The following is a 56,316-nucleotide window of genomic DNA, read 5'->3' as shown; positions in this document are numbered from 1 at the left end:
AGGGTTCGCAGCCGAGGGAGTTGAGTTCCCATCACGCAGTGAAACCGGGTGCGGACACACCGAAAACCCGACAGTGGCAGGATTAGTGCAGCGTTCCATGAATCGGGACACAAGGTCGCACAGAATCCCACAGAGCAAGGATGAGCAGCACAGCTGAACTCGTCTGTCGACCCCCGGAGAAGTGTCTAAGGTCACACTTCTAACTCTGTTGTTCGGTGGTGGAATTCGGCCGGTCGGTGCGCTCCGAATACCGCCCGGCCCACTCGGGTGTACTGAACCGGGATTCTGCCCAATGGGCTTTGCACGCTGGGTGAACGGCTAGCGCATTTCCGTCATCAGGCCGCGCAGAAATGCCAGGTCGACCTCTTCCAGGGAGGTCACGACGGTCCGCCGGACGGCCGGGGCGATGGGTGCGACGGAGGGCACGGCGACCACGTGACAACCGGCGGCCTCGGCCGCGGCGACCCCGGTCGCGGTGTCCTCGACGACCGCGCATCTGACCGGATCCACGGCCAGTCCGGCGGCGGCGAGCAGATACGGGTCCGGGTGCGGCTTGGTGCGCGACACCTCGTCGCCGGCGATGGACAGGGTGAAGTGCTGGGGGCCCAGGGAGGCCAGCACGCGGTCGATGATGCGGCGGTGCGAGGCGGAGACCAGGGCGGTCGGGATCCGCTGCTCGTGCAGTTCGGCCAGCAGTCTGGCGGCTCCGGGCATCAGCGGCAGCGCACGCCCGATACGGTCCTCGAAGCCGTCGTTGAGCAGCACGCTGAGCTCGGCGAGGGTGATGTCGGCGCCGGTGGCCTCGATGAGGAAGCCCGCGCTGCGGGTCATGGGCCCGCCGACCACGACCTGGCGCCAGGCCTCGTCGAGGGTGTGGCCGAGACGGGCGAAGACCTCCACTTCCACATCCCACCAGAAGCCCTCGGTGTCCACCAGGGTGCCGTCCATGTCGAGCAGCACCGCCTGGAGGGCAGAGCCTTCCGCCGTACGGGTTCCGAGCGCGGGTACCGTGCTGGTCATCGGGGCGCACCTCCTGGAGGGACGATCAGGCCGGTTCCCGTGCGGGAACCGGCCTGCGGTGGATCGACCAGTGTACGACTCCGGATGGTGGACCGCCTGTTTTACCGGTCGAGCCGCGCTCGTCCCTGCTCAGCGGGCGTTGAAGTACTTGGCCTCGGGGTGGTGGATCACGATCGCGTCCGTGGACTGTTCGGGGTGCAGCTGGAACTCCTCGGACAGGTGGACGCCGATCCGCTCCGGCTGGAGCAGCTCGGCGATCTTGGCGCGGTCCTCCAGGTCGGGGCAGGCACCGTAGCCGAGGGAGAAACGGGCGCCGCGGTACTTCAGGGCGAACATCTCCTCGATGTCGCTGGGGTCCTCTCCGGCGAAGCCGAGTTCGGAGCGGACCCGGGCGTGCCAGTACTCGGCGAGGGCCTCGGCCAACTGGACGGACAGGCCGTGCAGTTCGAGGTATTCGCGGTAGGAGTTGGACTCGAACAGCTTGGCCGTCTCCTCACCGATCCGGGAGCCGACGGTGACGACCTGCAGGCCGACGACATCGGTCTCCCCCGACTCCTCCGGGCGGAAGAAGTCCGCGAGGCACAGGCGCCGGCCGCGCCGCTGGCGGGGGAAGGTGAAGCGGGTGCGCTCGTTGCCCTCGTCGTCGAGGATGATGAGGTCGTCGTCCTTGGACACGCACGGGAAGTAGCCGTAGACCACGGCCGCTTCCAGCAGGTTCTCCGTCTGGAGGCGGTCCAGCAGGCCGCGCAGCCGCGGCCGTCCCTCGGTCTCGACGAGTTCGTCGTACGTGGGTCCGTCGCCGGTGCGGGCCTGCTTCAGCCCCCACTGGCCCTTGAACAGGGCGCCCTCGTCCAGCCAGCTCGCGTACTCCTTGAGCTGGATGCCCTTGACGATCCGGCTGCCCCGGAAGGGCGGGGTGGGTACGGGGTTGTCGGTGGCGACGTCGGAGCGTACGTGGCCTTCCTCGGGCCGCTCCTCGACCTCGACGGTGGCCGCCCGGACCCGGCGCTGCCTCAGTTCCGGCAGCTTCGCCCCGGGCACGCCCCGCTTGACGCCGATGAGCGCGTCCATCAGGTTGAGGCCCTCGAAGGCGTCGCGGGCGTAGCGGACTTCGCCCTCGTAGATCTCGTGGAGGTCCTGCTCGACGTAGGCGCGGGTGAGGGCGGCGCCGCCGAGGATGACCGGGTAGCTGGCCGCCAGGCCGCGCTGGTTGAGCTCCTCCAGGTTCTCCTTCATGATCACCGTGGACTTCACCAGCAGGCCGGACATGCCGATGACGTCGGCCTTGTGCTCCTCGGCCGCCTCCAGGATCGCCGAGACCGGCTGCTTGATGCCCAGGTTGACCACGTTGTAGCCGTTGTTGGACAGGATGATGTCCACCAGGTTCTTGCCGATGTCGTGGACGTCGCCGCGCACCGTGGCGAGCACGATGGTGCCCTTGCCCTCGGCGTCGGACTTCTCCATGTGCGGCTCGAGGTGGGCCACGGCCGCCTTCATCACCTCGGCGGACTGCAGTACGAACGGCAGCTGCATCTGGCCGGAGCCGAACAGCTCGCCGACGACCTTCATGCCGTCCAGCAGGGTCTCGTTGACGATGTCGAGGGCGGGGCGCTCGGTGAGCGCGGCGTCCAGGTCGGCCTCCAGGCCGTTGCGCTCGCCGTCGATGATGCGCCGCTTGAGGCGTTCCTCCAGCGGGAGGGCGGCCAGTTCCTCGGCCTTTCCCGCCTTCAGCGACTTGGCCGTGGCGCCCTCGAACAGTTGCATGAGCTTCTGCAGGGGGTCGTAGCCGTCGCTGCGGCGGTCGTGGATGAGGTCGAGGGCGGTGCGGACCTCTTCCTCGGAGAACCGGGCGATCGGCAGGATCTTCGAGGCGTGCACGATCGCCGAGTCCAGGCCCGCCTTGACGCACTCGTCGAGGAAGACGGAGTTCAGCAGGATGCGGGCGGCCGGGTTCAGGCCGAAGGAGATGTTCGACAGGCCGAGGGTGGTCTGCACGGCGGGGTGGCGCCGCTTCAGCTCGCGGATCGCCTCGATGGTGGCGATGCCGTCCTTGCGGGACTCCTCCTGACCGGTACAGATGGTGAAGGTCAGGGTGTCGATGAGGATGTCCTCCTCACGGATGCCCCAGTTCCCGGTCAGGTCGGCGATCAGCCGCTCGGCGATCTCGACCTTCTTCTCCGGGGTGCGGGCCTGGCCCTCCTCGTCGATGGTCAGCGCGATCAGCGCGGCGCCGTGCTCCTGCGCGAGCCGGGTGACCCTGGCGAACCGGGATTCGGGACCGGCGCCGTCCTCGTAGTTGACGGAGTTGATGACCGCGCGTCCGCCGAGCTTCTCCAGGCCGGCCTTGATGACGTCGACCTCGGTGGAGTCCAGCACGATCGGCAGCGTGGAGGCGGTGGCGAAACGGCCGGCCAGTTCCTCCATGTCGGCGACGCCGTCCCGGCCGACGTAGTCCACGCACAGGTCGAGCATGTGCGCGCCCTCGCGGATCTGCTCCCGGGCCATCTCCACGCAGTCGTCCCAGCGGCCCTCCAGCATGGCCTCGCGGAACTTCTTGGAGCCGTTGGCGTTGGTGCGCTCGCCGATCGCCAGGTAGGAGGTGTCCTGCCGGAACGGCACGGACTGGTAGAGGGAGGCCGCCCCGGGCTCGGGCTGTGGCCGGCGCTCGGTCGGGGTGACGTCCCGGACGCGCTCGACCACCTGGCGCAGGTGCTCGGGGGTGGTGCCGCAGCAGCCGCCGACCAGGGACAGGCCGTACTCGCGGACGAAGGTGTCGTGGGCGTCCGCGAGTTCCGGGGCCGTCAGCGGGTAGTGGGCGCCGTCCTTGGTCAGGACGGGCAGGCCGGCGTTCGGCATGCAGGACAGCGGGGTGCGGGAGTGGCGGGCCAGGTAGCGCAGGTGCTCGCTCATCTCGGCGGGGCCGGTGGCGCAGTTCAGGCCGATCATGTCGATGCCGAGCGGTTCCAGGGCCGTGAGGGCCGCGCCGATCTCGGAGCCGAGCAGCATGGTGCCGGTCGTCTCCACGGTCACGGACACGATCAGCGGTACGTCGTAGCCGGCCGTGCGCATGGCGCGGCGGGCGGCGACGACGGAGGCCTTGGTCTGCAGGAGGTCCTGGGTGGTCTCCACCAGCAGGGCGTCGGCGCCGCCGGCGAGCAGGCCCTCGGCGTTCTGCTGGTAGGCGTCCCGGATGGCGCCGAAGGTGGTGTGGCCGAGGGTGGGCAGCTTGGTGCCCGGGCCCATGGAGCCGAGCACCCAGCGCCGGTTCCCGGTCCGGGCGGTGTACGCGTCGGCGGTCTCGCGCGCGATGCGGGCGCCGGCCTCCGAGAGCTCGGTGATGCGTTCGGGGATGTCGTACTCGCCCAGGGCGGTGAGGTTCGCGCCGAAGGTGTTGGTCTCCACGCAGTCGACGCCCGCCTCGAAGTACGCCTCGTGGACCGAGCGGACGATGTCCGGGCGGGTGACGTTGAGGATCTCGTTGCAGCCCTCGAGGTGCTGGAAGTCGTCGAGGGTCGGCTCCTGTGCCTGGAGCATCGTGCCCATCGCTCCGTCGGCGACCACCACACGGGTGGCGAGGGCCTCTCGGAGGGCGGACACACGGGTCCTGGGGTCGTCGGCGGAAGGGGTCGGTGGCAACGAGGCCATGAAGGGGCTCCCTGAGGTGCGACGGCTGTCGGCTATGCGGCTGCCCGGGCGGGCCCGGGCAGGACGCACGGCGCCAGCGTAACCGGGAGTCCGCTTTGATGGGCAGGGCGTCCACGACCCGGACGAGTGTGGCCGGTGGGCCACGCGCGGACTGCGTGCGGACTGGGTGCGACGTAACAAGTACCGACCGACCATTGGCGGGAGGTCGTCATGGACCGGTAGTGTTCGGCATTGCCGAACGGCGTCAGCGGCGTATGCGCGGCGACGGACGAAGCGGACGGAGGCAGTACGGCGATGGCACGGAACATCCAGTCGCTCGAAAGGGCGGCCGCGATGCTGCGGCTGCTGGCGGGCGGCGAGCGACGGCTCGGCCTGTCGGACATCGCCTCGTCCCTGGGCCTCGCCAAGGGCACCGCCCACGGCATCCTGCGCACCCTGCAGCAGGAGGGCTTCGTGGAGCAGGACGACGCCTCCGGGCGCTACCAGCTGGGCGCGGAGCTGCTGCGTCTGGGCACCACGTATCTGGACGTGCACGAGCTGCGGGCGCGGGCGCTGGTGTGGACCGACGACCTGGCCCGTTCCAGCGGGGAGAGCGTCTATCTGGGCGTGCTGCACCAGCAGGGCGTCCTGATCGTGCACCACGTCTTCCGGCCCGACGACAGTCGGCAGGTCCTGGAGATCGGAGCCATGCAGCCGCTGCACTCCACGGCGCTCGGCAAGGTGCTCTGCGCGTACGACCCGGTCGCGCACAGCGAGGCCCTGGAGGCCGACCGGAAGCCGTTCACCGACCGCACGGTGTGCGACTGGGCGGACTTCGAGCACATCCTCGACCTCTCGCGCGCGCGGGGATACGCGGCCGACGTGGAGGAGACCTGGGAGGGTGTGGCCTCGGTGGCCGCGCCGATCCACGACCGGCGGCGGATGCCGGTGGGCGCGGTGGGGATCACCGGCGCCGTGGAGCGGTTGTGCAGGGACGGGGAGCTGCGTCCCGAGCTGATCGCGGCGGTACGGGACTGCGCCCGCGCGGTGTCGCGGGATCTGGGCGCCGGGCGGTTCTGAGCGCGGCGGGAATCGGGGGTCGGACCGGGACGCAGGGCGGCGTTCCGGCTCTCGCCATACCCTGAAAGGGACATACCGCACATAACAGCGCTTCTCGCGCCCGATCCTTGATCAGTAAGAGCGATCAATAACGATCGCATATTCGATAACAGAACTCTTGACGCGTGCCTCGGGCCGGGCAAGACTCCCGTCCATCGGTCGGCATTGTCGAACACCTACCGGCAATACGCGCTAGAGTGTGACAACGCCAAGGGCCGGCATCGCTCTCACCCCTGAGGGCGCTGAACCCCCGGAGGGACCCGGGGTTCGGCTTCCCTGGACGAAGGACAAAGGAGTCGCGGGTGTCCAGCTCCGACATCTTCATCGGCGAGACCATCGGTACCGCCATACTCATCCTCCTCGGCGGCGGCGTCTGCGCCGCCGTGACCCTGAAGGCCTCCAAGGCCCGTAACGCCGGTTGGCTCGCCATCACCTTCGGGTGGGGTTTCGCCGTTCTGACGGCCGTCTACACCTCGGCGCCGCTCTCCGGCGCCCACCTGAACCCGGCCGTGACCCTCGCACTCGCGATCAAGGACAAGGACTTCAGCAACCTCCCCGTCTACTGGGGCGGCCAGCTGCTCGGCGCCATGATCGGCGCGGCCCTTGTCTGGGTGGCCTACTACGGCCAGTTCCACGCGCACCTCACCGACAAGGAGATCGTCGGCGGTCCCGGTGCGCAGGCCACGGCGGCCAAGGCCGTCGAGGCGCAGGAGAAGGGCGCCGGCCCGGTCCTGGGCATCTTCTCCACCGGTCCGGAGATCCGGAACGTGGTGCAGAACCTCGCCACGGAGATCATCGGCACCATCGTGCTGGTGCTCGCCGTCCTCACGCAGGGCCTGAACGACAAGGGCAACGGTCTGGGCACCCTGGGTGCGCTGATCACCTCACTGGTGGTCGTCTCCATCGGTCTCTCCCTCGGCGGCCCCACGGGCTACGCGATCAACCCGGCCCGTGACCTCGGTCCGCGCATCGTGCACGCCCTTCTGCCCCTGCCCAACAAGGGCGGCTCCGACTGGAGCTACGCCTGGATCCCGGTGGTCGGTCCGCTGATCGGCGGCGCGATAGCCGCAGGCATCTACAACGTTGCTTTCGCCTAGGAAGCGCCGGGCCGTCCACGGGCGGCCCGGGCCACGGCCTACGGGCACGCGCCGTACGTAACGCCCCTCAACCACGGATTCCTCAGGAGCACACAGTGACCGACGCCCACACTGCCGGCCCGTTCATCGCCGCCATCGACCAGGGCACGACCTCCTCGCGCTGCATCGTCTTCGACCGGGACGGCCGGATCGTCTCCGTCGACCAGAAGGAGCACGAGCAGATCTTCCCGAAGCCGGGCTGGGTCGAGCACAACGCCAACGAGATCTGGACCAACGTCCAGGAGGTCGTCGCCGGAGCCGTCCAGAAGGCCGGCATCACCCGCGACGACATCAAGGCCATCGGCATCACCAACCAGCGCGAGACCACCGTGCTGTGGGACAAGAACACCGGTGAGCCCGTCCACAACGCCATCGTCTGGCAGGACACCCGCACGGACGCGCTCTGCAACGAGCTCGGCCGCAACGTCGGCCAGGACCGCTTCCGCCGCGAGACGGGCCTGCCGCTCGCGTCCTACTTCTCCGGCCCGAAGGCCCGCTGGCTGCTCGACAACGTCGAGGGGCTCAAGGAGCGCGCCGAGGCGGGCGACATCCTCTTCGGCACGATGGACAGCTGGGTCATCTGGAACCTGACCGGCGGTGTCAACGGCGGCCGGCACGTCACCGACGTCACCAACGCCTCCCGCACCCTTCTCATGAACCTGCACACCATGCAGTGGGACGAGAAGATCGCCACGTCCATCGGCGTCCCGCTGGCGATGCTGCCGGAGATCCGCTCGTCCGCCGAGGTGTACGGCGAGGTCACCGGCGGCAAGCTGGGCGAGCTGCTCGGCGGCATCCCGGTCGCCTCCGCGCTCGGCGACCAGCAGGCGGCCCTGTTCGGCCAGTGCTGCTTCTCCGAGGGCGAGACCAAGTCCACCTACGGCACCGGCACCTTCATGGTGATGAACACCGGTGACAAGATCATCAACTCCTACGCCGGTCTGCTGACCACCGTCGGCTACAAGATCGGCGACCAGCCGACGGTGTACGCCCTGGAGGGCTCGATCGCCGTCACCGGCTCGCTGGTGCAGTGGATGCGCGACCAGATGGGCCTGATCTCCACCGCCGCCGAGATCGAGACGCTCGCGCTCTCGGTCGAGGACAACGGCGGCGCCTACTTCGTACCGGCCTTCTCCGGTCTGTTCGCCCCGCACTGGCGCTCCGACGCCCGCGGTGTGATCGCCGGCCTGACCCGGTACGTGACCAAGGCGCACCTCGCCCGCGCCGTCCTGGAGGCCACCGCCTGGCAGACGCGGGAGATCGCCGACGCCATGGTCAAGGACTCCGGCGACGAGCTGGTGACGCTCAAGGTCGACGGCGGCATGACCGCCAACAACCTGCTGATGCAGACGCTCTCCGACGTCCTGGACGCGCCCGTGGTGCGTCCGATGGTCGCCGAGACCACCTGCCTCGGCGCCGCCTACGCCGCCGGTCTCGCCGTCGGCTTCTGGTCCAGCACCGACGAGCTGCGCGCAAACTGGCGCCGGGCCGCCGAGTGGACCCCCCGCATGGACGCGGAGACCCGCGAACGTGAGTACAAGAGCTGGCTCAAGGCCGTCGAGCGGACCATGGGCTGGATCGAGCACGAGAGCTGAACTGAACAGAACAGCTCAGAACAGCTCTGATGAGGAGTAAGCACCCGAAATGACCAGTCAGTCCACCCTGCAGTCCATACCTGCCCTGGGGACGCGCCCGGCGTCCGGCTCTCTCCCGAGCCGAGCCGAGACCAGGGAGCAGCTCTCCAAGGCGTCGTACGACCTTCTCGTGATCGGCGGCGGCATCCTGGGCATCTCCACCGCCTGGCACGCCGCGCAGTCCGGGCTCAGGGTGGCCCTGGTCGACGCCGGCGACTTCGCCGGCGCCACCTCCTCCGCCTCCTCCAAGCTGCTCCACGGCGGTCTGCGCTACCTGCAGACCGGCGCGGTGAAGCTGGTGGCGGAGAACCACTTCGAGCGCCGTGCGGTATCCCGCCAGGTGGCCCCCCACCTGGCGAACCCGCTCACCTTCTACCTCCCCGTGTACAAGGGCGGGCCGCACGGCGCGGCGAAGCTCGGCGCGGGCGTGTTCGCCTACTCCGCGCTGTCCGCCTTCGGTGACGGCGTCGGCCATCTGCTGAGCCCGTCGAAGGCCGCGCAGGACGTGCCGGAGCTGCGCACCGAGAACCTCAAGGCCGTCGCCGTGTACGGCGACGACCAGATGAACGACGCGCGCATGGCGCTGATGACGGTCCGCGCCGCCGTCGACGCGGGCGCGGTCGTCCTCAACCACGCCGAGGTCACCGGCCTGCGCTTCACCAAGGGCCGGGTGACGGGCGCCGACCTGCGCGACCGCACCTCCGGTGACGAGTTCGGCGTCAATGCCCGCCTGGTCCTGAACGCGACCGGCCCGTGGGTGGACCACCTGCGCAGGATGGAGGACCCGAACGCGGCGCCGTCCATCCGTCTGTCCAAGGGCGCGCATCTGGTGCTGAAGCGCACCTCCCCGTGGAAGGCCGCCCTCGCCACCCCGATCGACAAGTACCGCATCACCTTCGCCCTCCCCTGGGAGGACATGCTGCTGCTCGGCACCACCGACGAGGAGTACGAAGGCGACCCGGCAGATGTCGCGGTCAACGACAAGGACATCGCCCAGATCTTGGACGAGGCCGCGTTCTCCGTCCGGGACCAGCAGCTCAGCCGCGACCTGATCACCTACGCCTTCGCCGGACTGCGGGTGCTGCCGGGCGGCCCGGGTGACACCGCCAAGGCCAAGCGCGAGACCGTCGTCACCGAGGGCAGGGGCGGCATGCTGTCCGTCGCCGGCGGCAAGTGGACCACCTTCCGCCACATCGGCCGTACGGTCATGCAGAAGCTGGAGTCCCTGCCGGGTCACCCGCTGGGCGACGACTTCGAGCCCATCTCCACCCTGCCGAAGAAGCTGCCGCTGCCCGGCATCGCCAACCCGCGCGCGGTCGCCCACCGTCTGCTGGTGGACCGCCCGGCACCCGGTCCGCGCATGGCGGCGGACACCGCCCGGCACCTGGCCACCCACTACGGCTCGCTGGCCTTCGACATCGCCCGGCTGGCCAACGACAACCCGGAGCTCGCCGAGCGCGTCCACCCGGACGCCCCGGAGATCTGGGCGCAGGTCGTCTACGCCCGTGACCACGAGTGGGCCGAGACTCCGGACGACGTGCTGCGCCGCCGTACGACGCTGACGATCCGCGGTCTGGCCACGGACGAGGTCCGCGCGAAGGTCCAGGACCTGCTGGACAAGAAGTAGACCCCCGGCCGGCCCACTTCCCTGACCGGGGCCGGCGTCAAGGGACGGCCCCTTCCGCACCGGGGCCGGGAAAGCGGAAGGGGCGGCTCCATGGCGACGGGGCCGCCCCTTCCGCTTGGGGCGCGACGGTCGGGATTCCCCCGGTGTGCCCCCATAATGTGCTGACACATCGGAGGTCTGAGCGACAGGGAGGCTCGCCATGGCGGTCACCGACGAGGCGATCGAGAAGATCAAGGGGATGATCGTCTCCGGCGCCCTGCGGCCCGGCGACCGGCTGCCCAAGGAGAGTGAGCTCGCCGCCGAGCTGGGGCTGTCGCGCAACTCCCTGCGGGAGGCCGTGCGGGCGCTGTCGCTGATCCGGATCCTGGACGTGCGGCAGGGCGACGGGACGTACGTCACCAGCCTGGATCCCCAGCTGCTGCTGGAGGCGCTCAGCTTCGTCGTGGACTTCCACCGCGACGACACGGTCCTGGAGTTCCTCGCGGTGCGCCGGATTCTGGAGCCGGCCGCCACGGCGATGGCCGCCCCACGGATCAGCGAACAGCAACTGGACGCGCTGGCCGCACAGTTGGACGCGCTCGGCGCAGAGCCGTCGGTGGAGGAACTCGTCGCCTGTGACCTGGAGTTCCACCGGGGCATCGTGCGCGGCTCGGGCAACTCGGTGCTGTGTTCGCTGCTCGACGGCCTGTCGGGGCCGACCACCCGGGCCCGGATCTGGCGCGGTCTGACCCAGAAGGACGCGGTCAGCCGCACCCTCCGCGAGCACCGGGCGATCCTGGGCGCCCTGCGCGACCGGGACGCGGAGGCGGCCCGCTCCTGGGCGACCGTGCACATCGCGAGCGTGGAGCAGTGGCTTCGCAGCACCCTGTGACTCCCCGAGTCGGCACGGGCCGACGGTGGTGAGTCTCCGCACGGCAAGTGGTGTTCCGGGGTGGTGATCGGGGCAGTGATCCGTTCACCACCCCGTACAAGGGGGCTGCGGGCGCCCGCGTCGGACGCCGTAAGGTTGGGACGTACGTGAGGGCACGTCGGAAGGAGGCGCTGGGTGATCGAGCTCGAGGGGGTTCCCGAGCTGATCGACCCGGTCATGGTGGCCGCGTTCGAGGGCTGGAACGATGCCGGCGACGCCGCCTCCACCGCGGTCGCGCATCTGGAGCGGGAGTGGAAGGGCGAGGTCTTCGCGGCGCTGGACGCCGAGGACTACTACGACTTCCAGGTGAACCGTCCCACGGTCTTCATGGACGGCGGAGTGCGGAAGATCACCTGGCCGACGACGAGGTTGTCGGTGGTGCGGGTCGGCGGCGAGAAGCCGCGCGACCTGGTGCTGGTCCGCGGCATCGAACCGTCCATGCGCTGGCGCTCGTTCTGCAACGAGCTGCTGGGCTTCGCGCACGAGCTGGGCGTGGAGCTGGTGGTGGTGCTGGGCGCCCTGCTCGGCGACACCCCGCACACGCGTCCGGTCCCGGTCAGCGGGGTCACGTCCGACGCGGACCTGGCCCAGCGGATGGACCTGGAGGAGACCAAGTACGAGGGGCCGACGGGCATCGTCGGCGTCCTGCAGGAGGCCTGCACGCACGCCGGTGTCCCGGCGGTGTCGCTGTGGGCGGCCGTCCCGCACTACGTGTCGCAGCCGCCGAACCCGAAGGCGACGCTGGCCCTGCTCAACCGTCTGGAGGACCTGCTCGACCTGCGCATCCCGCTGGGCGAGCTGCCGGAGGACGCACGGGCCTGGCAGGTGGGCGTGGACCAGCTGGCCGCCGAGGACAGCGAGGTCGCCGAGTACGTGCAGACGCTGGAGGAGGCGCGGGACACCGCCGAGCTGCCGGAGGCGTCGGGCGAGGCGATCGCCCGCGAGTTCGAGCGTTATCTGCGGCGCCGGGACGTCGGCCCGCCCGGAAGCCCCGGGGGCCATGCGACCGCGGACGGCGGGGACGGGCCGCCGTCCTCGTACCTCAGGGACAATCCGAGCGGCCGTGCCCGGCCGCCGAAGCCGCCCAAACCGGGCACCGAGGACGACGACTCCTCGGAGGATTGACGCGCCGGGGGTTGTGAAGGGGGCGGTACGCACGACGCGTACCGCCCCCTTCGACGTCCGGAGAGCCGCTACAGGGCGACGCCCAGCAGCGCGTCCACGGCCCGGGTCACGACGCCGGGGGCGCCGGTGTCGGTGCCGCCCCACTCCTGCTGGAGGGCGGCCCAGCGGTCGACGGCGGCCAGGGCGGCCGGGGAGTCGAGGTCGTTCGCGAGGGCCTCGCGGATCTCCTCGACGAGCGTCTCGGCGGGCGGTCCGTCGGGCCGGGACACGGCGGCACGCCACCGTGCGAGCCGCGCCTCGGCGTCCGCGAGCACCTGGTCGGTCCACTCCCAGTCGGTCCGGTAGTGGTGGGCGAGGAGGGTGAGCCGGATGGCGGCCGGGTCGACGCCGTCGCGGCGCAGCTGGGAGACGAAGACCAGGTTGCCCTTGGACTTGGACATCTTCTCGCCGTCCAGGGCGACCATGCCGGCGTGCACGTACGCCTTGGCCATGGGGAACTCGCCGGTGAGTGCCTGGGCGTGCGAGGCGCCCATCTCGTGGTGCGGGAAGGCCAGGTCGGAGCCGCCGCCCTGGAGGTCGAAGCCCATGCCGAGGTGGTCCAGGGCGATGGCGACGCACTCGATGTGCCAGCCGGGCCGGCCGCGGCCCAGCGAGCCGCCGTCCCAGCTGGGCTCGCCGTCGCGGGCGGCCATCCACAGCATCGGGTCGAGCGGGTTCTTCTTGCCGGGCCGGTCGGGGTCGCCGCCGCGCTCGGCGGACAGCAGCCGCATGGCCGCGGCGTCGAGGTTCGAGACCTTGCCGAAGTGCGGGTCGGACTCGACGGAGAAGTAGGTGTCGCCCTCGAGCTCGTAGGCCGCGCCCAGGTCGCGCAGTCGCTCCACGAGCGGGACGATGCCGGGTATCGCCTCGACGGCGCCTATGTAGTGCCGGGGCGGGAGCATCCTGAGGGCGGTCATGTCCTCGCGGAACAGGGCCGTCTCCTTCTCGGCGAGGGCGGCCCAGTCGACGCCGTCCCGCTCGGCCCGCTCCAGCAGCGGGTCGTCGACGTCGGTGACGTTCTGGACGTAGTGAACCTGCCGCTTGGTGTCGAGCCACACGCGCTGCACCAGGTCGAACGCGTTGTAGGTCGCCGCGTGCCCCATGTGGGTGGCGTCGTACGGCGTGATGCCGCAGACGTAGAGACGGGCGACGGGACCGGGATCAAGGGTGACGAGACCCCCGGTCGCGGTGTCGTGGATCCTCAGGTCGCGACCCTTGCCGGGCAGGGCGGGGACCTCGGAAGCGGGCCAGGCATGCATGTACATGAGCCTAACCGCCCGCGAGTCGCGCGTACGAACCGGACCAGGCCGCTTGGCCGGAAAGGCGATCTTGTGTTCTGGTGCGCGGTGTGCTGTCACACCGGCGGCCAGGGAATGGCCGGCCACTCGCCGCTCGGCTCGGGGTGTTTACCGGAGGTCAGCAGGGCCTCGACACGCGCGCGTGTGGCCTCGACCTCGGCGGCGGTGAGCAACCGCGCCAGCCTCAGGGCGAGTTCCCCGTCGTCCGACAGGGCGTGCTTGAGGCCCTCGAGGACGCCGACGGCCTCCGCGGTGAGGGGCTCCCCGGCCCAGCCCCACAGCAGAGTGCGCAGCTTGTTCTCCACGTGGAAGGTGACCCCGTGGTCGATGCCGTAGAGCGGTCCGCCGGCGGTGGGCAGGAGGTGGCCGCCCTTGCGGTCGGCGTTGTTGATCACGGCGTCCAGTACCGCGAGGCGGCGCAGCCGCTCGTCGTCGGCGTGCACGAGCAGCGCGGTCCTCCCCTCGTCGACCTCGGCGAAGCCGATGGCCTTCCAGCCCGGTTCGGGTTCCTCGGTGTCCACCAGGGCGAGCAGTTCGGCCTCCGGGGTCGCCTCGATCCACAGCTGGACCATGCCCTCGCCGTACGGTCCCTCGCGCAGCACGGTGGGCGGCACCAGGCCCCAGCCGGTCGCCTCGGAGACCTCGTACGCGGCCACCTCGCGCTCGGCGAGGGTGCCGTCGGGGAAGTCCCACAGCGGGCGTTCCCCGGCGACCGGCTTGTACACGCAGGTGGCTTCCCGGCCGTCGTGGGTCACCGTGCAGTACAGCGCCGCGTTGGAGGCGTCGCGGATGCGTCCGCGCACGGTCAGCTCGCCCTCGGCGAGGAGGGCGGCGCCGGTCACGCTCCGCGGCGGTATCCGTTCTGGCGCGGACATACGTGTCCTTCCGGGTCGAGCGGGAGGCTGCACAGCGGGCACGGCGGCCGCCCGGCGTTCACGACGTCGAGGGCGCGCTTGGCGAAGGCCCTGGCCTGCGCGCCGGTGAGCCGGACCCGCAGCATCGGGGGGCCGTTCTCCTCGTCCTGGAGCAGCCGCTCCTCCGCCTCCGCGAGGTCCTCCTCGGAGTCGGCGTCCAGCTCGACCAGGGCCTGGGCCTCGACGATCATCCGCTGTTCCTCGCCGTCCCAGGCCAGCGCCATGGTGCCGACGCGGAACTCCTCCTCGATGGGAGTCTCGAGCGGGGCGGTGTCGGCGACCTCGGAGGGGGTCACCGCGGGCACCGGGGCCTGGCCGCCACTGCGGCGTACGACCTCGTCGAGGAGCTCTTCCATGCGCTCGGCGAGCGCGGCGACCTGGGTCTTCTCCAGGACCACGCTGGTCACCCGGGGGCCGGCGGAAGCCTGGAGGAAGAACGTACGGCGCCCGGGCAGCCCGACCGTGCCGGCCACGAAGCGGTCCGGCGGGTCGTAGAGGAACACCTGACGGGACACGTCCTGTCTCCATTGAATCGATGCTGTGACTGCGGGAGGGGTCTGTGTGTGGACGCTTCACCCTACTGCGCCCGACGATCACGGTGCGCCCGCACCACCACCCACTGGTGCGTCATCCCCGGTGGGTTCCTCGCGGGGCGCAAGGGAGGCGAAATCCCCGGTGTCGCCGAGGCGAACGAGAAACGGCCTGAGGCGGGTGTAACGGATCGCGGTGATGGAACACGGTTCCACGGAGATCCGCTGGAAGAGGTCGAGATGCAGTCCGAGTGCGTCGGCGACGAGGGACTTGATGATGTCGCCGTGCGAGCACATGAGGTACACGGCGTCGGCGCCGTGGTCGCGTTCCACGCGCGCGTTCCACTCCCGCACGGCCTCGGCCGCGCGGGTCTGCATGGCGCGCATGGATTCGCCGCCGGGGAACGCGGCCGCGGAGGGGTGTGCCTGCACCACCTGCATCAGCGGCTCGTCCGCGAGCTCGGCGAGCTTGCGGCCGGACCAGTCGCCGTAGTGGCACTCCCCGATCCGTTCGTCGGTGTGCACGGGCAGGTCCGGCCGGGCGTCGAGCAGCGGACGGATGGTTTCCTGGCAGCGTTGCAGGGGGCTGGTGACGACCTCGGAGAGGGGCAGCCCGTCGAGTCGCCCGGGCAGCGCGGCGGCTTGCGCGGCCCCGCGTTCGTCCAGGGCGACGCCGGGCGTCCAGCCGGCGAGCAGTCCGGCGGTGTTGGCGGTGGAACGTCCGTGCCTTACGAGGATCAGCGTGGGCATGCGGACCAGCGTAGGCGCACATCGCTGTGCGGCGGAGTGCTGGCAACAGGAGGTTGGGTTTCTTGATCGTGGACTGTGCCGTCTACCGGGACGGGCACCGCAGTGAAGGCCTGGACGACCTGTCCGACGCGCTGGCCGCGGCGCGGGCGGTGGGCGGGTTCGTGTGGATCGGGCTGCACGAGCCGTCGGAGAAGGAGTTCGAACGCGTCACCGAGGAGTTCGGGCTGCATCCGCTGGCCGTCGAGGACGCCCTCAACGCGCACCAGCGGCCCAAGCTGGAGGTGTACGACGACTCGCTGTTCGTGGTGCTCAAGCCGGTGGTGTACGAGCCGGAGAGCGACGCCGTCTCCACCGGCGAGGTGATGATCTTCCTCGGTGACGGGTTCGCGGTGACCGTCCGGCACGGCGAGGGTTCTCCGCTGGCGGCCGTGCGGCGCCGTCTGGAGGAGGAGCCGGAGCTGCTGGAGAAGGGCCCGACCTCCGTGCTGTACGCGATCGCGGACGCCACCGTCGACCACTACCTGGAGGTGGCGACCGAGCTGCAGACCGACATGGAGGAACTGGAGGCGGAGGTGTTCTCGCCGGAGGTGGGCGGTTCACGCAACACCGCCTCCCGGATCTACACGTTCAAGCGGCAGGTCCTGGAGTTCCGCCGGGCGACGGGTCCGCTGGCGCTGCCGCTGACGCGGCTGGCCGGCACCGGGCCGACGGGCGGCGGCGGGGTGGCCTTCGTGGACGACAAGGCCCGGCCCTTCTTCCGGGACGTCAGCGACCACCTCACGCGCGTGAACGAGTCCGTGGACGGTCTGGACCGGCTGGTGTCGGACATCCTGTCGGCCCATCTGGCGCAGACGAGCGTCCGGCAGAACGACGACATGCGGAAGATCTCCGCGTGGGCGGCGATGGCCGCGATCCCCACGATGATCGCGGGCATCTACGGCATGAACTTCGAGCACATGCCGGAACTGCACTGGGTGTGGTCGTATCCGGCGGTGATCGTGGTGATGGCCGCTCTGGAGGTGCTGCTGTACCGGCTGTTCAAGCGGCGCGGGTGGCTGTGAGCGGGCGGCTCAGGCGAACTCGGGGGCGGTGGTCGCGGGGCCGCCGAGGGGGTCACGGCGGTCGGGCGTGCGCAGCGACACCATGCGCCGCCAGCCCGCGGCGCGCTCGTAGACGTACACGGCGCGGATGCCGGCCGCGAGGGTCGCGCGCCTGGCCTTCGGCCAGCCGAGGATGCGCCCCATGTGGGCCATGACGGCGAGACTCACGTCCCGGTGGACGCGGATCTCGGCGAGCGCGCAGTCGCGCAGGGTGCGCTGGATGAGCCTGCCGTAGCCGGAGGCCGCGAAGCGCAGCAGTTCCTCGTGGGTGTAGGCGAGGTGGTTGGCCTCGTCGTCGGAGATCATGCGGAAGGCCTTGCCGACCTGGGGGTGGTCGGCGAAGTGCCTGCGGAGCAGGGCCATCTGCTCGGCGGCCCGCTGTTCGGTGACCCGGCTGTGCGCCAGGTAGACGATGAGGTCCTGCACGCTCAGCGGCTCGTTGCGGCGGAGCTTGTCGTGGGCGAGGCCGATACCGCGCCGCTCCAGGAGCATCGTGTAGTCGGTCCGGGGCGGGACGGGGGCCGGTTCCAGGCCGCGGTTGCGCAGGAGGGCGTTGAAGATCCGCCCGTGTTTGTCCTCGTCGGCACCGTGCCGGGTGATCTTGGGCACGAGCGCGTGTTCGCCCTCCGGTACCAGCGCGGCGATCCGCCCGTTCTCCCAGCCGCCCTGCGCCTCGCCGCTCGCCGCGATGGAGCAGAACAGCCGGAAGGACTCGTCGTTGTCGAGGATCTCCTGGAACACGCTCTTCGCCGACAGCATGGTGGGTCGCCTTTCCGCAGGAATCCGCAATCGAGTCAAATGCGGCATCGCGGGTGCTGCAACACCTGTGTGGGCCGACTGGGCCGGAAGAAGGAGCACCGGGGTCGCGGCGGGGGCGTAACCGCGCGGACCCGGGCGCGTTGTTCCCCGTGACGGCCGTGGCGGGGAAGATCCCCCGAGCCCCCACCACGGCCGCGAAGCCCCGAGCGTCCCTGTCGTCGCGAACGGGCTCTACGCGAGTCCCGCCCGCTCCAGTGCCTCCGTGCCGGCGCGGAGGGAGGCGAGGCGCTCGTCGAGCGTGAAGCCGGCCGGGGCGAGGCTGAGGGTGGTGACACCGGCCGCGGCGTAGGCCTGCATCCGGTCGGCGATGCGGTCGACGGAGCCCAGCAGCGTGGTCTTGTCGATGAGGTCCTGCGGAATCGCGGCCGCGGCGCCCTGCTTGTCCCCGGAGAGGTACTTCTCCTGGATCTCGGCGGCCTCCTTCTCGTACCCCATGCGCCGGGCGAGCTGGTTGTAGAAGTTCTGCTTGGCGCTGCCCATGCCGCCCACGTACAGGGCGGTGTAGGGGCGGAAGACGTCGGCGAGCCGGGACACGTCCTTGTCGTCGCCGACGGCCAGCGGCAGGGTCGGGCAGACGTCGAAGCCGTCCATGGTCTTCCCGGCCTTCTCGCGTCCGGCCCGCAGGTGGTTGATCGTGGTGTCCTCGAGGTGCTCGGCGGAGGGGAAGATCACCAGTGCCCCGTCGGCGATCTCACCGGTCTGCTCGAGGTTCTTCGGCCCGATGGCGGCGATGTACAGCGGGATGTGCTCGCGCTGCGGGTGCACGGTCAGCTTGATCGGCTTGCCCGGTCCGCCGGGCAGCGGCAACGTCCAGTGCCGGCCCTCGTACGTCAGCCGCTCCCGGGTCATCGCCTTCCGCACGATCTCCACGTACTCGCGGGTGCGCGCCAGCGGCTTGTCGAACTTGACGCCGTACCAGCCCTCGGAGACCTGTGGCCCGGAGACACCGAGGCCGAGCCGGAAGCGGCCGCCGGAGAGCGAGTCCAGCGTCGCCGCGGTCATCGCGGTCATCGCGGGCTGGCGGGCCGGGATCTGGAAGATGGCGGAGCCGACGTCGATGCGCTCGGTCTGGGCGGCGACCCAGCTGAGCACGGTGGCCGCGTCGGAGCCGTACGCCTCGGCGGCCCAGCAAACGGCATAGCCGAGCCGGTCGGCCTCCTTCGCCACGGCGAGATTGTCCGCGTCCATTCCCGCGCCCCAGTAGCCGAGGTTGATCCCGAGCTGCATGGCCGATCCCCTTACCCATCAGTAACGTCCCTGTGGGGGCGACCCTAGCGCGGGTGGGTGGACGATGGTGCCGGACGGGTGGGTGCGTAGGCTCCGACCAGGGCGGGAAATCGGTTATCCACAGGCAGCCCACGTACCAGTCCCGGCCAGTAATCTCGGCCAGCATGGAGCAGAGGCATCTGGGCAGTACCGGCCTGCGTGTGTCCCGGATCGGGCTGGGCACCCTCACGTGGGGCCGGGACACCGACGAGCACGACGCCGCGGACATGCTGAAGGCGTTCTGGGAGGCGGGCGGGACCCTCGTCGACACCGCGGACGTCTACGGCGCCGGAGAGGCCGAGTATCTGCTCGGGCAGCTCCTGGAAGGGCTGGTGCCGCGCCGGGACCTGGTCATCTCCACGAAGGCGGGGAGCGTACCCGACCCCGACCGCCGTTTCGACGGCTCGCGGGGTCATCTGCTGGCCGCGCTGGACGCCTCCCTGGCCCGCCTCGGCACCGACCACGTCGATCTGTGGCAGGTGCACGCCTTCGACCCGGACACCCCGCTGGAGGAGACGCTGCAGGCCCTGGACCTGGCGGTGAGCAGCGGCCGTGCCCGTTACGTGGGCGTCTCCAACTTCTGCGGCTGGCAGCTGGCGAAGGCGGCGACCTGGCAGCTCGCGGCGCCGGGGACGCGGACCCGGCTGGCGGGTACGCAGATGGAGTACTCGCTGCTCCAGCGCGGTGTCGAGCGCGAGGTGCTGCCGGCCGCGCTGGACCTCGGGCTGGGACTGCTCCCGTCCTCGCCGCTCGGGCGCGGGGTGCTGACCGGGAAGTACCGCAACTCCACTCCGGCGGACTCGCGCGGTGCCTCGGAGCATCTGGCGCCGTTCGTCGCGCCGTACCTCGACGACACGGCGACCCGCATCGTGGACGCCGTGACGACGGCGGCGGACGGTCTCGCGGTGACCCCGCTGCAGGTCGCCCTCGCATGGGTGCGGGACCGTCCGGGCGTCGCCGCGCCGATCGTGGGAGCGCGCAACGCGCAGCAGCTCACGGCGGCGTTGTCAGTGGAGGCCCTTAGTCTTCCTGACGAGATCTGCCGGGCGCTCGACGACGTGTCGGCGCCCGTGCACCGCTATCCCGATCACGACTGGAGCACGCTGTGAGCACGGACCCGGAGACCTCGGGGGTCTCCGACGGATCGGCAGAAGGCACCGGAACCCCGGACAGCACGCCTGGGGCGGCCGGGGCCGGCGAAGGAGCCGCGGAGACAGGCGGCTCGGACGCCGTCGCCGGGGAGGCCGCGGACCCCGCCCCGCCCACCCCGGGAGCGGACGCAGGGGAGGCGGACGCACGGGAAGCGGACGCAGGGGGCGCGACCGGACCGGCCGGGGACAGCGCCGGGGACACCGCCTCAAAGCTGTCCGAGGCGGAGGCCGAGCTGGCGGCGCAGCGGGTCGAGCGGGAGCGCATCGCGCGGCGGAAGGCCGAGAGGCAGGGGCCGATCGCGAGCGGCGGCAAGCTGAGCGGCACGGCCGCCGATCTGCTCGCGGCCGTGCGGGCGGTGGAGAGCGGCGAGAAGCCGGCCGCCACGGTGTTCGCCGAGCCGGAGCACGCCCCGCGCAGGCCGGCCGCCGAGCCCGTGCGCAGGCCGGAGCCGGCACCGGCCGCCGCCGCACCCGCGCCGGACACCGTCGAGGCCGTACGGCGCGTCCTGGCGGAGGGCGGTGCGCCGGAGGCCCTCGCGCCGCAGGTCGCGGCGGCCCTCGGCGAGGGTGCCGACGCGGTGCTGCGGGCCGATCCCTGGCAGTTGCTCCGGGTGACGGGAGTGCGGCCGGAGCAGGCCGACGGCTTCGCGCGGGCGCTGCTCGGCGCGGAGTGCGGCCCGGACGACGAGCGGCGGGGCCGGGCGATGACGGTCTGGCTGCTGGAGCAGGCGGCCCTGGCCGGGCACACCGCCCTGGAACTGCCCGCGCTCACCGAGGCCCTGGCCCGGCGGACCGTACCGGACCCGGAGGCGACCGTGCGGAGCGCGATCGCGGAGGGCGAGGCCCTGGTGTTCCAGGACGCGCTGGAGGAGCCCGGCGCCCCGGCCCGGCCGGCTCAGGAGGACGGGGAGGAGAGCGAGGAGCAGCGCCCGGTGCGTGTCCTGGCCGGCCTGGAGCGGTACGCGCTCGCCGAGGAGAGCCTCGCCGACGGTCTGGCCCGTCTGGTCAACGCACCGTCCAAGGAAGCCCCCGAGGAGTGGCAAGCGGTGACGGCGCGCGGCGCCGCCGAGCTGGCCCGTGCCGTGGCCGGACATGGTCTGGTGCTGCACACCGGCGGCGAGGCGGCCCGTGCCGAACCGGCGGCGCTGTTCACCGCGGTCCGGGCGGCCGGGCTGCGGGCCGTCGCGGCCTGCCACACGCCGGACGGGCGGGACAGGTTCGCCGCCCTGCTCGACGCCGACGGCGAGCGGGAGGGCAGCGGCCCGGTCGTGACCGTGTCCGGTCTGCTGGCCGGCACCGAGGGGCCCGGCCGGGACGCCGACGGCAGTCTGGACCTGGACCTGCTGATCGTGCTGGACGCCCCGCAGCTCGACGTGGAGAGCGCGGCGGTGATCGTGGAGTCGCTGCCCGACGGCGCCCGCCTCGTGCTGAGCGGGGACCCGGCGGTGCTGTGGTCGGCCGGGCCCGGCCGGGTCTTCGCCGACCTGATCGCCGCCCGCGTCTGCCCGCAGGTGGCTTCCCGGGTCCCCGATCCGGGTCCGCTCGGAGAGCTGGTCTCCGGCGTCGGGGTCGGTGAGCTGAACCAGGTCGAGGCGCCCGGCAAGGAGCTCGTCATCGTGCCGGTCCGGGACGCGGGCGAGGCCGTGCACCGGACGGTGCAGCTGGTCGCGGACTCGGTGCCGCGGGCCATCGGCGTCCCGCCCGAGCAGACGGTGGTGATCACCCCGGGCCACGGGGGCGCCGCGGGCACCCGGGTGCTGAACGCGGCGCTGAAGGAGCGGCTCAACCCGGGCCCCGGACGCTTCGGCGGTTTCGACCCCGGTGACCGGGTCGCCTACTCCCCCGCTCCCGGCCGTACGCTGCCGGGCCAGGTGGTGAAGGCCGACGCCGAAGGGCTGCACCTGTCGTGCGCGGGCGTGCCCGTGGTCGTACCGCGGGAGCGCGTGGAGCAGTCCGTACGGCACGGGTGGGCGCTGACCGCGCACCAGGCGGTCGGCGGGCGGTGGCCCGCGGTGGTCGTGGTGCTGCCCGGCGATGCGGCCCAGGCGCTCAGCCGGCCCTGGGTGTACACGGCCTTCGGCCGGGCGAGCCGGCATCTGTCCGTGGTGCACGGCGTCGAGCAGGCGCTGCCCAGGGCCGTCGCCGAGGTCCTGGCGAAGCCGAGGACGACACGTCTGCCGGTGCTGTTGAGAGCGCAGGTTCCGGCGGCCGGCTGATCGGGACAAGCGGTGCCGTACCGGCCCGAGGGCCCGTGCGGCACCGCCGGTCCGGCCGGGTCAGCGGTCGGCGTCCAGGGGTTCCAGGTCCTCGTCCTCGTCGAGGTCCTCCGCCAGTTCGTCGATCTCGTCGGTCTCGTCGCCGTCGTCGCCGTCGTCGGTCTCGTCGTCGAAGACCGCGCTGACGTCGAAGCGGCACACCACCCGCTGCGGGTCGACGTGCTCGAACGGGGCCTCCAGCCACTCGCCCGGTTCGGCCGGTTCCTCGGCGGCGGTCACCCAGAGCGTGGAGTCGCCTTCCTCGAGGCCGAACTCCTTGTGCCTGGAGGCGATCTCGTCGGGTTCGAACTCCCCGAAGAGGATGCCCAGGGCCCCGTGGACCGTGCCGGCGGCGTCCTCGCCGTCGTCGTGGTCCGCAGCCTCGACCCGCTGGGCCTGTGCGCGCAGCCGCTGGGGTTCCGCCACGGCGTAGTCGCGGCGGATCAGCACGCTGATCCCGTTCGGTTCCTCGGGGCCCGCGTACGGTGGAAGCGAGTCTTCCGCGGCGGGGATCTCGAAGGGGGTCACCTCGTCGTAGCGGTCGTAGAGCAGCTCGTCGTACGCCTCGGCGGCCGCCGCCAGCTGGTTGAACGCCTCGTAGACGGCCGGGTCGTCCTCCCCCGACCTGCGTTCGACCGCGGCCAGGTGACGGTCGAGCGCGGTCTTGACCGCCTCGGCGGCGGCGCGTACCTCGGCAGCGGTGGGCTGCGCAGCATCAGACATAGTGCAGACGCTATCCGTACCGGGCCCCAGCCCGCACAATAGATGCGATGCCGGAATACGAATTCGTCGACGTGTACGTGCCTCGCGGGGTCTCCCGCAAGGACGCCACTCGACTGCTGACGGACCATGCGGAGTACGGACACTGGGAGTTGGACCGACTGAGCCTGCTGCGGGACGGCAGCCGCAAGGTGCGGTTGCGCCGGCGGATCATCCGTCAGGTGCGCGCCACGTGGTGAGGCAGCACGAGGGGGCCCCGCGCACGGCGGTGCCCCCTCCGTTTCCACCGGTGGGGGCACCGGTCGTGCGTCACACCGAGGCCCGCGCCCTGCGGTAGAGCACCGCGCCCGCCAGCAGCGCGCCCGCGCCCGCGGGCAGGACCACGCCGAGCGGCAGGTCCCCGCCGGTGTGGGCGAGCTGCGCGGCGGCCGGCAACGAGGCGCCGGCACGCCCGCCCTGCTGGCCGACGTGCGAGGAGCCGCCCGGCTTCCCCGGGGTACCGGGGTGGCCCGGAGTGCCGGGGTGCCCCGGCGTTCCGGGCGTGCCCGGGTGCTGCGGACTGCCGGGGTGGCCCGGGTGGCCAGGCTGGCCCGGATGACCGGGGTTGCCGGGCTGGCCCGGGTGGCCCGGCTGCCCCGGGTTGCCCGGGTTGCCCGGCTGCCCCGGGGGCGTTCCGTGCCCGTCGCCGGGCGGCTGGGTCTGGTGGCCGCCGCCGTTGCCCCCGCCGTCCGCGCAGTGGTTGCCCGTGGTGGAGTTGCCGGCACCGATGACGCCGACGCTGTTGCCGCACACGTTCACCGGGACGTCGACCGGAACCTGGACGTGGTTGCCCGAGCCGACGCCCGGCGAACCACCGGTGTGCCCGCCCGCGTGGGCGCCGCCGTGACCCGAGCCGCCGTGGTTGTCGCACTCGTTGCCCACCGCGGGGTTGAGCAGGCCCACCACGTCGACGCTGTTGCCGCACACGTTCACCGGCACGTGCACCGGCGCCTGGACGGTGTTGCCGGACAGTACGCCCGGGGAACCGCCGGTGTGCCCGCCCGCGTGGGCGCCGCCGTGACCCGAGCCGCCGTGACCGGAGCCGCCGTACCCGCCGTACCCGCCCGAGGAGTGGCCGCCGCCGTGGTTGACGCACGTGTTGCCGACCGCGGGGTTGAGCACCCCGACGACGTTCACCGTGTTGCCGCAGACGTTCACCGGCACGTGCACCGGCGCCTGGACGGTGTTGCCGGACAGTACGCCCGGCGAGTGGGACGCGGAGCCGGTCGCCCCGGAGTCCGCGTGGGCGTAGCCACCGGCGGCGGCCAACACACCGGTCGCGGCCGCCATGGTCATCAGACCCTTTCGGGTAGCCTGTCGCATTGCTGAATTCCCCCCTGCCTTCATTCCTGGATTTCACCAAAGACCGGTCGGCCCCGGAGCGCATGGCGCGCGCTCCGGGGCCGACGCGTGAACGCCATCAGAGAGACGACGTCACTTGTTGACGCAGGTGTTGCCGAAGGCGGGGTTCAGCAGCCCGATCACCGAGATCGTGTTGCCGCACACGTTCACCGGGACGTGGACCGGCACCTGGACGACGTTGCCGGAAGCGACACCCGGGGAGTGCACGGCGGCACCGTGGGCACCCGAATCGGCGACGGCCAGACCCGCACCCGCGAGCACCAGACCACCGGTGGCAGCCGCAGCGGCGACGACCTTCTTCAGCATTATTCCTCCTTGTTGGCAAAAGCGATCTCGTGTCGCTGATCGCATTACCTGTAACGAGGAGGGAGTAATCGAGCTACGAGCTTATCGTCGCATTCACTCTTTTCAGTCGTTCTCGTACGGGCGCCCGAATAGCTCAGCCCATTGCCTCACGACGCGTGCTCCACAGCGCGTGCCTCACGACGCGTCGATGAACCGGTCGAGCACGCGCACACCGAACTTCAGCCCGTCCACCGGCACCCGCTCGTCCACCCCGTGGAACATGCCCGCGAAGTCCAGCTCCGGCGGCAGCTTCAGCGGTGCGAAGCCGAAGCCGCGGATGCCGAGGTCGTCGAAGGACTTGGCGTCCGTACCGCCCGAGAGCATGTAGGGAATGGCCTTGGCGGCCGGGTCCTCGGCCAGCAGCGCTGACTGCATGGCCTCGACCAGCGCTCCGTCGAAGGTGGTCTCGACGGCCTTGTCGGCGTGCACGTCCTCCCGCTTCACCTTCGGCCCCAGGATCCGGTCGAGGTCGGCGAGGAACTCCTCCTCGTGCCCCGGCAGGAACCGCCCGTCGACATGCGCGGTGGCCTCGCCCGGAATGACGTTGACCTTGTAGCCGGCGCCCAGCTGCGTGGGGTTGGCCGTGTTGCTCAGGGTCGCGCCGATCAGCTTGGCGATGCCGCCGAGCCGGGCCAGCGTGGACTCCATGTCCTCCGGGTCCAGCTCGGTGCCGAGCGCGTCGCCGAGCTCGTCGAGGAAGGCCCGCGTGGTCTTGGTGACCCGCACCGGGAACGTGTGCCGGCCCAGGCGTGCCACCGCCTCCGACAGCTCGGTGATCGCGTTGTCCCGGTGGATCATCGACCCGTGCCCGGCGGTCCCGGCCACGGTCAGCTTCATCCAGTGCATGCCCTTCTCGGCGGTCTGGATGAGGTACAGCCGCCGCTGCTCACTGACGGTGAACGAGAACCCGCCGACCTCACTGATCGCCTCGGTGACCCCGTCGAAGAGCTCGCGGTGGTTGTCGACGAGGTGCCGTGCCCCGTACGTGCCGCCGGCCTCCTCGTCCGCGAGGAAGGCCAGCACGATGTCCCGGGGCGGTCGGCGCCCGCTGCGCAGTCGGTCCCGCACGACCGCCAGCGTCATCGCGTCCATGTCCTTCATGTCGACGGCGCCGCGGCCCCACACGCACCCGTCGGCGACCTCCCCGGAGAAGGGGTCGTGGGTCCAGTCGGCGGCGTTGGCGGGTACGACGTCGAGATGGCCGTGGATCAGCAGCGCGGGCCGGGACGGGTCCTCGCCCTCGATACGGGCCACGGTCGACGCCCGCCCGGGGTGCGACTCGTAGATCTTCGGGTCCAGTCCCACCTCGGCGAGCTTCTCGGCGACGTACTCGGCGGCCTTGCGCTCGCCGGGGCCCGAGTGGTCGCCGTAGTTGCTGGTGTCGAACTGGATCAGCTCGCGGCAGAGGTCCACGACCTCGTCCTCGCCGGTGACGCCGTTGGCCGTGTCCGTCTCGCTCACGCTGCTTCCTCCCGCTGTCTGGTCGGTTCCTCTCATACTCCCTCCCCGCCCGCCACGGCCCCAAGACCGGTCCCGGCCCGTCACACGCCGTTCACGCGCGGGCGGGCGGCGGGACGGGGTGTGATCGGCCACCCCCGAAAGCCTGGTAGTGTTTCCTGTGTCGCCGCGAGGGAGACCACGCACGACAGACACCTTGTCCGGGTGGCGGAATGGCAGACGCGCTAGCTTGAGGTGCTAGTGCCCTTTATCGGGCGTGGGGGTTCAAGTCCCCCCTCGGACACCAGTCGAGACCCCTGCTGAGCAGGGGTCTTTCGCATGTCGGGGCCGTGGTGCAGGCGGCTTGGCACGCGGCAGGCCGGCCATCACGTTCGGTGGCGGCCGAGGTGCCGCGCAACGGGTGTTTTCCACCGCCCGGCGGCCTTTGTGGGCCATCTCTCCTCCGGGCGAAAGACCGCGAGGTCACCGGCTTCTGACCGACCCTCACCCCTCCCTCGAACGGCCCGTCCGAGTGGCCACGAACAGGCCGGAATCGTAGCGTCGTACTAATATTTCCGGCTTGTTACGGAGCTGGACCCGGACAACCCCAGGCAGACCTGCGGGCCCGCCAGCGCCCCGGAGGCTTCCGGGATCGAGACGCGAGGACCCGATGGCAGCGATACACGGGAGCGATGCTCTCGGCCTGCTCGACGAAGAGATCCGCGAGCGGTTCGGTGACAAGGCACGTTTCTCCGGTGGACAGGCGGCTTCCCCGCGCACGCTCGTGGACGTCTTCGACGCATCCGTGCGCTCGTACCCGGACGAACTCGCCCTGGACGACGGCGCCACCCGGCTCACCTACCGTGCGCTGGCCACCGAGGTGGAACGGCTGCGGCGCCGGCTCGCCGCCGCCGGGGTCGGCCTCGGTGACCGGGTGGGTGTTCGCGTCCCGTCCGGGACCAACGACCTGTACGTCGCGATCCTCGCCGTGCTCGCCGCCGGTGCTGCCTACGTTCCCGTGGACGCCGAGGACCCGGACGAGCGGGCGGAGCTGGTGTTCGGCGAGGCCGGGGTGCGGGCCGTCGTCGGGGCCGGGCACGAGCTGACCGTCACCGGCCGCAGCGACGTCCCGGCCGCCCGGCCGGGCCTGGAGCACGACGCGTGGATCATCTTCACCTCCGGCTCCACCGGAAAGCCCAAGGGCGTCGCCGTCACCCACCGCAGCGCCGCCGCGTTCGTGGACGCCGAGGCCGCGCTCTTCCTCACCGACGACCCCGTAGGGCCGGGCGACCGGGTGATGGCGGGACTGTCCGTGGCGTTCGACGCGTCGTGCGAGGAGATGTGGCTGGCGTGGCGGTACGGGGCCTGTCTGGTCCCGGTGCCCCGGTCACAGGTCCGCAGCGGCGCCGACCTCGGGCCCTGGCTGGTCGAGCAGGAGGTCACCGTCGTCTCCACGGTGCCGACACTGGCGGCCCTGTGGGAGCCGGAGGCGCTGAGCGACGTACGCCTGCTGATCTTCGGCGGTGAGGCCTGCCCGCCCGAGCTGGTGCAGCGGCTCGTGACCGAGGGGCGCGAGGTCTGGAACACGTACGGGCCCACCGAGGCGACCGTCGTCGCCTGCGCCTCGCTGATGTCGGGCGAGGAGCCGGTCCGGATCGGGCTGCCGCTGAACGGCTGGGAGCTGGCCGTCGTCGACGAGGCCGGGGAGCCGGTGCCGATGGGCGGCAGCGGCCAGCTGGTGATCGGCGGTGTCGGGCTCGCCCGGTATCTCGACGCGGAGAAGGACGCCGAGAAGTACGCGCCGCTCCGGTCGCTGGGCTGGGAGCGGGCGTACCGCAGTGGTGACCTGGTCAAGGCCGATCCCGAGGGGCTGGTGTTCCTCGGGCGGGCCGACGAGCAGATCAAGCTCGGCGGGCGGCGCATCGAACTCGGCGAGGTGGATGCCGCGCTGCAGGCGCTGCCCGGCGTGGCGGGGGCCGCCGCCGCCGTGCGCACCGCCCGCAGCGGCAACCAGCTTCTCGTCGGCTACATCGTCACCCAGGAGGGCTGGGACCAGGCGGCGGCCGTCGAGCGGCTGCGCGCCGAGCTGCCCGCCGCGCTGGTGCCGTTGCTCGCCCCCGTCGGCGATCTGCCGACCCGCACGAGCGGCAAGGTCGACCGGAACGCACTCCCCTGGCCGTTGGACGGGCTGGAGACCGGTGGTCCGGCCGAGCAGCTCTACGGCACCGAGGCCTGGCTCGCCGAGCAGTGGACGGAGGTCCTCGGCATCCCGGTGACCAGTGCCTCCGACGACTTCTTCGCGATCGGCGGCAGCAGCCTGGCCGCCGCCCAGCTCACCACCCGGCTGCGCACCCGTTACCCGAGCGCGGCCGTCCTCGACATCTACCAGCAGCCCACCCTGCGCAAGCTGGCCCGCCGCCTGGAGAAGTCGGCTCAGGACGACGGCGCCCGGCGCACCATCGCGCCGGTGCCGGCGCGGGCCATGGTGATGCAACTGCTGATGCTCGTGCCGCTGTTCACGCTGCTGGGTCTGCGCTGGTCGGTGGCGCTGGCCGCGCTGGGGAACCTGCTGCCCGGGTACCCCTGGCTGCCGACCGCCCCTTGGTGGCTGGTCGCGGCCGGCGCCGTCGTGCTGTTCAGCCCGCCGGGCCGGCTGGCGATCGCCGCGGGCGGGGCGCGGCTGCTGCTGCGCGGTGTGCGGCCCGGCCGGTACGCGCGCGGGGGCGGTGTGCACCTGCGGCTGTGGACCGCCGAGCGGCTGGCCGAGTTCAGCGGGGCGACCTCGCTGACCGGGTCGTGGCTGCAGCGGTACGCGCGGGCGCTGGGCGCCAAGGTCGGGCAGGACGTGGACCTGCACTCGCTGCCGCCGGTCACCGGCATGCTCAAGCTGGGCCGGGGCGCGGCCGTCGAGTCCGAGGTCGACCTGTCCGGGTACTGGCTGGACGGCGACCGCCTGGAGATCGGCCCGGTCAAGGTGGGCGCGCACGCCGTCGTCGGCACCCGCAGCATGCTCTTCCCGGGTGCCCGGGTCGGCAAGCGGGCCGAGGTGGCGCCGGGTTCGGCGGTCGCCCGGCAGGTCCCGACCGGGCAGCGGTGGGCCGGCGCACCCGCGGTCAAGCTGGGCAGGGCCAAGCGGAACTGGCCGAAGGACCGGCCGCGGCGCGGGACGTTCTGGCGGTTCATGTACGGCGTCTCCGGTGCCGGCCTGACCCTGTTGCCGGTGGTCGCGGGTGTCGCGGCGCTCGCCGTGGCCGGGTTGTTCGTGGCGCCCGGTGCCGGCCTCGGTGCGGCCTTGCGGGGTGCGGCGCTCGCGCTCGTTCCGGCCACGCTGGCCTTCGGGCTGGTGTACGCGCTGCTGGTGCTGGTCGCCGTACGGCTGCTGAGCCTGGGCCTGGCCGAGGGCACGTATGCGACGCACGGCCGGGTCGGCTGGCAGGCCTGGACCGTCACGCAACTGATGGACCGGTCCCGGGAGACGCTGTTCCCGCTGTACGCCGGGCTGGTCACGCCGATGTGGCTGCGGCTGCTCGGGATGCGGATCGGGCGGGGCGCCGAGGTGTCGACGGTGCTGGCGCTGCCCAGTCTGACCACGGTCGGCGAGGGCGCCTTCCTGGCGGACGACACGCTGACCGCGCCGTACGAGCTGGGCGGCGGCTGGCTGCGGATCGGGCGCGCGGAGATCGGGCGGCGGGCATTCCTCGGGAACTCCGGGATGACCGCGCCGGGCCGGTCCGTGCCGGACGGCGGACTGGTCGGGGTGTTGTCGGCGACCCCGAAGAAGGCCAAGAAGGGCAGTTCCTACCTGGGGCTGCCGCCGGTGAAGCTGCCGCGCAGTGTCGGCGACGGCGACCAGAGCCGTACCTACGATCCGCCGGCCCGGCTGCTGTGGGCGCGTGGTCTGGTGGAGGCCTGTCGGATCGTGCCGGTGCTGTGCTCGGCGGCGCTGGCCGTGCTCACGGTGGCGGCGCTGTGCCTGCTCGGCGCCTGTGCCCCGCTGCTCTCCGGGCTGGTGCTGCTCGCCGCGGGTGCGGCGGCCGGGCTCGTGTCGGTCGTCGCGAAGTGGCTGCTGGTGGGCCGGCACCGCAGCGGGGAGCACCCGCTGTGGAGCGGCTTCGTGTGGCGCAACGAGCTGGCGGACACCTTCGTGGAGGTGCTGGCCGTGCCGTGGCTGGCGGGTTCGGTGCCGGGTACGCCGCTGATGACCGCGTGGCTGCGCGGGCTGGGCGCGCGGATCGGGCGGGGCGTGTGGGTGGAGAGCTACTGGCTGCCCGAGACCGACCTGGTGACCCTGGAGGACGGGGCCACCGTGAACCGTGGCTGTGTGCTCCAGACGCACCTCTTCCACGACCGGATCTTGCGGACGGATACTGTGGTCCTCCGTGAGGGCGCGACGCTGGGCCCTGGCGGGATCGTGCTGCCCGGCAGCACGATCGGGGCCCGGACGACGCTGGGCCCCGCGTCGCTCGTCATGGCCGCGGAGTCCGTTCCGGACGGCACCCGCTGGCTGGGCAACCCGATCGAGGCATGGCGTCCGTGAACGCGGGCCACTCGTAGCCCGCCGAAGGGGCGCGTCGGCGTCGGGAGGGTGAGCGCGCGGAGGCCCGAAGGGTCGAGCACGATCGCCCTCCCGACGCCGGCTTCGGCGCCCCGGAGGCGAACAGTGTTACGAGCGATGTTCCGGCACGGAGTGGCAGCGCGGCGCAGGGAGCGGACACAGCGGTGGCAGTGCAGCAGTCGGCGGGGCAGGACCCGTACTTCCCGGACAACGGTGACCCCCGGTACCGGGTGCACCGCTACGAACTGGCGCTGGACTACCGCCCGGTCCCGAACCGGCTGTCGGGCACTGCGCGCATCAACGCGATAGCGGGCCGTTCAGCGCTCACCGAGTTCCAGCTGAACCTGGCCGACTTCCGGGTGGGCCGGGTCCGGGTGGACGGCCGCCAGCCGCACTACACGCACCGTGGCGGCAGGCTGCGCGTGCGTCCCGCGAAGCCGGTCCGTGCCGGGGCGGCGTTCACGGTCGAGGTGCAGTGGTCGGGCAATCCCAAGCCGGTCACCAGCCCGTTCGGCGGGATCGGCTGGGAGGAGCTGGAGGACGGGGCGCTGGTGGCGAGCCAGCCGGTGGGGGCGCCGTCCTGGTACCCGTGCAACGACCGGCCCGCCGACAAGGCGTCATACCAGATCTCCGTCACCACGCCGTCGGCGTACGCGGTGGTGGCGGGCGGGCGGCTGCTGACCCGCACGGCGAAGGCCTCGACGACCACGTGGGTGTACGAGCAGTCCGCGCCGACGTCCAGCTATCTGGTCGGGCTGGCGATCGGCAAGTACCAGACGGTGCTGCTCGGCGACCCGGGTCCGGGTGGCGTGCCGCAGCACGGGCACATACCGGCGCATCTGCTGCCCAGGTTCTCCCGGGACTTCGCCCGTCAGCCGGCGATGATGGAGCTGTTCCAGGAGCTGTTCGGGCCGTACCCCTTCGACGAGTACGCCGTGGTGGTCACGGAGGAGGAGCTCGATGTGCCCGTGGAGGCCCAGGGGTTGTCGCTGTTCGGTGCCAACCACGTGGACGGGGCGCGGGGTTCGGAGCGGCTGGTCGCGCACGAGCTGGCGCACCAGTGGTTCGGCAACAGCGTGTCCATCGCCGACTGGCGGCACATCTGGCTGAACGAGGGCTTCGCCAAGTACGCGGAGTGGCTGTGGTCGGAGCGCTCGGGGGGCCGCAGCGCGCAGCACCACGCCGCGTCCGCACACCGGTTGCTGTCGTCGCTGCCGCAGGACCTGCGGCTGTCCGACCCGGGCCGCAAGCTGATGTTCGACGACCGGCTCTACGAGCGCGGCGGTCTCGCCGTGCACGCGGTGCGCTGCGCGCTGGGCGACGAGGCGTTCTTCCGGATGCTGCGCGAGTGGACGCGGCTGCACCGGGGCGGTGCCGCGTCGACGGCGGCCTTCACCGCGCACGCCGCGCGCTTCGCGGAGGAGTCGCTGCACGACCTGTTCACCGCGTGGCTGCACGAGACACGGCTGCCGCCGCTGCCCCTGGGCGAGGCGCGGCGGGCGGTCTAGGACAATGGCGTCCATGACCTCGCGTTCCTGCCCGTGCGGGCTGTCCGAGCCGTACGACAAGTGCTGTGGCCGATTCCATTCCGGTGCCGCCGCGCCGACCGCGGAGGCGTTGATGCGGTCGCGGTACAGCGCGTTCGTGCGGGGTGACGCGGGCTATCTGCTGCGTACCTGGCATCCGCGGACGCGGCCCGCGCGGCTGGAGCTCGACCCGGGGACGAGGTGGACCGGGCTGGAGGTGCTCGGCACCGGTGACGGGTCGGCCTTCCACTCCACCGGGACGGTGACCTTCCGGGCGTCCTACCGGGGCGGTTCCCTGCTGGAGCGGAGCCGGTTCGAGCGGGTGGACGGGGCGTGGGTGTATGTCGACGGGGAGTTTCCCGGCGAGTAGGGCCGTCAGGGCGCCAGGATGTCCAGTTCCTGCAGGGCGCCCGCGGTGATCTCCCTGGTCAGTTGCTCGGCGCGGGTCGCGTCGCCGGCGCGGACCGCCTCGGCGAGCTGTACGTGGAGGGTGACGGCGGCCGGGTCGGGGTCCTCGAACATGACCTCGTGGTGGGTGCGGCCGGTGAGGACCTCGGCGACGACGTCACCGAGGCGGGCGAACATCTCGTTGCCGGAGGCGGTGAGGATCACCCGGTGGAAGGCGACGTCGTGGACCAGGTAGCCCTCCAGCCGCTGCCCGCGGGAGTTGGCGACCATGCCGAGGGCGCACTCGGTGAGCTCGGCGCACTGCTCGGCCGTGGCGTGCCGCGCGGCGAGGCCGGCCGCCACCGGTTCGACCGCGGAGCGCAGGACGGTCAGTGAGCGCAGTTGGTGGGGGCGGTCGGCGCCCGCCAGGCGCCAGCGGATGACCTGCGGGTCGTAGACGTTCCACTCGTACTTGGGGCGCACTGTCACGCCCACCCGGCGCCGGGACTCGACCAGGTGCATGGACTCCAGCACCCGCACCGCCTCGCGCATCACGGAGCGTGACACGTCGAAGCGCTGCGCCAGCTCGTCCGTGCGCAGGACGCTGCCCGGCGGGTACTCGCCCGCGGTGATGGCGGGGCCGAGGGTGTCCAGTACGCGGCCGTGCAGCCCCCGGCCCGGTGTGCTCATGCACTCAGCGTACGTGGTGGATCACGCAGCCAAAAAGTCAGACTTATTTGTCACAGGCTCTTGAATTCGTCGTACCTAATCGGTTTCAGTGTCGGTCGGCGCCGTTGGCGTCAGATGTCGATGAGGACAGCGAGGCAGAGATGCGCACCCCCCACGTCGTCGTGGTGATGGGCGTCGCCGGCACGGGCAAGACCACGATCGGTCCGCTGCTCGCCGCCCGGCTCGGCGTTCCCTACGCCGAGGGCGACGACTTCCACCCGGCGGCCAACATCGCCAAGATGGCGGCCGGCACCCCGCTCGACGACGCCGACAGGTGGCCGTGGCTCGACGCCATAGGCGCCTGGGCCGACGGGCGGGCCGGGCTCGGCGGGGTGGTCAGCTGCTCGGCGCTGAAGCGGTCGTACCGCGACCGGCTCAGGGCCGCCGCTCCCGGCCTGGTGTTCGTGCACCTGGCGGGCGACCGGTCGCTGATCGAGGACCGGATGGCGCACCGTCAGGGCCACTTCATGCCCACCGCGCTGCTCGACTCCCAGTTCGCCACCCTCGAACCGCTCCAGGCGGACGAGGCGGGCGTCGTCGTCGACGTCACCGGCAGTCCGGAGGCCATCACCGATCGGGCCGTGAGGGCGCTCGAGGAGCTCCCCGGCCCTGCCGCCCGGTAACCCGATCCGGCCGCCCGGCAACCCCCCACGCACACCCTTCCCATCCCCCGTAACCGCATAGGACCCCCGTGACCAGACTCAGCGTCGAGATGCTGGCAGCGGACGCGCCCGCGCCGATCACCTCGGCCGGCCACGCCCAGCTCGGAATCGCCGTCCTGGTGGGCATCGCCGTCATCGTCCTGCTCATCACCCAGTTCAAGCTCCATGCCTTCCTGGCGCTGACCATCGGGTCACTGGCGCTCGGGGCGGTCGCCGGCGCTCCGCTGGACAAGGCCATCGCCAGTTTCACCACCGGTCTGGGCACCACGGTGGCCGGCGTCGGGGTGCTGATCGCCCTCGGCGCGATCCTCGGCAAACTGCTCGCCGACTCCGGCGGCGCGGACCAGGTCGTCGACACGATCCTCGCCAGGGCCGGGGGCCGGGCGATGCCGTGGGCGATGGTGCTGATCGCCTCCGTCATCGGTCTGCCGCTGTTCTTCGAGGTCGGCATCGTGCTGCTGATCCCGGTGGTGCTGATGGTCGCCAAGCGCGGCAACTACTCGCTGATGCGGATCGGCATTCCGGCCCTGGCCGGCCTGTCCGTGATGCACGGGCTGGTGCCGCCGCACCCCGGACCGCTGGTCGCGATCGACGCGGTGAAGGCCAACCTGGGGGTGACGCTGGCGCTGGGCATCCTCGTCGCCGTGCCCACGGTGATCATCGCCGGCCCGGTGTTCTCGAAGGTCGCGGCCCGCTGGGTGGACGTGCCGGTCCCGGACCGGATGCTCCCGCCGCGCGCGTCCGAGGAACTCGAGCGCCGCCCCGGCTTCGGCCCGACGCTGGCCACCGTGCTCCTGCCGGTCGTCCTCATGCTCCTCAAGGCGCTGGTCGACCTCGTCGTGGACGATCCGGCGAACACCACGCAGCGGGTCTTCGACGTCGTCGGCTCCCCGCTGATCGCCCTGCTCGCGGCCGTCATCGTCGGCATGTTCACCCTCGGCCGGCCGGCCGGGTTCACCAAGGAGCGGATATCGCAGACGGTCGACAGGAGTCTGATGCCCATCGCCGGCATCCTGCTGATCGTCGGCGCGGGCGGTGGCTTCAAGCAGACGCTGATCGACTGCGGCGTGGGCCAGATGATCCTGGACATATCCAAGGACTGGTCGGTCCCGGCGCTGCTCCTGGCCTGGCTGATCGCGGTGGCGATCCGGCTGGCGACCGGCTCGGCGACGGTGGCGACGGTCTCGGCGGCCGGCCTGGTCGCTCCACTGGCGGCCGACATGTCGACCACGCACACCGCCCTGCTCGTCCTCGCCATCGGCGCCGGCTCGCTGTTCTTCAGCCATGTCAACGACGCCGGGTTCTGGCTGGTCAAGGAGTACTTCGGGCTCAGCGTCGGCCAGACGGTCAAGACCTGGTCGGTCATGGAGACGATCATCTCCGTGGTCGCCGGCGGGCTGGTCCTGCTGTTGTCCCTCGTGATCTAGCGAGAGCCGCGTGATCCGGGAGGCCTCGCGCCGGTCCTCGGTACGGGTGGGTCAGGGGCGCCAGAGCGGATGCTCGCGCTCCGCCCACTGACGGCTCACCGTTCCCGTGCGCAGTCCCCGGCGGGCCTCGGGATCGCCCAGCGCCATCCCGATGTGGCCGCCGAGGACGATGCCGATGGTCAGGGCCAGCCAGTCGTGCACGAAGGTGGCGCTGGTGCGCCACACCAGCGGGGCGAGGTGGGTGAACCACATCATCAGGCCCGTGCCGAGCATCACCAGCGTCGCCCCGGCGATCCAGGCGGCGTAGATCTTCTGCCCGGCGTTGAACTTGCCCGCCGGTCGGGCCTCGGGCCGCCGGTCGCGGCGCAGGGCCGCGCGCAGCCAGACCCGGTCGTGCGGGCCGAAGCGGTTGAGGAAGCCGAGGTCGGCGCGGAAGGCGCGGGAGGCCAAGCCGAGCAGGACCGGTGCGGGCAGGGTGAGCCCGGCCCACTCGTGGATGCGGACGACCAGCTCGCGGCGGCCGACGAGGACGGCGAACTGGGGGATGTAGAGGCAGGCCGCGGTGAGGACGCACACGCCCATCAGCGCGGCCGTCGCCCGGTGCACCCAGCGCTCGGCCCGGCCGAAGCGGTGGAGCCGCGCGCTCGGCGGGGCGGGGGTCTCAGCTCGTAGGCTCATCGGTCCGTCCGTTCGAGCGGCCCACCCAGGCGTCGACGTCATAGCCCAGTTTCTCCCAGTAACCCGGCTCGACGCGGTCGGTGACGGTGATGCCGGAGAGCCATTTGGCGGACTTGTAGAAGTACATGGGCGCCACATACAGACGGACGGGGCCGCCGTGGTCGTGGCCGATGTCCTTGTCCTGCATGCGCAGGGCGACCAGGACGTCGGGGCGGCGGGCCTGGGCCAGGGTGAGGCTCTCGGTGTACGCGCCGTCGAAGCAGGTGAACCGGATCGCCTTCGCGCCCTCGCGCACGCCCGCGGCCTCCAGCAGGTGGGCGAGGCGGACGCCCTCGAAGGGGGTGCCCGGGACACGCCAGCCGGTGACACACTGCACGTCCTTGACCAGCCGGGTCTGCGGCAGGGCGCGCAGGTCGGCCAAGGTGTAGGTGCCGGGGTGGTCGACGAGACCGTCGACCTTGAGCCGGTAGTCGGCGGGGCCCTTGTGCGGGACGGAGGCGGTCACCGAGTAGTAGCGGAATCCACCGCCGTTCGGCAGGAGTCCGGTCAGGCCCGTCGGGTCCTTGCCGGACACCGTGCCGAGCAGGGACTCCATGCCGCGCTGCAGGGTGGGGGCGGCGAGCACGCCGAGGGCGCCCAGGCCCAGGGTGCCGAGGAAGACACGGCGGCCGACGGGGCGGCCCGGGTCCTCGGGTTGTTCGGGGTTCACATACTCATTCGAGCACTGTCGGCGCTCGCGGGGCCAGTGATCGCGGATTCCCGTCAGGGTTCCGTAATCACTTCTCACGCAGCTCTCATAGGCCGAGCACCCGGGTTCGGGCCGCGCGGAACGCGGTGTCCGGGTCACGGTCCGGGTAGCACCAGGGCGCGCGGGTGGCGTGCCGGCCGATCCGCCGGAACAGGGCCGCGGCTTCGGCGGTGCGGTTCTGGCAGGCCATGGCGTGGGCGAGGAAGTTCAGGTCGATGTGCCGGCGGGGGTGGTCGTCGTGCTCCCACTCCAGCCACCAGTCGAACGCGGCCCGCGTCGCCCGCCGGGCCGCGCCACCCGTCCAGTGGTCGCCGGCGGCCGGGTCGGCGGACTGCCGGGCGGCCGCGGCCAGTACGCGGTAGCGCTCGGCGCGGGCGACGACGGGCAGGAGGGCGAGCGGGGAGTCGGCGGGTGCCAGGGCGGCGGCCCGGTCGGCGAAGTCGTACACCTCGGGTACGTCGTGCAGCGGGTCGGGGCCGCGGTCGGTGCCGCGCTCGGCGAGCCGGGCGAGCATCAGGTGGTGGGCGTGGTGGTGCTCGGGGTGCCGGTCGCGCACCTCGTCGAAGACCCGGGCCACCGCCGCGTCGCTCCCGGTGGCCCGCTCCAGTGAGAGCAGGCCGAGCCACGGTGTGGGGTCGGCGGGAGCCAGGGCCGCCGCGTCACGGCAGGCCGCACGGGCCTGGCCGGACGACGCCCTGCCGCGCAGGGCGCGTTGGACGAGGGCCAGGGCGAGCAGCGTGGCGGCGTCGGCGGACCGGGGTTCGGCGATCAGCCAGTCGCGGGCCCAGGCGGCGCCGTAGGCGTCCTCGGCGAGGACGGTGAGCCGGTGCCCCCGGCGGTCCCAGTCGTCCCCGGTGCGCAGCAGCAGCGCGCGGGCGGCCTGGCGGCGGCCCTGCGCCAGGGCGGCGCGGGCGGCGACCAGTTCGGTGTCGTCGTGGGCGGGATCGAAGGCGAGGGCCGGTACCGGGACCGATGCGCGGTCCGGTGCGGTGTCCTGCCTGTCTCCGGGTCGCACGCCGGCGGGCCCGCGGTGCAGGGCGGCGATGTGGGTGGTGCCCCGGCGCGTACGGGCACGGCCTGGGGACGACGGGAGCGGGGACAGCGGGGGCCTTCCTCGGGGGCGTGGCTCTTCTGCGGCGGACGGGCGGGGCGCGGGCGGGCGAAATGCGGGCCGCCATCGGCCGATCACTCACAGTAAACCCTCAGTCAGTGGATTCCGTCAAGCGACGACGAGGTGTTGTTCGCTTCAACAAGCGTTTCTCAAGCGGCAGTTGTGAGCCGCTCGAGGTCCGCACACCGCTAGCGGGCATCGTGGCGCAGGTCATCGCTGTGGCGTGCGCCATGGCGGCACCGGTCCGGTCAACGGACCATGGCAGTACGGTCCCGCCGTCACCCCACTCCGGCCCGGCCACCGGGACCGAGTCAACTGTCCGGTTCCGGGTACTCCCAGGGCAACGTCGGCCCGGGAGCGCTACAGTCGGCGACTACGCACTCCGTGGCCCGGCCGGATGATCGAGGTACGCAGCGTGTCGGTTCTGGTTCTGATTCTCGCGGTGAGCGCGGCCTGTTGCCTGGGCTTCGGGTTCGTGCTCCAGCAGGACGCCGCCCAGAAGGCACCGCTCAGCGACTTCCTGTCGTTCCGGCTGCTGCTCGACCTGATGAGAGTGCCGACCTGGCTGGGCGGCATAGGGCTGATGGTGGCGGGCATGGTCCTCGGCGCGATCGCCCTGGGCCGGGGTGAGATCTCCCTCGTGGAGCCGCTGCTCGCCACCAACCTCCTGTTCGCCCTCACCCTGTCCCGGCACCGGACCAGACAGGTGCTGGGTCACCAGGGCTGGGCGGGCCTCGGGCTGCTCGCGGGGGGCGTCACCGCGTTCATCGTCGCCGGTCAGCCGCGCGGCGGGACCGCGGTCGCCGACCCGTTCCGGCACTGGCTGATCATCGGCGTCATGGTCGGTGTCGCCCTCGTGCTGACGACGTACGCCAAACGCTCCCGACTGAGCTGGGGCCCGGTCCTGCTGGCTTGCGCGGCCGGGCTTCTGTACGGCGTGCAGGACGCGCTGACCCGGGTGAGCGGGGAGCGCTTCTCCTCGGGCGGCTTCGCCGAGTTGTTCACCGGCTGGCAGCCGTACGGGGTGCTGGTGCTCGGTGTGACCGGGCTGCTGCTGGTGCAGAGCGCTTTCGAGACCGCTCCGCTGCGCATGTCGCTGCCCGCGCTCACCGCGACCCAGCCGCTGGCCGGGATCCTGTGCGGGGTGGGCTTCCTCGGCGACCGGCTGCGCACCGACACGGGGGCGCTGGCCTGGGAGGCGGCGGGGCTCGCGGCGATCGTCGTGGGGATCCTGCTGCTGGGGCTGCATCCGGCGATGCCGCGCGGCACGGCGGAGCAGGAGCCGGCGCGGGATCTGCAGCGGCGCTGACCCGGCCCGGCCGCCCATCGGTGCCGCCCTGCTTTCATGGGGTTCATGAGCGCTGACGAGATCCTCGACATCGTCGACGAGAACGACCGGGTCACCGGGCAGTGCCCGCGCGGGGAGGCGTACGCGCGCGGGCTGCGCCACCGCTGCGTGTTCGTCCAGGCCCGGGACCGCGACGGCCGGCTCTTCGTCCACCGGCGGACCCCGACCAAGCTGGTGTTCCCGTCCCTGTACGACATGTTCGTCGGGGGTGTCGTCGGGGCGGGCGAGTCCTACGACGACGCGGCGCGGCGGGAGGCGGAGGAGGAACTGGGGGTCAGTGGGCTGCCCCGGCCGTCGTTCCTGTTCAAGTTCCTCTACGACGACGGCGCCGGGCAGAGCTGGTGGTCGGCGGTGTACGAGGTCCGCTGCGAGACTCCGGTCCGGCCGCAGGTGGAAGAGGTGGCCTGGCACGACTTCCTGCCCGAGGCGGAGGTGGAGCGGCGGCTCGGTCAGTGGGAGTGGGTGCCGGACGGGCTGGCCGCGTACGAGCGGCTGAGGGCGTTCCGGGCCGCCCGGTGACACCCGGGTAGGGTCGTCGGCGTGATCGAGTTCGTACGGAACGTCCGGTTGTGGTTCGCGCCGGAGCAGGTGCGGGAGGAGGGCAGTACCCCCGACTACCGGTTCTCGCTGGCGAACGAGCGCACCTTCCTGGCCTGGCTGCGGACGGCGCTGGCGTTGATCGGCGGGGGCTTCGCGGTGGACCAGTTCCTGCCCGACCTGCGCTGGGGCTGGCGCGTCGGGCTGGCTCTGGGGCTGCTGGGTGCGGGGGTGCTGTGCTCGCTGCGGGCGGTGAACCACTGGGTGCGCTGCGAGCGGGCCATGCGCCGGGGCGAGGACCTGCCGGCCTCCCGGTTCCCCGCGGTGCTGAGCCTGGTCGTCGCGGTGGTGGCCGTCGCCATGGTCCTGGTCGTGCTGGCCGGGTGGGCGGGGTGACGGCCGGGCGGGACCCCGGGCTGCAGCCGGAGCGGACCCGGCTCGCCTGGCGGCGCACCACGCTGTCGTACGCCGTGGCCTCCGTGCTGGCGCTGAGGGCCGCGTTGCACGGCGGAGCGACGGCCGGCGGGCTCGTGGCCTGTGCCCTGTGCGGCGCGCTCTGGGTGGGCTTCCTGCTGGTCGCGCACCGCCGCATCCGCGCGCTCGCGACCCCGGGCGCCCGGACCGTCGCGCTCGCCCCGCGCCACGCCGTGGCGGCGGCGCTGTGCACGGTGGCGACGGCGGTGTGCGCCGTCGCACTCGTCGTCTAGGGCCTGACCGGCGGAAGGTCCTTGTCCGGACGGGTCTTCGGACGGGTCTGGACGGAGGGCCCGGCTCAGCCCTGGCCGGCTTCCGGTTCCTCGGACCAGTCGACCGTCACCACGATCTTGCCCCGGGTCCTGCCTTCCTGGTTCAGCCGGTGCGCGTCCGCCGCCCGCTCCAGCGGGAAGGTCTCGGACACGTGCACCGACACCACGCCCTGCTCGGCGAGTTCGGACAGACGGCCCAGGTCCTCCGCGTCGGGGCGGACGAAGCAGTAGCGGCCGCCGTAGCCCACCACGTCCGGGTCCGCGATCGACGCCATGCGGCCCTCCGGGGCGAGCAGGTTCGCGGAGGCCTTCAGGGTGTCGCCGCCGATGGTGTCGAACACCGCGTCCACGCCCTGCGGGGCGAGGGCCCGTACCCGCTCGGTGAGGCCGTCGCCGTACGTCACCGGTTCGCCGCCCAGTTCGCGCACGTAGTCGTGGTTGCGCTCGCTCGCCGTGCCGATGACCCGGGCCCCGAAGTGGGTGGCGAGCTGGACGGCGATCGAGCCGACGCCGCCGGCGGCCGCGTGCACAAGGACGGTCTCGCCCCGCTTGACCTCCAGCGCCTTGACGATCACCTGGTAGGCGGTGAGCCCGGCCAGCGGCAGGCCGGCCGCCTCCTCGTAGGTGAGGTTGCGCGGCTTGCGGGCCAGGGTGCGCACGGGGGCGGCGACGTACTCGGCGAAGGTGCCCCGGGAGAGGAAGTCCTCGCGGACGTAGCCGATGACCTCGTCGCCGACGGAGAACTCGGTGACCGCGGCCCCGGGCTGCACGACCACGCCGGAGACGTCCCAGCCGGGGACGACGGGGAAGGCGGTGTCCAGGAGGGCGTCCAGGTAGCCCTCGCGGCACTTCCAGTCGACCGGGTTGACGGCCGCCGCGCGCACCTTCACCAGCACCGAGTCGGGGCCGACCTTGGGATCGCGCACCTCGCCGTACTCGAGTACCTCGGGTCCGCCGTAGCGGCTGTAGTGGATGCCCTTCATGTCACAGACCCTCCGGGGTACTCGTGTGCCACGCAAGCGGAACGACCTGATATGGGGTTTCCGTGTGGCAGCCTGTGCGTTGTCACCGCCCCCCGTACCCCGGAAGTGGGGCGGCATGACGGCTCTTCCCGCGGCGTCGGCCTATCGTGGCACCGATCACGTTCGGCTCGACCACTGGACGGCATACCGACCGGTCGGCATCATGAGTCGCATCCTGTTCACCCTGTTCGTAGGAGCGACGCATGAGCCCCGACCACCCGCCAGGACTCGATCTCGACCGGTTGCGCGGCCTCCTCGACCGTGAGCGGCCCGGCCTGGTGACCGGCCCCCTGACCGGCCGGCTGATCGAGGGCGGACGGTCGAACCTCACCTACGCGGTCTCCGACGGCACCGCCAAGTGGGTGGTCCGCCGGCCCCCGCTGGGCCATGTACTGGCCACCGCGCACGACATGAAGCGCGAGCACCGCGTGATCAGCGCCCTGCACCCGACGGACGTCCCGGTGCCGCGCCCTGTGCTGCTGTGCGAGGACGAAGAGGTGCTCGGGGCGCCGTTCTACGTGATGGAGTTCGTCGAGGGCACTCCGTACCGCACCGCCGACCAGCTCGCCCCGCTGGGCGCGGAGCGCACCCGCAACGCGGTGTTGTCCCTGGTGGACACGCTGGTCGGGCTGCACGCCGTGGACCCCGCCGAGGTGGGCCTGGCCGACTTCGGCCGCCCGGAGGGCTTCCTGGACCGCCAGCTTCGCCGCTGGGGCAAGCAGCTCGACGCCTCCCGCAACCGTGAACTGGCCGGCATCGACGAGCTGCACGCCTCCCTCGGGCGGCAACTGCCCACCTCCCCCGCGCCCGCCGTGGTGCACGGCGACTACCGCCTCGACAACGTCCTGATCGGCGCCGACGACCAGATCAAGGCGATCCTCGACTGGGAGATGTCCACCCTCGGCGACCCGCTGACCGACCTGGGCCTGCTGGTGATGTACAGCCGGCCCCTCGGCATGCCCGAGTCGCCGGTCTCCACCACGGCCGAGGCACCCGGTCACCCCTCCCCGGCCGAACTGATCGAACGGTACGCCGCGCGTTCGGGCCGGGACGTCTCGGCCGTCTCCTGGTACACGGCGTTCGCCTGGTTCAAGCTGGCCGTGATCCTGGAGGGCATCCACTACCGGTACACGCTGGGCCAGACGGTCGGGCACGGCTTCGACCGCATCGGCGAGCTCGTCCCCGTCTTCATCGACCACGGACTGACCACTCTTCAGGAAGGCTGACGGCCATGGACTTCGCGTTCGACGCGCGCACGGAGGAACTGCGCGCCAAGCTCCTCGCCTTCATGGACGAGTACGTCTACCCGGCCGAGCCGGTCGCGGAGGAGCAGCGGGCCGCGCTGGCCTCGCCGTGGGACACCCCGGCCGTCGTCGAGGAACTCAAGGCCGAGGCGCGCAGGCAGGGCCTGTGGAACCTCTTCCTGCCCGACGCCGAGTACGGAGCGGGGCTGACGAACCTCCAGTACGCGCCGCTCGCCGAGATCACCGGCCGCTCCCCGCAGCTCGCGCCCACCGCGCTGAACTGCGCCGCGCCCGACACGGGCAACATGGAGGTGCTCACCCAGTTCGGCGACGAGCAGCAGAAGAAGCAGTGGCTGGAGCCGCTGCTCGCCGGTGAGATCCGTTCGGCGTTCGCGATGACCGAGCCCGAGGTGGCCTCCTCGGACGCCACCAACATCACCACGCACATCGAGCGGGACGGCGATGAGTACGTCATCACCGGCCGCAAGTGGTACATCTCCGGGGCGATGAACCCCGACTGCAGGATCTTCATCGTGATGGGCAAGACCGACCCGGACGGGCCGGACATCCGCCGCCAGCAGTCCATGGTGCTGGTCCCCCGGGACACCCCGGGTGTCACGGTCAAGCGGGCCATGCGGGTGTTCGGGTACGAGGACCACTACCACGGCGGCCACGCCGAGGTGGTCTTCGACCACGCGCGCGTGCCGGTGTCGAACCTGATCGGCGAGGAGGGCGGCGGCTTCGCCATCGCCCAGGCCCGGCTCGGCCCCGGCCGCATCCACCACTGCATGCGGCTGATCGGCATGGCCGAGCGGGCGATCGAGCTGATGTGCCGGCGGGCCGTCTCGCGCACCGCCTTCGGCAAGGCGCTGGCCCAGCAGGGCGTGGTCCACAACTGGATCGCGGACGCCCGGGTGACGGTCGAGCAGCTACGGCTGCTGGTGCTGAAGACCGCCTGGCTGATGGACACGGTCGGCAACCGGGGCGCCCACACGGAGATCCAGGCCATCAAGATCGCCACGCCGCGGGCGGTCGTCGACATCATCGACCGTGCGATCCAGCTGCACGGCGCGGGCGGTGTGAGCCAGGACTTCCCGCTGGCCGAGCTGTACGCGGGCGCCCGCACCCTGATGATCGCGGACGGCCCGGACGAGGTCCACCAGCGGTCGCTGGCACGGCGGGAGCTGAAGAAGTACCTGTGAGGCACGGGTAAGGGGCGGTCGCCACTGGCGACCGCCCCTTACATCTGCCCAGCTGCCGTCAGGGCCGCAACGCTCGCAGCAGCAGGTCCGCGAGGTGGTCGGCGACCTGCTGCGGGGTGAGCGGGCCGTCGGGGCGGTACCAGGTGGACAGGTGGTGGACCGAGCCGAAGTGGTAGTCCACCACGAGGTCGGCCGGGGTCGCGGTGGAGAAGACGCCCTCGCGCTGGCCCTCCTCGATCAGCGCACGGAAGCGTTCGTGGTAGCGCCGGCGCTCGGCGCGCACCTGCTTGTTCTTCTCGGGGCTCAGGTGGTGCATGGAGCGGAAGAAGATCATCGCGTCGTCGAGGTTCTCGATGGTGGTGACCACGACGTCGGCCGCGGCGCCCCGCAGCCGCTTCTCGATCGGCTCGTCGGCGTTCGCGAAGGCGTCCAGGCGCTCCTGCTGGAGGCGCAGCACCCGCGAGTACACCTCGTGCAGGAGGTCGTCCTTGGAGCCGAAGTAGTGGTACAGCGCCCCCTTGGTGACGCCTGCGGCTTCCACGATCTCCTGCACGGAGGTGCGGTCGTAGCCCTGCTCGGCGAAGAGCCGGGTGGCGGCGGCGAGCAACCGCTGCGGGACGGGGGTTCCGTCTCCGTCCGTCGTCCTGGGCACTGCCGCCACCTGCCTTTCTGTAGTTCTACTGACTGTCGTGCGCCCGGGAGCGCAGTTCCCGACGGAGGATCTTCCCACTTGCCGTCTTGGGCAGGTCGGGCAGGATCTCCACCTGGCGCGGGTATTTGTAGGCCGCCAGTCTCTCCTTGCACCAGGCGGCCAGTGCGTCGGGGTCCGTCTCCGCGCCGGGACGGAGGCTGATGTACGCCTTGACGGTCTCGCCACGATAGCCGTCGGGGACCCCGACGACGGCCGCCTCCCGCACTCCGGGATGGGTGTAGAGGACGTCCTCGACCTCGCGCGGCCACACCTTGAAGCCGGACGCGTTGATCATGTCCTTCTTGCGGTCGACGACGTAGAGCCAGCCCTGCTCGTCCATGAATCCGATGTCGCCGGTGCGCAGTTCGCCGCCGGGGAAGGTCTCGGCGGTGGCGTCGGGCCGCCGCCAGTACCCGGGTACGACCTGTGGTCCGCGGACGACGATCTCGCCCTGCTCGCCGAAGGGCACCTCGGCGCCCTGGTCGTCGACGATCCGTACGAATGTGTCGGGGCCGGGCACACCCACGGCCAGGGTCCCGGAGACCGGGTCGACGGGTGCCTCCCGGCCCGGCGGCACGCTGGCGCAGGGCGCGGTGCACTCGGTCAGCCCGTAGCCGTTGCGGATGTACGGCCCGAAGCCCGCCCGGAACTTCTCCACCAGCGCGGGCGGCAGGGGCGCGCCGCCCGAGGAGATGACCCGGAAGGAGGAGAAGTGGTCCGGGGTGACGTCCGGGTGGGCGGCCAGCGCCATGAAGGCCGTGGAGGGGCCGACCGTGTAGTGCGGCCGGTGCTCGGCGAACGCGTCCAGGACGGCCCCGGGCTCGAAGCGGTAGGCCAGCACCAGCGTGCCCGCGCTGTTCAGGCAGGCGCCGAACTGGCAGACCATGCCGGTGATGTGGAACAGGGGTGCCATCGCGAAGTAGACCGGCGCCTCGGGCAGGCCGAGGCCGGTGCTCTGCCGCTCGGCGTTGTACATGATGTTGCGGTGCGTGTTCGTGGCGCCCTTGGGGGTGCCGCTGGTGCCCGAGGTGTAACTGATCAGGGCGATGTCGTCCGGTGCCGCGTCGCGGTCCTCGGGTGCCTTGTGGCCCTGCCGGGCCACGGCCACCAGGTCGTCCGCATCCGGGACCTGGGGCAGCCGCTCGAAGGTGAGCACGCGCGCGTCGTCACGGGTCTGGAAGTCCAGCTCGCAGGCGGTGAGCACGATCCGTACGGGCGAGTCGGCGGCCGTGGCGCGCAGGTACGACTCCCAGGCCCGGTCGGCGCAGACCAGGGCGGTCACCTCGGCGTCCCGCAGGACGTGGGACACCTCGCCCGCCTTGTACATCGGGTTGACGGGGACGACGGTCGCGCCGGCCTTCCAGGCTCCGAGCACGGCGAGCGTGAAGTGCGGGGAGTTCTGCAGCAGGACGGCCACCCGGTCACCGCGTCCGAGGCCGCGGGCGGCGAGGTGACCGGCGACGGAGTCGCTGAGCTCGTCCACCTCGCGGTAGGTCAGCCGGGCGTCGAAGTAGGCGAGGAAGGTGCGGTCCGGCGTCTCCGCGACCGCGCGGCGCAGGGCGTGCACGAGGGAGTCGGCCGGTTCCACCGGGGCGCGCTGGGCCTCGTCGAGAAGGGCCAGCCAGGGCTTGGCGGCGTAACGGGACCCGGTCATCGGATCTCCTCCCACTTGCGCTGGATGTGGTTCATGCCGCCGAGCCAGCGGTCGGGGTCGGTGGCCCGCGCACGGTAGTACTCGGCGACCTCGGGGTGCGGCAGGATCAGGAAACGGTCCTCCTCGATGCCCCGGAACAGGGCGTCCGCGACGTCCTGCGGCTCGATCGCGGTGGGCCGCAGGACGATGTCGCCGGCGCTGCCGGTCGCGGCGAGCATGTCGGTGCGGACGCCCTGCGGACAGATCGCGTGAACCTTCAGGCCCCGGTGCCGGTAGGTCAGGGACAGCCATTCGGCGAAGGCGTACGCGCCGTGCTTGGTGACGGCGTAGGGTGCGGCGCCGATCATGGTGAGCAGGCCGGCGGCTGAGACGGTGGACACGAAACGGCCGCTGCCGCGCTCCAGCCAGTCCGGGAGCAGCGTGTGGGCCGCGCGGACGTGGGACATGACGTTGACGTCCCAGGAGGCCGCCCAGGCCGTCTCGTCAAGGGGTCCGGGGGCCTCGCCGCCCTCGAAGGCGACGCCCGCGTTGGCACAGTAGACGTCGACCGTGCCGCCGAGGGCCTCCTTGGCCTCGGTGACGACGGCCGAGGCGTCGCCCGGCACCGGGATCCCGCCGATCTCCGCGGCGACGGCCTTGGCCCGCTCCGGATCCAGGTCGTTGACCACGACCCGGGCGCCCTCGGCGGCGAACCTGCGGGCCAGCGCGGCCCCGATGCCGCCACCCGCTCCGGTGACGACCACTCCCGCATCCTGCACGGCTTCCACCATCGGTCTCCTTCGACACGACGCGACTCGGCTCTGCCGCGCCAGACTAACCAGTCGGTATGTGTAAAAGGAAGGCTGGCCCGGTCACACTCGGCATGCGCCTTCCCCACGCACGGAGGTCACCCATGCGCCTGGCCAGACGGAGCCTTCTCGCATCGGCCACGATGGCAGCCGTACCCGCGGCACCAGTCACGACCGTATCCCGCCAGCCGGTTCGAACCGGGTTCGAGCGCCTCTCGGCCGACGGCTACACCCTCCTCTCCGGCCAGAAGGCCGGCATCGTCACCAATCCGACCGGCATCACCCGGGACACCCGCCACATCGTCGACGTCATGCACGCCGACCCGCGCGTAAGGCTGACGGCGGTCTTCGGCCCCGAGCACGGCTTCCGCGGCACCGCGCAGGCGGGTGGCTCCGAGGGCCGCTACGACGACCCGGCGACCGGGCTGCCGGTCTACGACACCTATCTCAAGAGCGGGCAGCCACTCGCCGACGTCTTCACCGCGTCCGGCGTGGACACCGTGGTCTTCGACATCCAGGACGTGGGGGCACGCTTCTACACCTACATCTGGACCCTGTACGACTGCATGGAGGCCGCCGCCCTAGCGGGCAAGCGGTTCGTGGTGCTGGACCGGCCGAACCCGGTGACCGGGCGGTCGGCGCTGGGGCCGGTGCTGCACCGGGAGTTCGCCAGTTTCGTCGGCCGGCAGCCCATCGCGCAAACGCACGGGATGACGGTGGCCGAGCTCGCGCGGCTGTTCGACGGGGAGTTCCTGGGCGGTCGGGTCGACCTGGAGACCGTACCCATGACGGGCTGGCGGCGGTCGGAGTTCCACGACGCCACCGGGCTGCCGTGGGTGCCGCCGAGCCCGAACATGCCGACGCCGGACACGGCGCTGGTCTACTCGGGGACCTGCCTGTTCGAGGGGACGAACCTGTCGGAGGGGCGCGGCACGACCCGGCCCTTCGAACTGCTGGGCGCGGAGGGCGTCGACGGACGGTGGGCGGCCGCGGCGAACGGACTCGGGCTGCCGGGCGTGCACTTCAGGGAGGCGTACTTCGCGCCGACGTTCTCCAAGTTCCAGGGCAAGACCGTCGGGGGCGTGCAGATCCACGTCCACGACCGGGGCGCGTACGACCCGGTGCGTACCGGGATCGCGCTCCTGGTGACGGCGAAACAGGTCTGGAGCGGCTTCGCGTGGCGGTCCGACAACTGGATCGACAAGCTCACGGGCTCCGCGCGGGTACGCACGATGATCGACGCGGGCGCGGGCACGGACGAGGTGGCCGGCGCCTGGCAGGAGGAGCTGACCGCGTTCCGGCGGGTGCGCAAGGAATACCTCTGCTACAACTGAGCCGCCGGGTATGGCCAAGTCTGTCCTCCGGTAGGACGATGCGCCCACATCGCACCACTTCGGGGGACGAGGGGGCCTGCCATGGCGGATCCTGGAATGACCGTGACGCCCTACTGGGAGCTGACGTTCGACGCGGACGGGGACGTGGACGGCCGGGAACGGGACCGGCTGCTCGCGGAGGTCGGGAGCCACGGCGTCCGCGACCTCATCGTCTTCTCGCACGGCTGGAACAACGACCGCTCGGGCGCGACCGCGCTCTACCGCCACTTCTTCGCACCGATCCCGCAACTGGCCCCCAAGGCCCGGATCGGCTACGTGGGCGTGGTGTGGCCGTCGATGCGGTTCTCGGACGAGCCGATCCCCGACTTCCCGAAGTCCGTGGCGGCCACCGAGGCCGAGGCGGCACCGCGCCCCGCCCTCGACAAGGACACCCGGCAGGCACTGCTGCGCACCTTCCCCGACCGGACCACGGTGATCGACCGGATCGCGGCGCTGCTGGACCGGCAGCCCCCCGGGGAGGCCTCACTGGCGGAGTTCGGGCGGCTGGTGCGGCTCCTGGTCGAGGTGGCGCCGGACTGCCCGCAGTCGCGGTGCGCGACGGACACGGCGGCGGACGGCGAACCCGGCATGCTCTGCGGGGACACGGCGGCGGCGTGCGAGGAGTTCGCGCAGGCACTGGCGGAGCTCGACTCCCCCGGCGCGGCGGAGGGGTTCTCGCTGCCCAATCCGTGGGACGGCGCGCGGGAACTGCTGCGCCAGGCGACGTACTACGCGATGAAGCGACGGGCCGGGACCGTCGGGGAACACGGGCTGGGCCCGGTGATCGGGCGGCTGGCCGGTGCGGCGCCCGGGGTGCGGGTGCACCTGGTGGGGCACAGTTTCGGCGGCCGTCTGGTGTCCTTCGCACTGCGCGGGCTGCCCGATGGGGTGAGCGCGGTGAAGTCCGTGACACTGCTCCAGGGGGCCTTCTCCCACTACGCCTTCGCGGCCGAACTGCCGCACGACCCGCAGGCGGCCGGGGCATTGCGGGGTCTGCAGGGGCGCATCGACGGTCCGCTGGTGTGCTGCTACTCCCACTTCGACGGGGCGCTCGGCACCTTCTACCCGCTGGCTTCGCGCATGGCGGACGACGCGCAGTCGGTGGCGTGCTTCGACATCGGGCGGGTGCTGGGCCCCAAGTGGGGGGCGATGGGGCACGACGGTGTGCAGGCGGTGCCGGGTACGCGGGCGCTGACCCTGGCCGAGGCGCTGGCCGGGCCGCTGCCCGGCTCGGGATGCGTGAACGTCGACGCGGCGGCGGTGGTGTGCCGCGGCGGGCCACCGGCCGGTGCGCACAGCGACATCGTGCATCCGGAGCTGGCCCGGGTGGTGCTGGCGGCGGGGCGCATCACCTGACCCCGCCGCCGGCCTACCGGGGTCACCGGTGGGAGGCGTACTCCACGACCTGCTGGAAGGTCGGGCGGTTCTGCCAACTGATCTTGCCGTGCTTGATGCCGCCCAGGGTGCGCTGGACGATGGAGTCGGCGCACCACTGGTCGCCCGCCGAGCACTGGTCGTCGCCGGGGTAGACCTGGGCCGCGGTCTTGCCGGCCGCCTCCTTCAGGGTGCTGATCAGGATGTCCCGGCAGGAGCCGAGGTCGCCGCCGCCGCAGTACTTCTGCGTGAGGCCGCCCTGCACGGACTCACCGAGCACCGCCCGGATGTCCTTGTCGACATAGCTCCACCAGCCGTACTGGAAGGAGCTTCCGGCGTGTGAGCCGGTCGGGCCGTGCCCGGCGGACGGGGCCTCGTCGACGGGCAGGTTGTTGCTGAACGCGGTGTACAGGTCGCTGCCGAGGTCGGGTTCGAACTCCGCCTTCGCCAGCAGCGGCCACCAGGCGTCCAGGATCCGGATGGCGTCGGCGTTGGCGTAGGTCTTCGATCCGGCCGACGTCTCGGTGCGCTTGGCTCCCGCGGTCACCCAGGCCTGGAGCTTGCCGACCGCCGCCGCGGCCGTGGAGTCCGTGACCGTGCTGCTGTTGACGACCTTCAGCAGCTTGGGCAGCACGTCCTCGGCCCGCAGGTCGGCGAGCGCGGCGTCCGCCATCGCCTTCACCAGCGCGCTACGGGTCACCCCGCCGGCCGCGACCAGCTTCTTCACCCGGTCCTCGAGGAGGTTGCCGCGGTGCACGGAGCCCTCACCCCAGGGGGCTGCGGTGTAGTCCTTGGCCTGCTTGTTGTTCCAGGAGATGTAGTAGTCCTGGTCGATCGAGTTGGGGTGGGCGGAAGCCGGGGTGTAGGAGGCCGTGTTGGTCGTCGGGTCCCAGTTCTTCCACTCGTACGCCGCCTGTCCCCACACCGGGAACTCGGCGTCGACGCCGGTCGCCCGTACCGGGTTGTCGCCGCTGTTGTAGTACGCGGTGTGCTGGGAGTCGGCGTAGAACCAGTTGAAGGTGTAGTTGATGTGCTGGGCCGCGCTCTGGAAGTCCGCCGGGCCCTTGACGAAGTCGGGGTCGTTCAGCATCTGGAAGCCGATGATCGAGTCGGCCTCGTGCAGGTAGGAGGAGCGCAGGGTGGTGTAGGCGACCTTCTTGCCGCCGACCGTGGCCCGGTACTGCACCGGCCCGTACTTGGTGCGCCACACCCGCATCGTGTAGGAGCCCGCCGCGGTGCCGTCGGCGACCGTCGGCTTCCAGGCGTTCGCCTGCTCCACCTTGTCCATGGCGGTGCAGGTGCCGTGGTACAGGTAGTGGTAGTCGTCCTGGCAGAGCTCGACCGCGTAGGTGTCGATGATGTCCTGACCGGAGGTCGTCGCGCTCCAGGAGTAGTCCTGGCCGCGGCCGAGCTCGACGTACATGCTCAGGCCGGCGAAGGAGGCGCCGCGGGCGCTGATGCCCGGGCCCTGGATCTCCTGGAGCATGAGGAGCTGCGGGGCGAAGTAGCCGGTCTGCGGGCCGAACACGGCGACGGGGTGGCCGCTCTTGGTGTACTTGCCGCTGACCACCAGGGCGTTGGACATGCCGCGCTTGGCCGAGCTCAGCGTCGTCTTCGCCGCCGTGGCGGAGGCGCTGGTGGAACTGGCGTTCGCGGCGCTGCCGGTACGGTCGTAGACCAGCGGTTCCTGGGTCACCGAGCCGGCGTCGGGCAGGGCCTCGCCCTTTGCGTCGTCCGGCTTGGACGCGTACGGGAAGCTCTCGCCGTTGTGGACGGTGAGAACCGCCTCGGGGTCGTTGCGCTCACGGAACGACTCCCAGACCTTGGTGCCCTCCGCCACGCCGTACTTGGACTGGGCGGCGATCAGGGACAGGGCGTTGTTGACCTCGCCGCCACCGCCCGATCCGAACAGCGAGCCGACGACCGAGGCCAGCGCCACCAGGTCGGTGATCTTGAAGTGGTCGATGGTGCCGGCGTTGGTGATCGAGTCCTTGTGACCGGTCAGGACGTACTCGCCGGGGAAGTAGCGGCCGCTGTCGGAGGCGTCGATGTAGGAGTTGATGCCGGCGAGGTACGCATTGGCGTCGGCGAGGGCCTGCTGGCCGCGGGCGCCGTTCCTCGCGACGGCGTTGTCGATCTGGGCCTGGAGGTCGGCCTCGGTGTAGGGCGCGTTGCGGTAGAACTCCTGCTCGAGGCCCTGGTTGGAGGCGGCGCCGCCCGCGAAGGTGGTCAGCTGGCCGCGGCCGACGTGCCGGAAGACGTCCATGAGCCACAACCGGTCCTCGGCGGCGGCGTATCCGGCGCCGAACTCGGTGCCGTATCGGGTGGTACCCGTGATGTGCGGCACACCTGTCTTCTTGTCGCGGACGATCGTCACGTCGCCGCGGCCGGCCGGCTTCTCGGTGGAGGCGACCTGGTCGGAGGACACGCCGAACGAAGCGTCGTTGAAGAACGTATTGATGGTGGAGTCGGTGAGAGCCGGGTAGCCGGAGGCCAGGTTGGCGTAGGGGCCGAGCTGGTCCTCCGCGTGACTGGGCTGGGTGCCGAACGCCTGGTTGAGCAGGACCTGGGCGAGGGTGGCGTTGCCGTTCTCGCCGGGCGGCAGGATGTCGGAACACTGGCCGCCGCAGTAGTCGTTGGAGGCCGTGGCCGCGCTGGCGGTCACCTGGGTCAGCGGGGACAGAAGACCGGCGATGAGGACGCATATGGAGGCCGACTTCAGGAACCCGTTGAGTCTGCGGGGAGTTCTCAGTCTGTCGAGTGTCGGGCGTGGGACGCGCCGGGCCATGGCAGCTCCTGGGGAGTGGGGGTGCGCAGACGTTACCGCCGGTATCCCCGCGAGTGAAGATGAACATGCGTCACTTTTTGGAGTCACCTTCGGGTTTCTTCTGGAGAGGTCAACCCGGGACGCCTTATGGGAGGGCATCGGAAAACGTATGGAGCCGGATCGGGAGTCGATACGTCTACTCGTCGACGTCGGTACGAGGACTCCGTATGACGACGCCGAAGTGACCGAAGTACAGGTGCAGATGTGACGGAGGTGCAGGGCGATGGCCGGTTTCCGGAGTCTGGCGAGACAGGTGCGGGACCCGCGGTGCGATCTGGCACTGCGGCGCTACTCGCTGCGCAAGTGCCTGGAGCGGTTCGCTCCCTACGGCCACCGGGCGACCTGGGACCATCTGTGCTCCCGGTCCGGGTTCGGCCCCGAGGACCGCTCTCCCGATCCGGCGCGGCTCGTGGCCGCGTTGGAGGAACTGGAGGAGGCACGGGCGGTCTGGCTGGCCTACGAGGTCGAGTTCGCCGAGCGCCGGAAGAAGGAGAAGCACGACGGGCTGCGCCGGCCGGGCAGCGTGGACGACTGGCACCGGCTGACCTGGGGCGGCTTCGGCGTCGCCTGGTGCGACGACCCCCGTGTCCACCCCGATGAACCCCTCGCGGAGGTGCTGCGACGGCTGATCGCCGCCCTGGAGCGCGAACCGGGCTCGTGCTGCCCGGTGTGCGACGGGGAGCGCCTCCTCTGGAAGTACGACCTGGACCACGAACCGTCGTCGGGTCCCGTCTGCACAGACTGCGGGATCCTCGTCCCCCGCCCCGTGCTCACACCCGAGGCCCTGGCGTACACCAGGCGCGGGCGGTTGCTGATGTCGGCCTGACCGAGCGGGGGTGCGCAGGGGGATGCCGTACCCCCCCTTGTGCGGTGGGGCGGTTGTCAGTGGTGAGCCGCACCATGGAGGCATGGTGCAGGTATGTCTCAACGGGTCCCGAGGGGGCTCCGACGGCGCGGGCGTGCCCTTGTCGCCGGAGGCGATGGCGGAGGCCGCGGCCGAGGCCGTCGCGGCCGGGGCCGGCGAGGTGCACGTCCATCCCAAGACGCCGTGCGGGCAGGACAGTCTGTCCCCGCGCGTGGTCGCGGCGACGGTCGACACGATACGGGCGCGGGTGTCGGTGCCGGTCGGGGTGACCACCGGCGCGTGGGCCGCGCCGGACCCGGCGGAGCGGCTCGCGCGGGTGCGCGGCTGGTCGGTGCTGCCCGACTTCGCCTCGGTCAACTGGCACGAGCCGGGCGCGGAGCGGATCGCGGCGCAGCTGCTCACCATGGGGATCGGTGTCGAAGCGGGCATCTGGTCCGGGACGGACGGCGCGGCCCGGTTCGCGGTGTCACCGCTCGGCCCGAAGATGCTGCGGGTACTCGCCGAGGTGACGGACCCGGACCCGGACACCGCCGAGACGTCGGCGCGTTCCCTGCTGTCCGACCTGGGCGAGGCCCACAGCCGCCCGGTGCTGCTGCACGGCGAGGAGGGCGGGACGTGGCCGGTGCTTCGGCTGGCGAGACGACTGGGGCTGGCGACGCGTGTCGGGCTGGAGGACACACTGTTGCTGCCCGACGGGCAACGGGCTTCGGACAACGCCGAGTTGGTGACCGCGGCACTGCGGATCCCCTGGGGGAGTCAGGGCTGATGCCGTCCGGGCCGGAGGCGGGGGGCGCCCCTGGCTCAGGCCTGCAGGCCGCGTCAGCGCCGGGGCGGCTCGGCCAGCAGACTGGAACCCACGCGCCGTTCACCGTACTGGTCGTCCGGGTTGGACAGCACGCATGTGTCCAGGGACAGGCATCCGCAGCCGATGCAGTCCGTGAGGTGGTCCCGCAGACGGTTCAGCCGGCGGATGCGCTCGTCCAGTTCGGAGCGCCAGGCCTCGGAGAGGCGCGCCCAGTCCTCGCGGGTGGGAGTGCGCTCCTCGGGGAGTTCGGCGAGGGCCTCGCGGATGGTCGCGAGCGGGATGCCGACGCGCTGGGCGGCGCGGACGAAGGCGACGCGGCGCAGGGTGTCGCGGGTGTAGCGGCGCTGGTTGCCCGACGTGCGGCGACTGTGGATGAGGCCCTTGGACTCGTAGTAGTGCAGGGCGGAGACGGCGGCGCCGCTGCGCGCGGACACCTGTCCGACGGTCAGCTCGTGGATCTTCTCAGGGATCTTGGGCACTCCTGAGAGCCTACCCACCCGGGCCCACTCCCCTGTCGTTGACATCGGTCCCGCCACCGACCATGCTAAGCAGTCGCTTAGGAAACCGGCTCCGTGACGTGAGAGGCCTGGACATGGCAGAACCGAGGATCTTCACCTCCCCCGACGAGCTGAAGGCGGCCGTGGGCGAGCAGCTCGGCCACACCGACTGGCTCGAGGTCGACCAGAAGCGGATCGACCTCTTCGCGGAGGCCACCGGCGATCACCAGTGGATCCACGTCGATCCCGAGAAGGCCGCCGCGGGCCCGTTCGGGACCACCATCGCGCACGGGTACCTGACCCTGTCGCTGCTGCCGCTCTTCGGTCCGCAGCTGATCAAGGTGGAGGGAGTGAAGATGGGCGTCAACTACGGGACGAACAAGGTCCGCTTCCCCGCCCCCGTCCCGGTCGGCTCCCGGCTGCGCGCGACCGCCACGATCACCGGTGTCGAGGACGTCACGGGCGGCGTCCAGGTCACCGTCGCCTTCACGGTGGAGCGCGAGGGCGGCGACAAGCCGGTCTGCGTCGCGGAGTCGGTGTCCCGTTACTACCTCTAGGCCCCGTCCGGGGCCTGCTTCGCGCCGACCATCCGCAGTACGAGGTCGGCGTACAGGGAGCCGACCTCCTCGGGCGTGCGCGGGCCGTTCACGTTGAACCAGCGGGCGACGTCGATGCACAGGGACAGCACCGCGAGGGTGGTGCCGTGCACGTCGAGCACCTGGAACTCGCCGGACGCGACGCCGTCCTCGACGATCCCGCGCACCTCCGCGTCGACCTGCCGGCGCAGCGCGAGGATCTCGGCCCGGGCGTCCGGCCCGAGCGCGTCCAGTTCGTACTGCACCACCCGGGCGGTCGTCCGCCGCCCGGCGTGCCAGCGGACGAAGGAGCTGACCGCGTCGGCGAGCCGCTCCGTGGCGCCGCCCTCGCCCCGGGCCGCCGTGCGCAGGATGTCCAGGGCCTTGTCGTGGCCGATCCGGCTGATCCGGTGGAGGAGCTCCTCCTTCGTCTTGTAGTGGATGTAGAGCGCGGCCGGGCTCATGCCCGCGCGGCCCGCGATGTCGCGGGTCGTCGTCGCGTGGTAGCCGCGCTCGGCGAAGGCCTCCACGGCGGCGACGAGCAGTCGCCGGGCCGCGTCAGGGGTGACCTCTTCCCACGGCTCGACCTCGCCGCCGGCCGTCTCCTCCGCCGTACTCATCGCTCACTCGCCCCTCTCGGTACCGGAGCTCTACCATACCGCCGAAGCTGAGCGAGCGCTTAGGGCCTGTCCGGCGGATCAGGTCGCAGGAAACGGACGGCGCCT

General features: G+C 71.7%; 49 protein-coding genes and 1 tRNA gene. 27 read left to right on the top strand and 23 right to left on the bottom strand.

All coding sequences use genetic code 11. The annotated features are described in order from the left end of the window. Nucleotides 1-318: 318 nt before the first annotated feature. A complete protein-coding gene (locus tag ACFYZQ_RS17300) occupies nt 319-1,020 on the bottom strand; it encodes an HAD family hydrolase (RefSeq protein ID WP_389147787.1) in 702 nt (233 codons plus the stop codon). 129 nt (nt 1,021-1,149) lie between these two features. Next, entirely contained in the window at nt 1,150-4,665 is a 3,516-nt protein-coding gene (metH, locus tag ACFYZQ_RS17295; RefSeq protein ID WP_389147784.1) for a methionine synthase, read from the bottom strand. 294 nt (nt 4,666-4,959) lie between these two features. On the opposite strand from metH, the gene ACFYZQ_RS17290 reads away from it, so the two are divergent. From ACFYZQ_RS17290 to ACFYZQ_RS17265, 6 genes are all read left to right on the top strand, one after another. Beyond that, entirely contained in the window at nt 4,960-5,724 is a 765-nt protein-coding gene (locus tag ACFYZQ_RS17290; RefSeq protein WP_388794834.1) for an IclR family transcriptional regulator, read from the top strand. A 341-nt stretch (nt 5,725-6,065) separates the two neighbouring features. Continuing rightward, nucleotides 6,066-6,860, top strand: coding sequence for an MIP/aquaporin family protein (locus ACFYZQ_RS17285; protein ID WP_389147781.1), 795 nt, complete (start codon nt 6,066-6,068; stop codon nt 6,858-6,860). 95 nt (nt 6,861-6,955) lie between these two features. Next, complete coding sequence (glpK, locus tag ACFYZQ_RS17280) at nt 6,956-8,494, top strand: glycerol kinase GlpK (RefSeq protein WP_389147778.1); 1,539 nt, start codon at nt 6,956-6,958, stop codon at nt 8,492-8,494. Between the two features lie 49 nt (nt 8,495-8,543). Next, nucleotides 8,544-10,160, top strand: a complete 1,617-nt coding sequence (locus ACFYZQ_RS17275) for an FAD-dependent oxidoreductase (protein WP_388794844.1) — start codon at nt 8,544-8,546, stop codon at nt 10,158-10,160. A gap of 199 nt (nt 10,161-10,359) precedes the next feature. Then, nucleotides 10,360-11,031 (top strand): FadR/GntR family transcriptional regulator, encoded by a 672-nt coding sequence (locus ACFYZQ_RS17270; protein WP_388794847.1) that lies wholly within the window; start codon nt 10,360-10,362, stop codon nt 11,029-11,031. Between the two features lie 174 nt (nt 11,032-11,205). Then, on the top strand, nt 11,206-12,195 hold the full coding sequence (locus ACFYZQ_RS17265) for a PAC2 family protein (RefSeq protein ID WP_389147775.1): 990 nt from the start codon (nt 11,206-11,208) through the stop codon (nt 12,193-12,195). Nucleotides 12,196-12,263: 68 nt separating this feature from the next. Here ACFYZQ_RS17265 and mshC read toward each other — a convergent pair whose 3' ends face one another. From mshC to ACFYZQ_RS17245, 4 genes are all read right to left on the bottom strand, one after another. Then, on the bottom strand, nt 12,264-13,493 hold the full coding sequence (gene mshC / locus ACFYZQ_RS17260; protein WP_389147772.1) for a cysteine--1-D-myo-inosityl 2-amino-2-deoxy-alpha-D-glucopyranoside ligase: 1,230 nt from the start codon (nt 13,491-13,493) through the stop codon (nt 12,264-12,266). Nucleotides 13,494-13,588: 95 nt separating this feature from the next. Further along, complete coding sequence (locus tag ACFYZQ_RS17255) at nt 13,589-14,407, bottom strand: SCO1664 family protein (protein ID WP_389147770.1); 819 nt, start codon at nt 14,405-14,407, stop codon at nt 13,589-13,591. Next, a complete protein-coding gene (locus tag ACFYZQ_RS17250) occupies nt 14,371-14,961 on the bottom strand; it encodes a DUF3090 domain-containing protein (RefSeq protein ID WP_389147767.1) in 591 nt (196 codons plus the stop codon). Before ACFYZQ_RS17250 ends, ACFYZQ_RS17255 begins: the two co-directional genes overlap by 37 nt. A gap of 78 nt (nt 14,962-15,039) precedes the next feature. Continuing rightward, the gene (locus ACFYZQ_RS17245) at nt 15,040-15,726 is read right to left on the bottom strand and encodes a histidine phosphatase family protein (protein WP_389147764.1); all 687 of its coding nucleotides are present in this window, start codon (nt 15,724-15,726) and stop codon (nt 15,040-15,042) included. Nucleotides 15,727-15,788: 62 nt separating this feature from the next. Between ACFYZQ_RS17245 and corA the strand changes: the two genes are divergently transcribed. Continuing rightward, complete coding sequence (gene corA / locus ACFYZQ_RS17240; RefSeq protein ID WP_389147762.1) at nt 15,789-16,787, top strand: magnesium/cobalt transporter CorA; 999 nt, start codon at nt 15,789-15,791, stop codon at nt 16,785-16,787. Nucleotides 16,788-16,796: 9 nt separating this feature from the next. Here corA and ACFYZQ_RS17235 read toward each other — a convergent pair whose 3' ends face one another. Together ACFYZQ_RS17235 and ACFYZQ_RS17230 are read right to left on the bottom strand one after the other, a co-directional pair. Beyond that, complete coding sequence (locus ACFYZQ_RS17235; protein WP_389147759.1) at nt 16,797-17,585, bottom strand: ferritin-like domain-containing protein; 789 nt, start codon at nt 17,583-17,585, stop codon at nt 16,797-16,799. 231 nt (nt 17,586-17,816) lie between these two features. Next, on the bottom strand, nt 17,817-18,872 hold the full coding sequence (locus tag ACFYZQ_RS17230; RefSeq protein WP_389147757.1) for an LLM class F420-dependent oxidoreductase: 1,056 nt from the start codon (nt 18,870-18,872) through the stop codon (nt 17,817-17,819). 164 nt (nt 18,873-19,036) lie between these two features. On the opposite strand from ACFYZQ_RS17230, the gene ACFYZQ_RS17225 reads away from it, so the two are divergent. Both ACFYZQ_RS17225 and ACFYZQ_RS17220 read left to right on the top strand, forming a co-directional pair. Beyond that, nucleotides 19,037-20,020: an aldo/keto reductase gene (locus tag ACFYZQ_RS17225; protein WP_389147754.1), complete on the top strand. Its 984-nt coding sequence runs from the start codon at nt 19,037-19,039 to the stop codon at nt 20,018-20,020. After that, entirely contained in the window at nt 20,017-22,278 is a 2,262-nt protein-coding gene (locus ACFYZQ_RS17220; RefSeq protein ID WP_389147752.1) for a helix-hairpin-helix domain-containing protein, read from the top strand. Before ACFYZQ_RS17225 ends, ACFYZQ_RS17220 begins: the two co-directional genes overlap by 4 nt. A gap of 60 nt (nt 22,279-22,338) precedes the next feature. On the opposite strand, the gene ACFYZQ_RS17215 is transcribed toward ACFYZQ_RS17220, so the two are convergent. Continuing rightward, a complete protein-coding gene (locus ACFYZQ_RS17215; protein ID WP_389147750.1) occupies nt 22,339-23,040 on the bottom strand; it encodes a hypothetical protein in 702 nt (233 codons plus the stop codon). Nucleotides 23,041-23,087: 47 nt separating this feature from the next. Here ACFYZQ_RS17215 and ACFYZQ_RS17210 point away from each other — a divergent pair, with 47 nt between their 5' ends. Then, nucleotides 23,088-23,276, top strand: coding sequence for a DUF5703 family protein (locus ACFYZQ_RS17210; protein WP_030053310.1), 189 nt, complete (start codon nt 23,088-23,090; stop codon nt 23,274-23,276). Between the two features lie 70 nt (nt 23,277-23,346). Here the strand turns inward: ACFYZQ_RS17210 and ACFYZQ_RS17205 are convergent, their stop codons facing one another. From ACFYZQ_RS17205 to ACFYZQ_RS17195, 3 genes are all read right to left on the bottom strand, one after another. Next, a complete protein-coding gene (locus ACFYZQ_RS17205) occupies nt 23,347-24,399 on the bottom strand; it encodes a chaplin family protein (RefSeq protein ID WP_389147747.1) in 1,053 nt (350 codons plus the stop codon). A 111-nt stretch (nt 24,400-24,510) separates the two neighbouring features. After that, nucleotides 24,511-24,744, bottom strand: coding sequence for a chaplin ChpH (gene chpH / locus ACFYZQ_RS17200; protein ID WP_388794886.1), 234 nt, complete (start codon nt 24,742-24,744; stop codon nt 24,511-24,513). A gap of 174 nt (nt 24,745-24,918) precedes the next feature. Continuing rightward, nucleotides 24,919-26,244: a M20/M25/M40 family metallo-hydrolase gene (locus ACFYZQ_RS17195; RefSeq protein ID WP_389147744.1), complete on the bottom strand. Its 1,326-nt coding sequence runs from the start codon at nt 26,242-26,244 to the stop codon at nt 24,919-24,921. A 195-nt stretch (nt 26,245-26,439) separates the two neighbouring features. On the opposite strand from ACFYZQ_RS17195, the gene ACFYZQ_RS17190 reads away from it, so the two are divergent. The 4 genes from ACFYZQ_RS17190 (at nt 26,440) to ACFYZQ_RS17175 (ending at nt 32,671) form a co-directional block, all read left to right on the top strand. Continuing rightward, nucleotides 26,440-26,527 (top strand) — tRNA-Leu (locus tag ACFYZQ_RS17190). A gap of 363 nt (nt 26,528-26,890) precedes the next feature. After that, nucleotides 26,891-30,757: a Pls/PosA family non-ribosomal peptide synthetase gene (locus tag ACFYZQ_RS17185; protein ID WP_389147741.1), complete on the top strand. Its 3,867-nt coding sequence runs from the start codon at nt 26,891-26,893 to the stop codon at nt 30,755-30,757. Nucleotides 30,758-30,939: 182 nt separating this feature from the next. Further along, the gene (locus ACFYZQ_RS17180; RefSeq protein WP_389147738.1) at nt 30,940-32,283 is read left to right on the top strand and encodes a M1 family metallopeptidase; all 1,344 of its coding nucleotides are present in this window, start codon (nt 30,940-30,942) and stop codon (nt 32,281-32,283) included. Between the two features lie 13 nt (nt 32,284-32,296). Then, a complete protein-coding gene (locus tag ACFYZQ_RS17175) occupies nt 32,297-32,671 on the top strand; it encodes a YchJ family protein (protein ID WP_389147735.1) in 375 nt (124 codons plus the stop codon). 5 nt (nt 32,672-32,676) lie between these two features. On the opposite strand, the gene ACFYZQ_RS17170 is transcribed toward ACFYZQ_RS17175, so the two are convergent. Continuing rightward, nucleotides 32,677-33,378: a FadR/GntR family transcriptional regulator gene (locus ACFYZQ_RS17170; protein WP_389147733.1), complete on the bottom strand. Its 702-nt coding sequence runs from the start codon at nt 33,376-33,378 to the stop codon at nt 32,677-32,679. A 140-nt stretch (nt 33,379-33,518) separates the two neighbouring features. Here ACFYZQ_RS17170 and ACFYZQ_RS17165 point away from each other — a divergent pair, with 140 nt between their 5' ends. After that, entirely contained in the window at nt 33,519-34,040 is a 522-nt protein-coding gene (locus ACFYZQ_RS17165) for a gluconokinase (protein WP_389147730.1), read from the top strand. Between the two features lie 68 nt (nt 34,041-34,108). Then, nucleotides 34,109-35,506, top strand: coding sequence for a GntP family permease (locus ACFYZQ_RS17160; protein ID WP_389147727.1), 1,398 nt, complete (start codon nt 34,109-34,111; stop codon nt 35,504-35,506). A gap of 51 nt (nt 35,507-35,557) precedes the next feature. Here ACFYZQ_RS17160 and ACFYZQ_RS17155 read toward each other — a convergent pair whose 3' ends face one another. The 3 genes from ACFYZQ_RS17155 to ACFYZQ_RS17145 form a co-directional block, all read right to left on the bottom strand. Further along, on the bottom strand, nt 35,558-36,184 hold the full coding sequence (locus ACFYZQ_RS17155) for a cytochrome b/b6 domain-containing protein (RefSeq protein ID WP_389147725.1): 627 nt from the start codon (nt 36,182-36,184) through the stop codon (nt 35,558-35,560). Further along, nucleotides 36,168-36,893 carry a molybdopterin-dependent oxidoreductase gene (locus ACFYZQ_RS17150; protein ID WP_389147722.1) on the bottom strand — a complete coding sequence of 242 codons (726 nt, stop codon included), beginning with the start codon at nt 36,891-36,893 and terminating at the stop codon, nt 36,168-36,170. Before ACFYZQ_RS17150 ends, ACFYZQ_RS17155 begins: the two co-directional genes overlap by 17 nt. Nucleotides 36,894-36,978: 85 nt before the next feature. After that, a complete protein-coding gene (locus tag ACFYZQ_RS17145) occupies nt 36,979-37,947 on the bottom strand; it encodes a hypothetical protein (RefSeq protein ID WP_389147719.1) in 969 nt (322 codons plus the stop codon). 511 nt (nt 37,948-38,458) lie between these two features. Between ACFYZQ_RS17145 and ACFYZQ_RS17140 the strand changes: the two genes are divergently transcribed. Genes ACFYZQ_RS17140 through ACFYZQ_RS17125 form a run of 4 tightly spaced genes read left to right on the top strand, consistent with a single transcriptional unit; the run spans nt 38,459 to nt 40,635 of the window. Continuing rightward, nucleotides 38,459-39,352 (top strand): DMT family transporter, encoded by an 894-nt coding sequence (locus ACFYZQ_RS17140; RefSeq protein ID WP_389147716.1) that lies wholly within the window; start codon nt 38,459-38,461, stop codon nt 39,350-39,352. 45 nt (nt 39,353-39,397) lie between these two features. Beyond that, the gene (locus tag ACFYZQ_RS17135) at nt 39,398-39,910 is read left to right on the top strand and encodes an NUDIX hydrolase (RefSeq protein ID WP_389147714.1); all 513 of its coding nucleotides are present in this window, start codon (nt 39,398-39,400) and stop codon (nt 39,908-39,910) included. Between the two features lie 21 nt (nt 39,911-39,931). Beyond that, nucleotides 39,932-40,324, top strand: coding sequence for a YidH family protein (locus tag ACFYZQ_RS17130; protein WP_388794922.1), 393 nt, complete (start codon nt 39,932-39,934; stop codon nt 40,322-40,324). Beyond that, the gene (locus ACFYZQ_RS17125) at nt 40,312-40,635 is read left to right on the top strand and encodes a DUF202 domain-containing protein (protein WP_389147712.1); all 324 of its coding nucleotides are present in this window, start codon (nt 40,312-40,314) and stop codon (nt 40,633-40,635) included. Before ACFYZQ_RS17130 ends, ACFYZQ_RS17125 begins: the two co-directional genes overlap by 13 nt. A gap of 65 nt (nt 40,636-40,700) precedes the next feature. Here ACFYZQ_RS17125 and ACFYZQ_RS17120 read toward each other — a convergent pair whose 3' ends face one another. Further along, entirely contained in the window at nt 40,701-41,657 is a 957-nt protein-coding gene (locus tag ACFYZQ_RS17120; RefSeq protein WP_389147709.1) for an NADP-dependent oxidoreductase, read from the bottom strand. 242 nt (nt 41,658-41,899) lie between these two features. On the opposite strand from ACFYZQ_RS17120, the gene ACFYZQ_RS17115 reads away from it, so the two are divergent. Both ACFYZQ_RS17115 and ACFYZQ_RS17110 read left to right on the top strand, forming a co-directional pair. Beyond that, nucleotides 41,900-42,922, top strand: coding sequence for a phosphotransferase family protein (locus ACFYZQ_RS17115; RefSeq protein ID WP_389147707.1), 1,023 nt, complete (start codon nt 41,900-41,902; stop codon nt 42,920-42,922). A gap of 5 nt (nt 42,923-42,927) precedes the next feature. After that, a complete protein-coding gene (locus tag ACFYZQ_RS17110) occupies nt 42,928-44,142 on the top strand; it encodes an acyl-CoA dehydrogenase family protein (protein WP_389147705.1) in 1,215 nt (404 codons plus the stop codon). A gap of 58 nt (nt 44,143-44,200) precedes the next feature. Here the strand turns inward: ACFYZQ_RS17110 and ACFYZQ_RS17105 are convergent, their stop codons facing one another. From ACFYZQ_RS17105 to ACFYZQ_RS17095, 3 genes are read right to left on the bottom strand one after another with little or no spacing between them, the layout of a single operon-like run. Next, a complete protein-coding gene (locus ACFYZQ_RS17105) occupies nt 44,201-44,794 on the bottom strand; it encodes a TetR/AcrR family transcriptional regulator (protein WP_388794936.1) in 594 nt (197 codons plus the stop codon). A 25-nt stretch (nt 44,795-44,819) separates the two neighbouring features. Further along, on the bottom strand, nt 44,820-46,487 hold the full coding sequence (locus ACFYZQ_RS17100) for a class I adenylate-forming enzyme family protein (protein ID WP_389147702.1): 1,668 nt from the start codon (nt 46,485-46,487) through the stop codon (nt 44,820-44,822). Then, the gene (locus ACFYZQ_RS17095) at nt 46,484-47,257 is read right to left on the bottom strand and encodes an SDR family oxidoreductase (protein ID WP_389147699.1); all 774 of its coding nucleotides are present in this window, start codon (nt 47,255-47,257) and stop codon (nt 46,484-46,486) included. Before ACFYZQ_RS17095 ends, ACFYZQ_RS17100 begins: the two co-directional genes overlap by 4 nt. 122 nt (nt 47,258-47,379) lie before the next feature. Here ACFYZQ_RS17095 and ACFYZQ_RS17090 point away from each other — a divergent pair, with 122 nt between their 5' ends. Next, nucleotides 47,380-48,609, top strand: coding sequence for an exo-beta-N-acetylmuramidase NamZ domain-containing protein (locus tag ACFYZQ_RS17090; protein ID WP_389147696.1), 1,230 nt, complete (start codon nt 47,380-47,382; stop codon nt 48,607-48,609). 81 nt (nt 48,610-48,690) lie between these two features. Beyond that, complete coding sequence (locus ACFYZQ_RS17085; RefSeq protein ID WP_389147693.1) at nt 48,691-50,004, top strand: serine-threonine protein kinase; 1,314 nt, start codon at nt 48,691-48,693, stop codon at nt 50,002-50,004. A gap of 22 nt (nt 50,005-50,026) precedes the next feature. Here the strand turns inward: ACFYZQ_RS17085 and ACFYZQ_RS17080 are convergent, their stop codons facing one another. After that, entirely contained in the window at nt 50,027-52,810 is a 2,784-nt protein-coding gene (locus ACFYZQ_RS17080; RefSeq protein ID WP_389147690.1) for a penicillin acylase family protein, read from the bottom strand. 262 nt (nt 52,811-53,072) lie between these two features. On the opposite strand from ACFYZQ_RS17080, the gene ACFYZQ_RS17075 reads away from it, so the two are divergent. Together ACFYZQ_RS17075 and ACFYZQ_RS17070 are read left to right on the top strand one after the other, a co-directional pair. Further along, the gene (locus tag ACFYZQ_RS17075) at nt 53,073-53,675 is read left to right on the top strand and encodes a hypothetical protein (RefSeq protein ID WP_389147688.1); all 603 of its coding nucleotides are present in this window, start codon (nt 53,073-53,075) and stop codon (nt 53,673-53,675) included. A gap of 82 nt (nt 53,676-53,757) precedes the next feature. Beyond that, nucleotides 53,758-54,480, top strand: a complete 723-nt coding sequence (locus tag ACFYZQ_RS17070) for a 3-keto-5-aminohexanoate cleavage protein (RefSeq protein WP_389147685.1) — start codon at nt 53,758-53,760, stop codon at nt 54,478-54,480. Between the two features lie 53 nt (nt 54,481-54,533). Here ACFYZQ_RS17070 and soxR read toward each other — a convergent pair whose 3' ends face one another. Next, entirely contained in the window at nt 54,534-54,998 is a 465-nt protein-coding gene (soxR, locus tag ACFYZQ_RS17065) for a redox-sensitive transcriptional activator SoxR (RefSeq protein ID WP_389147682.1), read from the bottom strand. Nucleotides 54,999-55,111: 113 nt separating this feature from the next. On the opposite strand from soxR, the gene ACFYZQ_RS17060 reads away from it, so the two are divergent. Then, on the top strand, nt 55,112-55,573 hold the full coding sequence (locus ACFYZQ_RS17060; protein WP_388794964.1) for a MaoC family dehydratase: 462 nt from the start codon (nt 55,112-55,114) through the stop codon (nt 55,571-55,573). On the opposite strand, the gene ACFYZQ_RS17055 is transcribed toward ACFYZQ_RS17060, so the two are convergent. Then, nucleotides 55,570-56,211 carry a TetR/AcrR family transcriptional regulator gene (locus ACFYZQ_RS17055; protein WP_389147680.1) on the bottom strand — a complete coding sequence of 214 codons (642 nt, stop codon included), beginning with the start codon at nt 56,209-56,211 and terminating at the stop codon, nt 55,570-55,572. The two genes, ACFYZQ_RS17060 and ACFYZQ_RS17055, sit on opposite strands and share 4 nt — an antisense overlap. Nucleotides 56,212-56,316: the final 105 nt, after the last annotated feature.

The organism is Streptomyces sp. NPDC001843 (genome assembly GCF_042891955.1).
In the GTDB taxonomy this organism is placed as follows: domain Bacteria; phylum Actinomycetota; class Actinomycetes; order Streptomycetales; family Streptomycetaceae; genus Streptomyces.
This window is presented reverse-complemented; position numbering and strand designations above follow the sequence as displayed.

What these genes read in the sequence shown, in the direction of transcription:
- ACFYZQ_RS17170 (WP_389147733.1), bottom strand. Translation starts at nt 33,378, where the DNA reads ATGAGCACACCGGGCCGGGGGCTGCACGGCCGCGTACTGGACACCCTC.
- ACFYZQ_RS17095 (WP_389147699.1), bottom strand. Translation starts at nt 47,257, where the DNA reads ATGGTGGAAGCCGTGCAGGATGCGGGAGTGGTCGTCACCGGAGCGGGT.
- ACFYZQ_RS17165 (WP_389147730.1), top strand. Translation starts at nt 33,519, where the DNA reads ATGCGCACCCCCCACGTCGTCGTGGTGATGGGCGTCGCCGGCACGGGC.
- ACFYZQ_RS17155 (WP_389147725.1), bottom strand. Translation starts at nt 36,184, where the DNA reads ATGAGCCTACGAGCTGAGACCCCCGCCCCGCCGAGCGCGCGGCTCCAC.
- ACFYZQ_RS17275 (WP_388794844.1), top strand. Translation starts at nt 8,544, where the DNA reads ATGACCAGTCAGTCCACCCTGCAGTCCATACCTGCCCTGGGGACGCGC.
- ACFYZQ_RS17235 (WP_389147759.1), bottom strand. Translation starts at nt 17,585, where the DNA reads ATGCTGTCGGCGAAGAGCGTGTTCCAGGAGATCCTCGACAACGACGAG.
- ACFYZQ_RS17080 (WP_389147690.1), bottom strand. Translation starts at nt 52,810, where the DNA reads ATGGCCCGGCGCGTCCCACGCCCGACACTCGACAGACTGAGAACTCCC.
- ACFYZQ_RS17215 (WP_389147750.1), bottom strand. Translation starts at nt 23,040, where the DNA reads ATGTCTGATGCTGCGCAGCCCACCGCTGCCGAGGTACGCGCCGCCGCC.
- ACFYZQ_RS17090 (WP_389147696.1), top strand. Translation starts at nt 47,380, where the DNA reads ATGCGCCTGGCCAGACGGAGCCTTCTCGCATCGGCCACGATGGCAGCC.
- ACFYZQ_RS17290 (WP_388794834.1), top strand. Translation starts at nt 4,960, where the DNA reads ATGGCACGGAACATCCAGTCGCTCGAAAGGGCGGCCGCGATGCTGCGG.
- ACFYZQ_RS17225 (WP_389147754.1), top strand. Translation starts at nt 19,037, where the DNA reads ATGGAGCAGAGGCATCTGGGCAGTACCGGCCTGCGTGTGTCCCGGATC.
- ACFYZQ_RS17300 (WP_389147787.1), bottom strand. Translation starts at nt 1,020, where the DNA reads ATGACCAGCACGGTACCCGCGCTCGGAACCCGTACGGCGGAAGGCTCT.
- ACFYZQ_RS17075 (WP_389147688.1), top strand. Translation starts at nt 53,073, where the DNA reads ATGGCCGGTTTCCGGAGTCTGGCGAGACAGGTGCGGGACCCGCGGTGC.
- ACFYZQ_RS17070 (WP_389147685.1), top strand. Translation starts at nt 53,758, where the DNA reads ATGGTGCAGGTATGTCTCAACGGGTCCCGAGGGGGCTCCGACGGCGCG.
- ACFYZQ_RS17110 (WP_389147705.1), top strand. Translation starts at nt 42,928, where the DNA reads ATGGACTTCGCGTTCGACGCGCGCACGGAGGAACTGCGCGCCAAGCTC.
- chpH (WP_388794886.1), bottom strand. Translation starts at nt 24,744, where the DNA reads ATGCTGAAGAAGGTCGTCGCCGCTGCGGCTGCCACCGGTGGTCTGGTG.
- ACFYZQ_RS17055 (WP_389147680.1), bottom strand. Translation starts at nt 56,211, where the DNA reads ATGAGTACGGCGGAGGAGACGGCCGGCGGCGAGGTCGAGCCGTGGGAA.
- ACFYZQ_RS17175 (WP_389147735.1), top strand. Translation starts at nt 32,297, where the DNA reads ATGACCTCGCGTTCCTGCCCGTGCGGGCTGTCCGAGCCGTACGACAAG.
- ACFYZQ_RS17135 (WP_389147714.1), top strand. Translation starts at nt 39,398, where the DNA reads ATGAGCGCTGACGAGATCCTCGACATCGTCGACGAGAACGACCGGGTC.
- ACFYZQ_RS17185 (WP_389147741.1), top strand. Translation starts at nt 26,891, where the DNA reads ATGGCAGCGATACACGGGAGCGATGCTCTCGGCCTGCTCGACGAAGAG.
- ACFYZQ_RS17205 (WP_389147747.1), bottom strand. Translation starts at nt 24,399, where the DNA reads ATGCGACAGGCTACCCGAAAGGGTCTGATGACCATGGCGGCCGCGACC.
- mshC (WP_389147772.1), bottom strand. Translation starts at nt 13,493, where the DNA reads ATGCATGCCTGGCCCGCTTCCGAGGTCCCCGCCCTGCCCGGCAAGGGT.
- ACFYZQ_RS17245 (WP_389147764.1), bottom strand. Translation starts at nt 15,726, where the DNA reads ATGCCCACGCTGATCCTCGTAAGGCACGGACGTTCCACCGCCAACACC.
- ACFYZQ_RS17060 (WP_388794964.1), top strand. Translation starts at nt 55,112, where the DNA reads ATGGCAGAACCGAGGATCTTCACCTCCCCCGACGAGCTGAAGGCGGCC.
- ACFYZQ_RS17120 (WP_389147709.1), bottom strand. Translation starts at nt 41,657, where the DNA reads ATGAAGGGCATCCACTACAGCCGCTACGGCGGACCCGAGGTACTCGAG.
- ACFYZQ_RS17255 (WP_389147770.1), bottom strand. Translation starts at nt 14,407, where the DNA reads ATGTCCGCGCCAGAACGGATACCGCCGCGGAGCGTGACCGGCGCCGCC.
- ACFYZQ_RS17100 (WP_389147702.1), bottom strand. Translation starts at nt 46,487, where the DNA reads ATGACCGGGTCCCGTTACGCCGCCAAGCCCTGGCTGGCCCTTCTCGAC.
- ACFYZQ_RS17230 (WP_389147757.1), bottom strand. Translation starts at nt 18,872, where the DNA reads ATGCAGCTCGGGATCAACCTCGGCTACTGGGGCGCGGGAATGGACGCG.
- metH (WP_389147784.1), bottom strand. Translation starts at nt 4,665, where the DNA reads ATGGCCTCGTTGCCACCGACCCCTTCCGCCGACGACCCCAGGACCCGT.
- ACFYZQ_RS17115 (WP_389147707.1), top strand. Translation starts at nt 41,900, where the DNA reads ATGAGCCCCGACCACCCGCCAGGACTCGATCTCGACCGGTTGCGCGGC.
- ACFYZQ_RS17270 (WP_388794847.1), top strand. Translation starts at nt 10,360, where the DNA reads ATGGCGGTCACCGACGAGGCGATCGAGAAGATCAAGGGGATGATCGTC.
- ACFYZQ_RS17210 (WP_030053310.1), top strand. Translation starts at nt 23,088, where the DNA reads ATGCCGGAATACGAATTCGTCGACGTGTACGTGCCTCGCGGGGTCTCC.
- ACFYZQ_RS17085 (WP_389147693.1), top strand. Translation starts at nt 48,691, where the DNA reads ATGGCGGATCCTGGAATGACCGTGACGCCCTACTGGGAGCTGACGTTC.